The organism is Acutalibacter sp. LFL-21, from assembly GCF_025630755.1.
GTDB lineage: Bacteria > Bacillota > Clostridia > Oscillospirales > Acutalibacteraceae > Acutalibacter > Acutalibacter stercoravium.
In genome coordinates, this window is the sequence record NZ_JAOTNT010000009.1 from 1 (window position 1) to 56,042 (window position 56,042).

General features: G+C 62.1%; 54 protein-coding genes (1 of these 54 running past the window's edge). 23 read left to right on the top strand and 31 right to left on the bottom strand.

Features of this window, described 5'->3' with window-relative positions; genetic code table 11:
* Positions 1-168: 168 nt before the first annotated feature.
* Together ymfI and ODJ80_RS11050 are read right to left on the bottom strand one after the other, a co-directional pair.
* A complete protein-coding gene (gene ymfI / locus ODJ80_RS11045; RefSeq protein WP_263042128.1) occupies positions 169-894 on the bottom strand; it encodes an elongation factor P 5-aminopentanone reductase in 726 nt (241 codons plus the stop codon).
* Between the two features lie 28 nt (positions 895-922).
* On the bottom strand, positions 923-1,651 hold the full coding sequence (locus tag ODJ80_RS11050) for a 16S rRNA (uracil(1498)-N(3))-methyltransferase (protein WP_263042129.1): 729 nt from the start codon (positions 1,649-1,651) through the stop codon (positions 923-925).
* Between the two features lie 170 nt (positions 1,652-1,821).
* Here ODJ80_RS11050 and ODJ80_RS11055 point away from each other — a divergent pair, with 170 nt between their 5' ends.
* From ODJ80_RS11055 to prmC, 5 genes are read left to right on the top strand one after another with little or no spacing between them, the layout of a single operon-like run.
* Positions 1,822-3,195 (top strand): FG-GAP repeat domain-containing protein, encoded by a 1,374-nt coding sequence (locus ODJ80_RS11055; protein ID WP_263042130.1) that lies wholly within the window; start codon positions 1,822-1,824, stop codon positions 3,193-3,195.
* Between the two features lie 51 nt (positions 3,196-3,246).
* Positions 3,247-3,951, top strand: a complete 705-nt coding sequence (locus ODJ80_RS11060) for a response regulator transcription factor (RefSeq protein WP_263042131.1) — start codon at positions 3,247-3,249, stop codon at positions 3,949-3,951.
* Positions 3,952-4,008: 57 nt separating this feature from the next.
* Entirely contained in the window at positions 4,009-5,481 is a 1,473-nt protein-coding gene (locus tag ODJ80_RS11065) for a sensor histidine kinase (RefSeq protein ID WP_263042132.1), read from the top strand.
* A 3-nt stretch (positions 5,482-5,484) separates the two neighbouring features.
* Positions 5,485-6,423, top strand: coding sequence for a DUF1385 domain-containing protein (locus tag ODJ80_RS11070; RefSeq protein WP_263042133.1), 939 nt, complete (start codon positions 5,485-5,487; stop codon positions 6,421-6,423).
* Positions 6,420-7,271 carry a peptide chain release factor N(5)-glutamine methyltransferase gene (prmC, locus tag ODJ80_RS11075; protein WP_263042134.1) on the top strand — a complete coding sequence of 284 codons (852 nt, stop codon included), beginning with the start codon at positions 6,420-6,422 and terminating at the stop codon, positions 7,269-7,271. Before ODJ80_RS11070 ends, prmC begins: the two co-directional genes overlap by 4 nt.
* Before the next feature lie 86 nt (positions 7,272-7,357).
* Here prmC and ODJ80_RS11080 read toward each other — a convergent pair whose 3' ends face one another.
* The 5 genes from ODJ80_RS11080 to ODJ80_RS11100 form a co-directional block, all read right to left on the bottom strand.
* Positions 7,358-8,587: an ROK family transcriptional regulator gene (locus ODJ80_RS11080; RefSeq protein ID WP_263042135.1), complete on the bottom strand. Its 1,230-nt coding sequence runs from the start codon at positions 8,585-8,587 to the stop codon at positions 7,358-7,360.
* 114 nt (positions 8,588-8,701) lie between these two features.
* Entirely contained in the window at positions 8,702-10,309 is a 1,608-nt protein-coding gene (locus ODJ80_RS11085; protein ID WP_263042136.1) for an extracellular solute-binding protein, read from the bottom strand.
* Entirely contained in the window at positions 10,246-10,641 is a 396-nt protein-coding gene (locus ODJ80_RS11090; RefSeq protein ID WP_263042137.1) for a hypothetical protein, read from the bottom strand. Before ODJ80_RS11090 ends, ODJ80_RS11085 begins: the two co-directional genes overlap by 64 nt.
* A 136-nt stretch (positions 10,642-10,777) precedes the next feature.
* Positions 10,778-11,704, bottom strand: coding sequence for a carbohydrate ABC transporter permease (locus ODJ80_RS11095; RefSeq protein WP_263042138.1), 927 nt, complete (start codon positions 11,702-11,704; stop codon positions 10,778-10,780).
* Positions 11,705-11,726: 22 nt separating this feature from the next.
* Positions 11,727-12,668, bottom strand: a complete 942-nt coding sequence (locus ODJ80_RS11100; protein ID WP_263042139.1) for an ABC transporter permease — start codon at positions 12,666-12,668, stop codon at positions 11,727-11,729.
* Positions 12,669-12,724: 56 nt separating this feature from the next.
* Between ODJ80_RS11100 and ODJ80_RS11105 the strand changes: the two genes are divergently transcribed.
* From ODJ80_RS11105 to ODJ80_RS11130, 6 genes are all read left to right on the top strand, one after another.
* A complete protein-coding gene (locus ODJ80_RS11105; protein ID WP_263042140.1) occupies positions 12,725-12,985 on the top strand; it encodes a hypothetical protein in 261 nt (86 codons plus the stop codon).
* Between the two features lie 345 nt (positions 12,986-13,330).
* The gene (locus tag ODJ80_RS11110) at positions 13,331-14,683 is read left to right on the top strand and encodes a glycoside hydrolase family 32 protein (protein ID WP_263042141.1); all 1,353 of its coding nucleotides are present in this window, start codon (positions 13,331-13,333) and stop codon (positions 14,681-14,683) included.
* Positions 14,684-14,715: 32 nt separating this feature from the next.
* Complete coding sequence (locus ODJ80_RS11115) at positions 14,716-16,065, top strand: glycoside hydrolase family 32 protein (RefSeq protein WP_263042142.1); 1,350 nt, start codon at positions 14,716-14,718, stop codon at positions 16,063-16,065.
* 73 nt (positions 16,066-16,138) lie between these two features.
* Positions 16,139-17,491, top strand: a complete 1,353-nt coding sequence (locus tag ODJ80_RS11120) for a glycoside hydrolase family 32 protein (RefSeq protein ID WP_263042143.1) — start codon at positions 16,139-16,141, stop codon at positions 17,489-17,491.
* 35 nt (positions 17,492-17,526) lie between these two features.
* On the top strand, positions 17,527-18,522 hold the full coding sequence (locus ODJ80_RS11125; RefSeq protein WP_263042144.1) for a carbohydrate kinase family protein: 996 nt from the start codon (positions 17,527-17,529) through the stop codon (positions 18,520-18,522).
* 151 nt (positions 18,523-18,673) lie between these two features.
* Complete coding sequence (locus tag ODJ80_RS11130) at positions 18,674-19,153, top strand: hypothetical protein (protein ID WP_263042145.1); 480 nt, start codon at positions 18,674-18,676, stop codon at positions 19,151-19,153.
* Positions 19,154-19,337: 184 nt separating this feature from the next.
* On the opposite strand, the gene ODJ80_RS11135 is transcribed toward ODJ80_RS11130, so the two are convergent.
* The 14 genes from ODJ80_RS11135 to ODJ80_RS11200 all read right to left on the bottom strand — a co-directional run bounded on the left by ODJ80_RS11135 (position 19,338) and on the right by ODJ80_RS11200 (position 36,735).
* Entirely contained in the window at positions 19,338-20,405 is a 1,068-nt protein-coding gene (locus tag ODJ80_RS11135; protein ID WP_442863919.1) for a polyamine ABC transporter substrate-binding protein, read from the bottom strand.
* Complete coding sequence (locus ODJ80_RS11140) at positions 20,402-21,208, bottom strand: ABC transporter permease (RefSeq protein WP_263042146.1); 807 nt, start codon at positions 21,206-21,208, stop codon at positions 20,402-20,404. Before ODJ80_RS11140 ends, ODJ80_RS11135 begins: the two co-directional genes overlap by 4 nt.
* Before the next feature lie 219 nt (positions 21,209-21,427).
* Complete coding sequence (locus ODJ80_RS11145) at positions 21,428-22,306, bottom strand: ABC transporter permease (RefSeq protein WP_263042147.1); 879 nt, start codon at positions 22,304-22,306, stop codon at positions 21,428-21,430.
* A complete protein-coding gene (locus tag ODJ80_RS11150) occupies positions 22,303-23,385 on the bottom strand; it encodes an ABC transporter ATP-binding protein (RefSeq protein ID WP_263042148.1) in 1,083 nt (360 codons plus the stop codon). The genes ODJ80_RS11145 and ODJ80_RS11150 overlap by 4 nt, the downstream gene beginning before the upstream one ends.
* A 182-nt stretch (positions 23,386-23,567) precedes the next feature.
* Positions 23,568-24,182 carry a regulatory protein RecX gene (locus tag ODJ80_RS11155; RefSeq protein ID WP_263042149.1) on the bottom strand — a complete coding sequence of 205 codons (615 nt, stop codon included), beginning with the start codon at positions 24,180-24,182 and terminating at the stop codon, positions 23,568-23,570.
* A complete protein-coding gene (gene recA, locus ODJ80_RS11160) occupies positions 24,182-25,360 on the bottom strand; it encodes a recombinase RecA (protein ID WP_263042150.1) in 1,179 nt (392 codons plus the stop codon). The genes ODJ80_RS11155 and recA overlap by 1 nt, the downstream gene beginning before the upstream one ends.
* A 109-nt stretch (positions 25,361-25,469) precedes the next feature.
* Positions 25,470-26,342, bottom strand: coding sequence for a GNAT family N-acetyltransferase (locus tag ODJ80_RS11165; protein WP_263042151.1), 873 nt, complete (start codon positions 26,340-26,342; stop codon positions 25,470-25,472).
* Complete coding sequence (locus ODJ80_RS11170) at positions 26,335-26,889, bottom strand: AAA family ATPase (RefSeq protein ID WP_263042152.1); 555 nt, start codon at positions 26,887-26,889, stop codon at positions 26,335-26,337. The genes ODJ80_RS11165 and ODJ80_RS11170 overlap by 8 nt, the downstream gene beginning before the upstream one ends.
* A gap of 14 nt (positions 26,890-26,903) precedes the next feature.
* The gene (locus tag ODJ80_RS11175; RefSeq protein WP_263042153.1) at positions 26,904-28,457 is read right to left on the bottom strand and encodes an ATP-binding cassette domain-containing protein; all 1,554 of its coding nucleotides are present in this window, start codon (positions 28,455-28,457) and stop codon (positions 26,904-26,906) included.
* A 283-nt stretch (positions 28,458-28,740) separates the two neighbouring features.
* The gene (locus ODJ80_RS11180) at positions 28,741-30,018 is read right to left on the bottom strand and encodes a M28 family metallopeptidase (RefSeq protein ID WP_263042154.1); all 1,278 of its coding nucleotides are present in this window, start codon (positions 30,016-30,018) and stop codon (positions 28,741-28,743) included.
* 793 nt (positions 30,019-30,811) lie between these two features.
* Entirely contained in the window at positions 30,812-32,230 is a 1,419-nt protein-coding gene (gene cysS, locus ODJ80_RS11185; protein WP_263042155.1) for a cysteine--tRNA ligase, read from the bottom strand.
* A 35-nt stretch (positions 32,231-32,265) separates the two neighbouring features.
* Positions 32,266-32,949, bottom strand: a complete 684-nt coding sequence (epsC, locus tag ODJ80_RS11190; RefSeq protein WP_263042156.1) for a serine O-acetyltransferase EpsC — start codon at positions 32,947-32,949, stop codon at positions 32,266-32,268.
* Between the two features lie 367 nt (positions 32,950-33,316).
* The gene (locus ODJ80_RS11195; protein ID WP_178863225.1) at positions 33,317-34,495 is read right to left on the bottom strand and encodes a ribose-phosphate pyrophosphokinase; all 1,179 of its coding nucleotides are present in this window, start codon (positions 34,493-34,495) and stop codon (positions 33,317-33,319) included.
* A gap of 215 nt (positions 34,496-34,710) precedes the next feature.
* Complete coding sequence (locus tag ODJ80_RS11200; RefSeq protein WP_263042157.1) at positions 34,711-36,735, bottom strand: beta-galactosidase; 2,025 nt, start codon at positions 36,733-36,735, stop codon at positions 34,711-34,713.
* A gap of 188 nt (positions 36,736-36,923) precedes the next feature.
* Between ODJ80_RS11200 and ODJ80_RS11205 the strand changes: the two genes are divergently transcribed.
* The gene (locus ODJ80_RS11205) at positions 36,924-37,121 is read left to right on the top strand and encodes a hypothetical protein (protein WP_263042158.1); all 198 of its coding nucleotides are present in this window, start codon (positions 36,924-36,926) and stop codon (positions 37,119-37,121) included.
* Between the two features lie 54 nt (positions 37,122-37,175).
* Here ODJ80_RS11205 and ODJ80_RS11210 read toward each other — a convergent pair whose 3' ends face one another.
* The 5 genes from ODJ80_RS11210 to ODJ80_RS11230 all read right to left on the bottom strand — a co-directional run bounded on the left by ODJ80_RS11210 (position 37,176) and on the right by ODJ80_RS11230 (position 43,119).
* Positions 37,176-38,150, bottom strand: coding sequence for an ABC transporter ATP-binding protein (locus ODJ80_RS11210; RefSeq protein ID WP_178863214.1), 975 nt, complete (start codon positions 38,148-38,150; stop codon positions 37,176-37,178).
* Positions 38,140-39,168: an ABC transporter ATP-binding protein gene (locus ODJ80_RS11215; RefSeq protein WP_263042159.1), complete on the bottom strand. Its 1,029-nt coding sequence runs from the start codon at positions 39,166-39,168 to the stop codon at positions 38,140-38,142. The genes ODJ80_RS11210 and ODJ80_RS11215 overlap by 11 nt, the downstream gene beginning before the upstream one ends.
* A 5-nt stretch (positions 39,169-39,173) precedes the next feature.
* Entirely contained in the window at positions 39,174-40,127 is a 954-nt protein-coding gene (locus ODJ80_RS11220) for an ABC transporter permease (RefSeq protein WP_263042160.1), read from the bottom strand.
* Between the two features lie 4 nt (positions 40,128-40,131).
* Positions 40,132-41,070, bottom strand: coding sequence for an ABC transporter permease (locus ODJ80_RS11225; RefSeq protein WP_178863212.1), 939 nt, complete (start codon positions 41,068-41,070; stop codon positions 40,132-40,134).
* Positions 41,071-41,295: 225 nt separating this feature from the next.
* Positions 41,296-43,119, bottom strand: coding sequence for a peptide ABC transporter substrate-binding protein (locus ODJ80_RS11230; RefSeq protein WP_263042161.1), 1,824 nt, complete (start codon positions 43,117-43,119; stop codon positions 41,296-41,298).
* A 505-nt stretch (positions 43,120-43,624) separates the two neighbouring features.
* Here ODJ80_RS11230 and ODJ80_RS11235 point away from each other — a divergent pair.
* The 6 genes from ODJ80_RS11235 to pgsA all read left to right on the top strand — a co-directional run bounded on the left by ODJ80_RS11235 (position 43,625) and on the right by pgsA (position 48,906).
* Positions 43,625-44,515, top strand: coding sequence for a YihY/virulence factor BrkB family protein (locus ODJ80_RS11235; RefSeq protein WP_263042162.1), 891 nt, complete (start codon positions 43,625-43,627; stop codon positions 44,513-44,515).
* Positions 44,516-44,521: 6 nt separating this feature from the next.
* Entirely contained in the window at positions 44,522-45,742 is a 1,221-nt protein-coding gene (locus ODJ80_RS11240; protein ID WP_263042163.1) for a hypothetical protein, read from the top strand.
* A gap of 26 nt (positions 45,743-45,768) precedes the next feature.
* Positions 45,769-46,191, top strand: coding sequence for a DUF3842 family protein (locus ODJ80_RS11245; RefSeq protein ID WP_263042164.1), 423 nt, complete (start codon positions 45,769-45,771; stop codon positions 46,189-46,191).
* 263 nt (positions 46,192-46,454) lie between these two features.
* Positions 46,455-46,988, top strand: coding sequence for an NUDIX hydrolase (locus tag ODJ80_RS11250; protein ID WP_263042165.1), 534 nt, complete (start codon positions 46,455-46,457; stop codon positions 46,986-46,988).
* 17 nt (positions 46,989-47,005) lie between these two features.
* Positions 47,006-48,352: a 30S ribosomal protein S12 methylthiotransferase RimO gene (rimO, locus tag ODJ80_RS11255; protein ID WP_263042166.1), complete on the top strand. Its 1,347-nt coding sequence runs from the start codon at positions 47,006-47,008 to the stop codon at positions 48,350-48,352.
* On the top strand, positions 48,349-48,906 hold the full coding sequence (gene pgsA / locus ODJ80_RS11260) for a CDP-diacylglycerol--glycerol-3-phosphate 3-phosphatidyltransferase (protein WP_263042167.1): 558 nt from the start codon (positions 48,349-48,351) through the stop codon (positions 48,904-48,906). The genes rimO and pgsA overlap by 4 nt, the downstream gene beginning before the upstream one ends.
* 74 nt (positions 48,907-48,980) lie before the next feature.
* Here pgsA and ODJ80_RS11265 read toward each other — a convergent pair whose 3' ends face one another.
* Positions 48,981-49,700, bottom strand: coding sequence for a coenzyme F420-0:L-glutamate ligase (locus ODJ80_RS11265; RefSeq protein ID WP_263042168.1), 720 nt, complete (start codon positions 49,698-49,700; stop codon positions 48,981-48,983).
* 333 nt (positions 49,701-50,033) lie between these two features.
* Between ODJ80_RS11265 and ODJ80_RS11270 the strand changes: the two genes are divergently transcribed.
* Positions 50,034-50,468 carry a cell wall hydrolase gene (locus ODJ80_RS11270; RefSeq protein WP_263042195.1) on the top strand — a complete coding sequence of 145 codons (435 nt, stop codon included), beginning with the start codon at positions 50,034-50,036 and terminating at the stop codon, positions 50,466-50,468.
* A 20-nt stretch (positions 50,469-50,488) separates the two neighbouring features.
* Positions 50,489-50,923: a hypothetical protein gene (locus ODJ80_RS11275; protein WP_263042169.1), complete on the top strand. Its 435-nt coding sequence runs from the start codon at positions 50,489-50,491 to the stop codon at positions 50,921-50,923.
* Between the two features lie 87 nt (positions 50,924-51,010).
* On the opposite strand, the gene ODJ80_RS11280 is transcribed toward ODJ80_RS11275, so the two are convergent.
* Together ODJ80_RS11280 and ODJ80_RS11285 are read right to left on the bottom strand one after the other, a co-directional pair.
* Entirely contained in the window at positions 51,011-52,708 is a 1,698-nt protein-coding gene (locus ODJ80_RS11280; protein WP_178512349.1) for a phospho-sugar mutase, read from the bottom strand.
* A gap of 114 nt (positions 52,709-52,822) precedes the next feature.
* Entirely contained in the window at positions 52,823-53,290 is a 468-nt protein-coding gene (locus ODJ80_RS11285) for a YfcE family phosphodiesterase (protein ID WP_178512346.1), read from the bottom strand.
* A 117-nt stretch (positions 53,291-53,407) separates the two neighbouring features.
* Between ODJ80_RS11285 and ODJ80_RS11290 the strand changes: the two genes are divergently transcribed.
* From ODJ80_RS11290 to ODJ80_RS11300, 3 genes are read left to right on the top strand one after another with little or no spacing between them, the layout of a single operon-like run.
* Complete coding sequence (locus tag ODJ80_RS11290; protein WP_178863195.1) at positions 53,408-53,674, top strand: hypothetical protein; 267 nt, start codon at positions 53,408-53,410, stop codon at positions 53,672-53,674.
* Between the two features lie 36 nt (positions 53,675-53,710).
* On the top strand, positions 53,711-54,160 hold the full coding sequence (locus ODJ80_RS11295) for a hypothetical protein (protein ID WP_263042170.1): 450 nt from the start codon (positions 53,711-53,713) through the stop codon (positions 54,158-54,160).
* Positions 54,161-54,175: 15 nt separating this feature from the next.
* Positions 54,176-54,481: a hypothetical protein gene (locus ODJ80_RS11300; protein ID WP_263042171.1), complete on the top strand. Its 306-nt coding sequence runs from the start codon at positions 54,176-54,178 to the stop codon at positions 54,479-54,481.
* A gap of 1 nt (position 54,482) precedes the next feature.
* Here the strand turns inward: ODJ80_RS11300 and ODJ80_RS11305 are convergent, their stop codons facing one another.
* Together ODJ80_RS11305 and proB are read right to left on the bottom strand one after the other, a co-directional pair.
* Positions 54,483-55,721 (bottom strand): glutamate-5-semialdehyde dehydrogenase, encoded by a 1,239-nt coding sequence (locus ODJ80_RS11305; RefSeq protein ID WP_317619911.1) that lies wholly within the window; start codon positions 55,719-55,721, stop codon positions 54,483-54,485.
* 37 nt (positions 55,722-55,758) lie between these two features.
* Positions 55,759-56,042: the end of a glutamate 5-kinase gene (gene proB / locus ODJ80_RS11310; protein WP_263042172.1), read on the bottom strand. 508 nt of this gene lie beyond the right edge of the window; the window shows 284 of its 792 coding nt (coding positions 509-792); its start codon lies beyond the right edge, outside the window; its stop codon occupies positions 55,759-55,761.

Here is a 56,042-nt window from a genome sequence, read left to right on the forward strand (position 1 = left end):
GCTCTCGATTTTCTGCGTTCTTTACCAGCATTTTTATCACCCTACACCATTATACCGCATTTTCTCTCTCAATACGAGAAAAAAGGCCACCAAAAGGTGACCTTTTTCGACAGGCTGAGGGACCCTTCTGGGGGAAGGGTCCCTCTTTTACGGCCACGGCCCGGCCGGTTACACCACCATGCCGCCGCTGACGCCCAGCACCTGCCCGGTGATAAACTCCTGCTCCAGCAGGAAGGCCGCCGCCTGGGCCGTCTCCTCCGGTGTGCCGGTCCGCCCCAGGGGGGTCTCCTCCCGCAGGGCTGCCAAGTCCGCCTCTGTCAGGTCCCCGTTCATGGGGGTGTCTATCACGCCGGGGGACAGGCAGTTCACCCGGATGCCCGAAGGGCCCTCCTCCTTGGCCAGGGCCTTGGTCAGGCCGATGACCCCCGCCTTGGCGGCGGAGTAGGCCGCCTCGCAGGAGGCGCCCACCTCTCCCCACATGGAACTGACATTGACAATGCTGCCCCGCTTCTCCCGGATCATGGCGGGCAGGGCCCGGCGGCAGCACAGGAACACGCTGGTCAAATCCCCGTCCACCACCCAGCGCCAGTCCGCCAAGGTCATGTCGGTAAACAGGCCCTTCCAGGCCACGCCGGCGCTGTTCACCAGGCCCTCAACAAAGCCCAGGTCCCGCTCTACGGCGCCGAACAGGGCCTCTACCTGGGCCTCTTGGGTCAGGTCCGCCGGATAGGCCCGGGCAAAGCCCCCCTCCCGGCAGATGGCCTCCTCCAAGCTCTTGGCGGCGGCTTCGTTGGCGTGGTAATGCAGCGCCACCCGCCAGCCCCGGCGGGCCAGCTCTTTCGCCACCGCCCGGCCAATGCCGCCGGAGGCCCCTGTCACCAGTGCGTTTTTCACAGCTTTCCCTCCCTGCTGGTAAAAGTCTTCACCTCTCCATGTCGCCCCGCTCGTAGAGGATGGCGGCCAGGGCGGCCAGGGGCGCGGTCTCCGTGCGGAGGATGCGGGGCCCCAGGGTGAGGAGCTTGGCCCCCAGAGACTGGGCCAAAGCCGCTTCCTCGGGGGCAAAGCCCCCCTCCGGCCCCACAAAGACGAACAGCCGTCCCCCGGCGGTTTGCAGGGCCTGCTTCAGGCTCTCCTGCCCCCGCTCGTAAAAGAAGAGGATTTCCCCCTGCCGGGCGGCCTCTTCCAGGGCCTGCTTCAGGGGGCGGGGCTCCTCCACCGCGGGAATGATGCCCCGGCCGCTCTGCATGGCGGCCTCCCGGGCAATTTTCTGCAGGCGGGCAGTTTTTTTCTGCGCCCCCTTCCGGTCCAGCCTCACCACGCACCGGGCGCTCTCCACCGGCCAAAGGGCCGCAGCCCCCAGCTCCACCGCCTTCTGGGTGACGGTCTCCAGCTTGTCCCCCTTGGCCAGGCACTGGCAGACTGTCACCTGGGCGCGGGGCTCGGTGCGGTTGGGGAACGCCTCTTCCACCCGCACCAGGGCGCTTTCCCCTTGGGCAGAGACAAAGGTGCAGGCATAGTCCGTCCCCTGCCCATCACAGAGGGTCAGTGCCTCTCCCGGGCGCATCCGCAGGGACCGGACGATGTGCCGGCCGTCCTCGCCGCCCAGCAGCACCTCCCCCTTGGGGCAGCCCTCCACAAAAAAACGGGGCATTGCGCTCCCCTCCCTTTCCGCGTTCTCTGCTCCTGATTCTATCCTGCCCCCGGGGTTTTGTCAACGCCTTTTCCCACGGGGCGGTCAAACTTTGTTGATGATTTTCTTGACGGGATATGGTATACTGTCTATGTATACTTGAAACCCACATCCCGGAAGGAGGCGCTCCTGTGAGACTGGCTGTATGGAAACGCCTGGCCGCCGCGGCCTTGGCGGCTTTTCTCTGCCTGGCCCAGGCGGGGTGCTCCTTCTCTGTTCTCGACGCCCAAAACCTTATGTCCCCGCCCCGGGCCAACTTGGAGCAGCAGGGCATTTATGAGCTGCTGCAGGGGGACGGGCAGGAGCTGACCTTTGTCTACCCCAAGCGGGGGGAGCACCGCTCTGCCATCATCATGCGGGACTGGACCGGCGACGGCGTGGAGGACGCCATTGGCTTTGTCTCCCCAGAGGGGGGCGGCGTGGAAGTCAGCTTTTTGGAAAAAGGGGAAAGCGCCTGGCGCATTGCCGCCTCTTTCTCCAACACCGCCACCCAGGTGGACATGGTCCTGTTTGGGGACCTGAACGGCGACGGCCGGGAGGATGTGCTCATCGGCTGGGGGAGCGCCTCTGGCACCACGGGCCGCACCGCCGCGGTGGACGCCTATCTCTTTGACGGGGAAAACGTCACCGAATACCTGCTGGGCACCTACGGCGAAATGACAGCCACAGACTTTGACGGCGACGGCATCATCGAGGTGTTCACGGTGGACAAGTACCTGGCCGCCGAGGAAGAGGGCGCCGAGGACCTGCCCGCCCTGGCCCATCTCTTCGCCTGGGAGGAGGGCGCCCTGCAGGAGCTCGCCTCCACCGCCGCGGACAACTCCCTCACCAACTACACCTCCATCCACTTTGGCGCGCTGGACCGGGGCCTTTCCGGCGTGGTGCTGGACGGCGCCAAGGCAGACGGCAGCATGACCACCCAGGTCTTCCTGCTGGAAGAGGGGACCCTTCGGAACATCCCCTCCGGCGCCAACGCGGAGAGTTATCAAAACCCCTATGCCCGCCCCTCTACCGCCCCCTTTGTGTCCCAGGATATCAACGGGGACGGCCTGCTGGAGCTGCCCGTGGTAAGCCAGCTGCCCGTCCTCTCCCAGGGCGTCACCCTGGACTCTACCAGCTACTTGGTGCAGTGGAGCCGCTTTCAGGCGCAGGGAGAGCCAGAGGCCGTGCTGTACGCCCTGATGGACCTGGGGGAGAGCTATTGGCTAGAGCTGCCAGAGTCCCTGGTGGGAAAGATCTCCGCCTCCAACGACTCGGCCCGCCGCACCGTCACCTACACCGAGGTGGTCACCTCAGAAGACGGGGTGCAGCTTTTGGGTTCTCCCCTGTTTGCCATCCGGGTGTTCACCCAGTCCGCCTGGGACAGCCGGGGCGTGACCAGCGGCTATGAAAAGCTGGCCGTCCAGGGGGACCTGGTGTACGGCATCCAGGTTTTCACCCGGGACGAGGCTTACCTGCGGGCCATTGGGCAGATCCGCCAGGGATTTCACATCATTGCGGAATGAGGGGCCTGCGGCCCTGTTGGAGAGAACATCAGGAAGGAGAGGCCATCTACCATGAAAAAGATCCTTGTTGCAGAGGACGAGCAGAACATTCGGGAGTTTGTGGTCATCAACCTGGAACGCGCGGGCTATCGGGCCTATGAGGCGGAGAACGGCGACCAGGCCCTGGAGCTCTATGAACAGGAAAACGGCGATTTTGACGTGGCGGTGCTGGACATTATGATGCCCGGGGACCACGACGGCCTGGCTGTGTGCAAAGAGTTGCGCCGGCGCAACCCCTCCATCGGCATCATCCTGCTCTCTGCCCGCACCCAGGAGATGGACAAGGTCTCGGGGCTGATGATGGGCGCCGACGACTATGTGACCAAACCCTTCTCCCCCTCGGAACTGGTGGCCCGGGTGGACGCGGTGTACCGCCGGGTGGACCTGGCCAACCAGCGCCAAGAGGGCGGCCTGCGGGACCAGCTGGTCTCTGGGGAGTTCTGCCTGAACCTGCGCAACCGGTCCTTCCTCAAGGGCAGCCGCCCCATCGAGCTGACCCAGGTGGAGTTTCAGATTATGGAATACTTTTTCTCCCACCCCGGCGTGGCCCTGGCCCGTGGGGACATCCTCAAGCATGTGTGGGGCGCCGGCTATGGGGGCGAGGAAAAGATTGTGGACGTAAACATCCGCCGCCTGCGCATGAAGGTGGAGGAGGAGCCCTCTAACCCCCAGCACATTGTCACCGTGTGGGGGCTGGGCTACCGCTGGGACGTGTAAACCCCAGCACACCCAGAAACCGGGCGCAGACTGTGTGAGAAAGGGGGGAGCGGCGCCGTGTTTTCCAAAGGGGTGTCCCGCCGGTGGATGGTCAACACCACCGGCGTGGTCTTTTTCATCCTGGTGGTCTCTATCACCACCCTTTCCCTGATGGTGCAGAGCTCTACCTACAACGGCATCGAGCTCTCCCTGGCGGGCCGCGCCGACGAGCTGCTCAACTGGCTGTTTATCAACGCGGGCCAGTCCAGCTCCTCCAGCTTTTCCGGCATTGTGCGGGACTACATTGAGGACTTTCAGGACAAGAACAACATGGAGATTATGGCCCTGGACCAAAACGGCCGGGTGTTCATCACCTCCACCGGCTTTGAGCCCGACCAGGACCAAAAAATGCCGGACTATGAGGAGGCCCTGCGCAACTCCTCGGGGGCGGGCAAATGGGTGGGCCACCTGGACACCGGGGAAAAGGCCATGGCCATCACCCGGGTGGTGCGGGACGAAAACGGGGGCCTGGTGGGCTCTGTGCGGTACCTGGTCTCGATGGAGCGGGCCGACCAGCAGATCTCCGTGGTCATTCTGATCCTGGTGGCGGCGGGCCTGTTCATCATGCTGCTGCTCACCCTTTCCGGCGCGTACTTCATCCGGTCCATTGTGGTGCCGGTGCGGCAGCTGAGCCAAAGCGCCCGGCAGATTGCCCAGGGGGATTTCGGCGTGCGCATTGAAAAAGCCAAGGATGATGAGATTGGCCAGCTGGTGGACGCCATCAACGACATGGCCGGAGAGCTGGGCGCCGCCGAACAGCTGAAAAACGACTTTATCTCCTCGGTCTCTCACGAGCTGCGCACCCCCCTGACCGCCATCAAGGGCTGGGCCGAAACCCTGCAGGAGGGCGCCGGCCCGGAGACCACGGCCAAGGGTATGAACGTCATCATCCGGGAGTCCGAGCGGCTCTCCGGCCTGGTGGAGGAGCTGCTGGATTTCTCCCGGCTGCAGAACGGCCGCCTGCGGCTGATCGTCTCCCGCCTGGACATCCTCTCCGAGCTGGACGAGGCGGTGTACATGTTCACCGACCGGGCCCGCACAGAGCACAAGCAGCTCCATTACGAGGAAACCACCGCCCTGCCCCCGGTCTATGGGGACGTGGACCGGCTGCGGCAGGTGTTTGTCAACATCATTGACAACGCGCTGAAATACACCAGCCCCGGGGGAACCATCACGGTCTCCTCCCGGGAGGACAGCGGCTGGGTGCGGGTGTCCATCCGTGACACGGGGTGCGGCATCCCCGCCGAGCACCTGCCCAATGTGAAAAAGAAATTCTACAAGGCCAACCAGCTGGTGCGGGGCTCGGGCATTGGGCTGGCGGTGGCCGATGAGATCGCCCGCCTGCACGGGGGCAGCCTGGACATTCAAAGCCAGGAGGGCGTGGGCACCACGGTGACCATCTCCCTGCCCACCTGCTCCCATCTGGAGGCGGACCCCCAGCTGACCGAAACCCCCGAGCTTTTAAAATTTATCCAAGAAAGGAAACCGTGATCCATGGCAAAAAAAATCACCACCATCGGCGGCCAGGCCCTGATGGAAGGTATTATGATGGTGGGCCCCCAGCGCACTGTGGCGGCCTTTTGCAGCGAGGAGGGCCAGATTTCCACAGAGGAGATCTCTGTGCCCCGGCTGACAAAACTGTATCCCATTTTGGGCAAGCCCTTCATCCGGGGGATCTTCTCCCTCATCGACTCTTTCCGCCTGGGCTACAAAGCCCTGTCCCTCTCCGCGGACAAGCTCACCGGGGGGGAGGAGGAAGAAGAGCTCTCTGGCTTTGACAAGTGGCTGAACGACCACCTGGGGGAGAAGATCACCGGCGTCATCATGGCCATTGCCTCGGTGCTGGGCATTGCTTTGGCCATCGCCCTGTTCTTCTTCCTGCCCACCGTCTTGTTCAACCTGCTGGAGGCTGTGGCCCCGGGGGAGATCTCCGGGTGGCGCTCCATCTTTGAGGGGGTCATCCGCATCGGCATTTTTGTGGGCTATGTGGTGCTCATCGGCATGGTGCCGGATATCAAACGCACCTTCCAGTACCACGGGGCAGAGCACAAGACCATCTTCTGCTACGAGAACGACCTGCCCCTCACGGTGGAAAACGTGCGCAAACAGAAGCGCTTCCACCCCCGGTGCGGCACCAGCTTCCTCATCCTCATGCTGGTCATCGGCATCATCGTGGGGTTCTTCATCCCCTTCTCCAACCCCTTCCTGCGCACCTTCACCAAGCTGCTGTGCATCCCCGTCATTATGAACGTGGGCTACGAGGTGCAAAAGGCCTGCGCCCGCCACGATGGGTGGCTCTCCCGGGCGGTGACCGCGCCGGGCCTGTGGATGCAGCGCCTGACTGTGAAGGAGCCGGACGACAAAATGATTGAGGCCGCCATTGCCGCCATGGAGGCTGTCATCCCGGAAAACGGCGAGGACCTGATCCGGTGACCTGCCGGGAGCTGTACTTACTGGCCCGGCGCCGCCTGGGAGGGGCCGGGGTGGATTCCCCCGGCGCGGACGCCGCCGCCCTGGCCCAGCGCTTTCTGGGCCTGGACCGGGCCGGCCTGGCCCTTCACGGGGAAGAGGCGCCCCCTCCCCAACGGGAGGCCGCCTTTCTCCAGGCGGTGGAGGAACGGGCTGCCCGGAGGCCCTTGCAGTACATCTTGGGGGAATGGGAGTTTATGGGCCTGCCCCTGGCAGTGGGCGAGGGGGTGCTCTGCCCCCGGGAGGACACGGCGGTCCTGGTGGAGGAGCTGGCCCGGCGGCTGGGGGAGCGGCCTCGCCCCAGGGGGCTGGACCTGTGCGCCGGGACCGGGGCGGTGGCCCTGGGCCTGCGCACGCTGCTTCCCCAGGCGGAAGTCCTCTGCCTGGAGCTCTCAGACCGGGCCTTCCCCTATCTGGAGGAAAACCTCCGCCGCCACGGGAAGGGCCTCGCTGCCGCCCGGAAAGGGGACGTCCTCTCCCCGGCATTGGCAGGGGAGTTTACCCCCGGCAGCCTGGATTTTATCGCCTCTAACCCCCCTTACATTGAAACCGGGGAGCTGCCCGGCCTCCAGCCGGAGGTGCGGCAGGAGCCCGCCCTGGCCCTGGACGGCGGGGCGGACGGCCTGGTGTTCTACCGGGCCATTGCCCGGCTGTGGGCGCCCCTGGTCAAGCCCGGGGGGCTGGTGGCCGTGGAGATCGGCGAGAGCCAGGGCCCGGCCGTGGAACGGCTTTTTCAACAGGCAGGGCTCACCGCGGTGGAAACCGCCCAGGACTGGGCCGGTCTGGACCGGGTGGTCAGCGGCCTTCGCTGAAGGGTACGTCCCTTTTCAAAAGAAAAAAGAGAAGGCATCCAAGCGCTTGGCTTGGATGCCTTTTTCCGCCCACGCGGCTGGGAAGCCTACTTGCCCAGCAGCATAATGGGGTTTTCAATGCAGTTGTTCACGGCCACTGCCGCGGCCCCGTACAGAATGGGGTCGCTCAACATCCAGTCGTCCTCCAGCTGGATGTTCACATGCTCGGCCACCACGGGAGAGATCCTCTCCTGAACCACCTCTTTGACGCGCTCCAGAAGCTGCTTCCCCGCCCAGGCCATCTCGTTGCTGATGACAATAAGGTCCGGGGCATAGGCGTTGATGATGTTCACCACCCCATAGCCCACATAGCGGCCCAAGCGGTCCACACAGTCCCGGGCATAGGGGTCTCCGCTCTTCGCGGCGGTGAACACATCCCGGGGGGAAAGATCGCCAATGCGGTACAAGGGCGACTCTGGGTGCAGGGGCAGGCCCTGGGAGACAAAATCCATGAAGGCAAAGGTAGAGCAATAGAGCTCCAGGCAGCCCCGGTTGCCGCAGCGGCACTTGGGGCCGTTCACATCCACGCTTACATGGCCGATTTCCTCTGAAAACCTGCGGTATCCGTTGAGGATTTCCCCATTGGACACGCAGCCCGCGCCCACACCGTCTCCCACCAGGAAATGGACCAGGGTGGCCCCCAGGCCCGCCGCCTTGGTGCTGAACCACCAATCCGCCAGGGCGCCCGCGTCCGCGTCATGGGAGAAGGAGATGGGAACCGCAAATTCCCCAAACTCCTGGCGGAGGTTCAGGTTGGTCCAGTCGCTGGTAGCCATAGAGGTGGTCAGGACAATCTCGCTGGTGCGCAGGTTTATCGGGCCGGGCACCGCCACGCCAATGGCCGCAATCTCGCTGGACTGCTCCAGATAGCCCTGCAGGATATCCCGGATGCGGGCGATCACATGGTGCAGGGTGGTCTCTGCCGTAAACTGGCGGGTCATGCTCTCATACATCTTGCCGGAAAGGTCGAACAGCCCCACGCCGAAGGAACGGCGGGAAATGCGCACCCCCAGCACTTTTTTGCAGCGCGTGTTAAAGGTGATGCCCACCGACCGCCTGCCCTTTTCCCCGGAAATATAGCCGGTCTCCTGCACAATGTTTTCCTCCAGCAGCTGGGCCGTAATCTTGGAGATGGAGGCCTGGGTCAGCCCCATGGCCTTGCTGATCTGTGCCCGGGAGCACACCCCATTCTGGCGGAGGAATTTCAGCAGGGCCGATTTATTCACATTGGAGACATCCTGGTTGTTCTGTCCCATGGTTTCATTCCAATCGCGCATTGCTATACCTCCACCGAATGGTTTGGAATGGAAAAGCGCACCCGCTTTTGCAAGGTGCGCTTCTCAGTGTACGGGTTATTTGTTGGGAGAAAGAATCTCCCTTAAATTTTCTGCTTACTCAGCAGCGGACTCGGAAGCCACGGAGGACTCAGCCTCAGAAGCCACGGAGGACTCGGCCTCGGAAGCGGCAGAGGACTCAGCAGCGGAGGAATCGCCATGGCCGACCTCGGCGCTCTCCAGAGCGGCGTAGTAGTCGGTCAGATCCAGGCTGTCCAGAGTGTTCTGGTAAATGGCAACCAGATCAGCCACACCAGCGGCCTCCAGCTCGCTCAGGTAGGCGTTCCAGGAATCATCAGAGGTGCCGTTCTGGATCCAGTCAGCAATGTAACGGTCCACGATATCGGAGATGGGAGGCTGGATCTGGGACAGGCGCTGGGTATCTTCCTGGGTCAGGATGACCTTCGGGATAGCCTCGCCGCGGGCCAGCTGCTCACGCTTACCGTTGGTCTCCTGGAAGGCCAGCAGGTTCACAGCGTCGTAGGTGTACTCGCAAACGGTGTCATAGTACTCGTCCAGCACGATCATAGAGCCGCGGGCGGTGGTGGTGTTGGAACGCATCTCACCGAAGTTGGCGAAGGGCTCCACAGGGATGATGTCGCCGTTCTCGTCCAGGTTGAACCGCAGAACGCCGTCCTCGTCCTCATAGTAGTTGTAGTCAACAGCGCCCCAGTTGGACTGAACAGCCAGAGCGGGATCGGAGCAGTAGTACTCCACAAAGCGAGCGATGACTTCAGGATACTGGCACTCGGTGGTGATAGCGGTGCAAGAGGGATCCTGCAGCTGAGAGTAGTTCAGCGGGAAGCCGGACAGGCCGCCGTCCTCGCCGGTCAGCTGAGGAATGGCAACGTACTGATGGCGCACTTCGTTGTTGGTGATGGTCATGTCAGTCCAAACACCAAAGACACCGATCAGGGCAATATCCTGGGTCAGCTCATTGTTGGTGTAGTCGGTAGAGCCGGAAGCGTTCTCGAAGCAGTCAGAGTTCAGCAGGCCGGCAGTGTACAGCTCATGGAAGTAGTCGGCAGTCTTGCGGATGGACTCGTCCATAGCGGTGAAGGTGACGGTGCCGTCGATCAGAGCCAGATGGTCCGCGTTGGGGTTGCCTTCGCAGTAGCTATCGGCCTGGCCGAAGCAGCCAGTCAGACGGTTGAACATGTTGTAGGAACCGAAGGTGTCGCCAGCATGGGCGCCAAACTTGGAGGCCATGGGGATCTCGTCATCCACGCCGTTGCCGTTCAGGTCGCCGGCGTCGGCAAAGGCCTGCAGCACTTCAGCCAGCTCGTCGGGAGTGGTGGGCATCTCCATGTTAACCTGATCCAGCCAATCCTGGTTGATCAGCAGGGGACCGGAGGTCAGAACCAGGCCCTTCATCTCCTCGATGTAGGGGAAGCCGTACATGTTGCCATCGGGATAGGTGACTTCCAGCTGGTACTCAGCGTTCTCGTCCAGAACCTTCTGAACGGTGGGGCAATACTCAGCAATCAGGTCCTGGGTGGGCAGGAACACATCCTGGTCGGCATAGCGCACGACGAAGTCAGAGGACTGGCCGCCGATGAAGTTCCAGAACACGTCGGGCAGGTCGTCGCCGGCAGTCAGCATCAGGGAGATCTGCTCGGTGGCGGCGGAAGCGTCAGAGTTGAGCACAGTCCACTCGAACTGCACGCCGGTACCTTATACCAGCGCTGCACCATGGCCATCTCGTTGATGTCCACAGTACGGGAAGCGTCGCCCACGATGGCGGCGGTCAGCTTGCCGCCGTTGGCCTCTTCAAAGGCCGCCTCATCGGTGATGATGGGCAGTTCGCCGTTCTCGCTCAGGAACGCGGGTGTCTCGCTGGTTTCGCCGCTGGTCTCGCTGGTAGAAGCGTCGCCAGAGGTTTCACCGCTGGTGGAAGCCTCGCTGGTGGAAGACTCGCCGCCGCCGCTGCAACCGGCAAACGCCATGGTCAGCAGCAGGAGCGTTGCCAGAAGCAGCGCAAGGGTTCTCTTTTTCATGATTGTACCTCCAAAAATGTTGTACGATTTGTTTTCATGCCTTTCTTACATCACAGAAGCACGTTGGTTGCGGGCAGGCACCTCCCTTCCTTCGGTTGGGCGCGCAAAGCGCGTATCACTTTTTATTCAAAAGGACTTAGCCCTTGACAGCGCCGATCATGACGCCCTTGGCAAAGTACTTCTGTACAAAGGGATAGACGATGATAAGCGGGAAGGCCGCCAGGGTGACCACCACGTACTTCAGCTGGTTGGCCAGAGCGGTACGGTCGGCCAGCTCGGCGCCGGAGGAGCCGATGTTCACCTGGTTTGCCAGCACCAGGTTGCGCAGGATGACCTGCAGGGGCATCTTGCTCTCATCGCGCAGATACATGATAGCGTTGAAGTACACGTTCCACATGGCGGTGGCGTAGAACAGCACCATAACCGCGATGATGGTGGAGGACAGGGGAATGGCAATCTTGAAGAAGAAGCCAAAGTCCGAGCAGCCGTCCAGCTTGGCAGCCTCCAGCAGCTCGATGGGCAGGCTGGACTCGAAGAAGGAGCGGCAGACGATCAGGTTGTACACCGAGACCGCCATGGGCAGAACCAGAGCCCACAAAGTGTTGTAAAGGCCCAAATCCTGAATAGTCAAATACAGGGGCACCATGCCGCCGCTGAAGAACATGGTAAAGGTGAACAGGAACATCAGCGGACGGCGGCCAACCATGTCGTAGCGGGACAGGGCGTAGGCGCAGGGGATCGTGGCAACCAGGGAGACGATCACGCCCACCACAGTGTAGACGATGTTGTTCCAGTAGCCGCTCCACAGAAGCGGATAGTCAAACGCCTCTTCGTAACCGGGGGTGTAGAAACCCTGGGGAATCAACAGGAACGCGCCGCTGTTAGTAATCTTCGGGTCTGTGAAAGAGGCCACGATCACGTACCACAGGGGATACAGGATGACCAGGCATATCACGATCATCAAAATGGTGTTGATGATGTTAAAGATGTGGTCGCCCACAGATTCTTTCACGCCAACTGCTGTTGTCTGATGCGGAAGGCGCTCTTTGTTCTTTTTGCTCATTGCTGTTTCCCTCCTTATACCATCAGAAAATGCTGACGTCGGCAGTCTTCTTAGAGACGAAGTTGGCCAGAACCAGGATGACGAAGTTGACCACCGAGTTGAACAGGCCCACAGCCGTTGCGAAGCTGTACTGGGCGCCCTGCAGACCCACCTTATATGTATAGGTGGTGATAATCTCAGAAACGGTGGTGTTGGTGCCGGTCTGCATCAAGTAAGCCTTCTCATAGCCCAGGCCCATGATCTGGCCGATGGCCAAAATGAGCATGAGGATAACGGTGGGCATGATCAGCGGGATGTCGATGTAGAAGATGCGCTGCAGCTTGGTGGCGCCGTCCACCACAGCCGCCTCGTAGAAGTCGGGGCTGATGCCTGCCAGGGCGGCAATGTACACGATGGCGTTAAAGCCCATGGACTGCCACACCGTGGAGCCAATGTACATCGGGCGGAAGTACTCTGCCGCAGAGGTGAACTGCACCGGGCTGCCGCCGGTGGCGCCGGTGATCAGGGCGTTCACAACGCCGTTGGCACCGAACAGCAGGTTCATAACAGAGACCAGGATAACGTTGGACAGGAAGTAAGGCGCGTAGCTGACCGTTTGGACAAACTTGCGGGCCTTGTTGCTCTTCACCTGGTTCAGCAACAGGGCGAAGATGATCGGGATGGGGAAGTTGATCACCAGCTGCTCCAAGCTCAGGATGATGGTGTTTTTAATAGCCGTCACCGCAATGCTGGTGCTGAAGAACTGGTCGAAGTACTTCCAGATCGGGTCGGCCCACGGGCTGGCCATAATGCCGTCCCGGGCCTTAAAGTCTTTGAACGCGATAAGCACGCCGTACATAGGCTTATAACAGAACAGGATAAGCCACACCAGCGCGGGAATCATCAGGACGTAGAGCTGCCAGCAGGAAAGCACCTTCATCAGGGTGCTCTTCTCCTGGGTCTTGCCTGGGTTCCCTTTCTTCATAGTTGCCGTTCCACCTTTTGCCATTAGCTTCAACCCCACTTTTTGAAAGATTTGGTTTGAAAGGTTCCCGCCAGAAACGGGCCTCAGCGGTTTTGGCAGAAACCGCCGGTGCGCTTTTTTCAGGAAAAAGCCCTTTCAGCAGGATGGACCCCGTCAAGCGCGAAAAGCAGGAACGCGTCTCAAAAAACGTTAACGGAGTTCATATATATAATTTTACTCGGCTTTTTCCGTTTGTCAACCCCGCATTTGGTAATTTGCACTTATTTAAGCCAACTTTTTTCTCTTTTTCTCTTTCTTTTGCCTTTATGGAAAAATAAGGCAAAGGAACAACTCCAAAAATCCAGCAAAATGATTGTAGTTTTTTGACAATTGACAGAACGTGGCGAACGCTGTATAACTTAACTAAATTAACTAATTGTAACAACTTGTTACCGAATTGCGTCCAATTTGTGAATCCGCGGCCACTATACCGTGGTGTTCTTGTCTCCCGCACACCACAAGATAGGCGGGGCTGGGGCTTCCTCCCTTTGGGGACGCCTCTATTTATTACATTGTTGTAACCTTTTTCCCGATCCCTTTTCACGGAGGCCGGTTTCCCCCGCTTCCCTTTATACTATATATAATACTTACATACTAAATATTTTTTGGAAAGGATTTTTCTTATGAGCACCCAGGGCATCCGCGATTTCCGCCCGGAGGTCCACTACACAGCGGAGAAGGGCTGGATCAATGATCCCAATGGCCTGACCTATGTGGACGGGACCTACCATCTGTTCGCCCAGTACTACCCCGAGCCCCGCAAGGGCCCCAAGCACTGGTCCCACGCTGTCAGCCAAGACCTGCTCCACTGGCAGCACCTGCCCGTGGCCCTGGCCCCGGACGAGCTGGGCGCCATGTTCTCCGGCTCTGCGGTGGTGGACAGGGAGAACGCCTCCGGCTTTGGGGCCGGAGGAAAGGCCCCCATGGTGCTGATGTATACCGCCCACGGGGAGCACGAGCAGCAGTGCATCGCCTATTCCACCGATTATGTCCACTTCACCAAATACGCGGGCAACCCTGTCATCCCCAACACGGAAATCCGGAATTTCCGTGACCCCAAGGTATTTCCCAATCCCATCCGGGGCGGGTGGAGCATGGCGCTGGCCGCCCATGACCGGGTGCATTTCTACGCCTCCCAGGACTTGCGGCACTGGGAAAAAACCGGCGAGTTCGGCCCCGAGGGCAATTTTATGGAGGGCGTGTGGGAGTGCCCCGACCTGTTCCCCCTCACAGTGGGCGGAACGGAGAAGTGGGTGCTCTTAGTAAGCATGACCCGCCGCACGGAGGAGGGCCCCCGCACCCAATACTTTACGGGCAGCTTCGACGGGGACACCTTCCGCTGTGACACGCCCTATGAGCCCACCAAGCTGCTGGACCAGGGCTATGACGACTACGCCGGTGTCACCTTCAGCCACACCCCCAGCCGGATTTTTATGGGCTGGGCCACCTATCCCCGCTACGCCGAGGACACCCCCACCGGGGAGTACTGCTGCACCATGACCCTGCCCCGCAGGCTCTCTTTAGCGGACACGCCCAAGGGCGGGCTGCGTCTGGCGGCCATGCCCGCCGTCTGGGCTTATGAATCCGCTCCCCAGGAGGGCCTAGCCCTCTCTCGGGAACTGTTCTGCGTCAAGGCCCGGGGGGAGGGTCCCGCCACCCTCCGGCTGGAAAATGGCCGGGGACAGCATTTGGACTTTGGCGTCAATGAGGCCGGAGAGGTCTTTTTGGACCGCTCCCAGGCAGGCGCCGTGGATTTCAACCCAGACTTTGGCGCGCCCCGGTTCTCCCAGCTGGCGGCCGCCCGCTATTATGACGGCGCCTGGGAGCTGGAGCTCCACTTCGACCGCTCCATCTGCGAGCTGTATGCCGACGGCGGCACCTTAGTGTTCACCCAGGCAGTTTACCCGGACGAGCCCTACACCCAGGCAATGGTGGCCCAGGGCCAGGCCCGGGTGGAGGTTTACGCTGCCTCGTAACCCACACGACCCATCGGAGAAAGGACATTCTTATGAGCACCCAAGGCATCCGCGATTTCCGCCCGGAAATCCACTTTACCCCTGAAAAAGGCTGGATCAACGACCCCAACGGCTTGGTGTATGTCAACGGCGAGTACCATGTGTTCGCCCAATACTCAGTAGAGCCCATCTGGGGCCCCATGCACTGGTGCCACGCTGTCAGCCGTGACCTGATCCACTGGCAGGAGCTTCCCGTTGCGCTTTACCCCGACAAGCTGGGGGCGGCCTTCTCTGGCTCTGCCGTGTACGACAAGGAGAACGTGACCGGCCTGGGCACCCGGGAGAACCCGCCCCTGGTGGCCATGTACACCAGCCACAGCCACATGGAGCAGCAGTCCCTGGCCGCCTCGAACGACCCGGGCTTCCGCAACTTTTTAAAGTACCGGGGAAACCCGGTGCTCTCCAACGGGGAGGACCGGATCTTCCGGGACCCCAAGGTGTTCCCCAACCCCATCCGGGGCGGGTGGAGTGTGGCCATCACCATGACGGACCGGGTGGCCTTTTTCGCCTCGCAGGACTTGAAGCACTGGGAGAAAACCGGCGAGTTCGGCCCCGAGGGGAACTTTATGCCCGGCCAGTGGCAGTGCCCCGACCTGTTCCCCCTCACCATCCACGGGGAGGAAAAGTGGGTGCTGGTCATCAGCATGGGGCACCAGCGCACCCAGTACTTCACCGGCACCTTCGACGGGGACACCTTCCGCTGCGATGTGCCCTACCAGCCGGTCAAGCTTTTGGACCAGGGCTTTGACAATTACGCCGGCGTCACATTCAACGGCACAGAGGACCGCCTTCTGGTCGCCTGGGCCACCAGCTGGGTCTACGCCCGCAAGCTGCCCACCGGCGTGTTCTGCGGCTACCTCTCCATGCCCCGCAGGCTCTCCCTGGCAGACACCCCCAAGGGCGGCCTGCGGCTGGCGGCTGTGCCCGCCGCCCAGCCCTTCCAGGCGGCGCCCTGCAGCACCGGGGAGTTGCCCGGCGAGCTCTTTGGCCTGAAGGCAAGGGGCGAAGGCCCTGCCACCCTCCGGCTGGAAAACAGCCTGGGCCAGCATTTTGACTTTGGCGTCAACGAAAAGGGCGAAGTCTTTGTGGACCGCTCCCAGGCAGGCGCCAAGGACTTTGACCCCCAGTTTGCCTCGGAAAAGTTCTCCAAAACCAGCGCCCCCCGCTATTATGACGGGGCCTGGGAGCTGGAGCTCCACTTCGACCACTCCATCAGCGAGCTCTACGCCGACGGCGGCACCCTGACCTTCACCCAGCTGGTATATCCGGACGAGCCTTACACCCGGGCCTCTGTGGCGGAGGGCAGCGCCCAGGTGGAGGTCTATTCCCCAGCCGCCCGTTGAGCCTTTGCATATAGCGCCTAGAAAACAAAAGCCATTTTATTATTTGAATAAAGAAAGAAAAGAGGACTGTTTTATGAGCACCCAAGGCATCCGCGATTTCCGTCCCGAGATCCACTTCACCCCCGCCACCGGCTGGATTAACGACCCCAACGGCCTGGTGTATGAAAACGGCAATTACCACCTGTTCGCCCAGTACTATCCCGAGCCCGTGTGGGGCCCCATGCACTGGTGCCACGCCGTCAGCCAGGACCTGCTCCACTGGCAGCACCTGCCCGTGGCCCTCTATCCCGATGCGGACGGGGCCATGTTCTCCGGCTCTGCCGTGTATGACAAGGAGAACACCTCTGGCTTTGGCACCAAGGAGCACCCGCCCATTGTGGCCATGTACACCTGCCATGGGGACACGGAACAGCAGTGCATTGCCTACTCTACCGACACTGTGAACTTTGCCAAGTACACCGGCAACCCGGTCATTCCCAACGCGGAGAAGATCGACTTCCGGGACCCCAAGGTCATCCCCAATCCCAAAGGCGGCTGGAGCGTGGTGCTGGCCGCCGGCGACCGGGTGGAATTCTACGCTTCGGAAAACCTGAAGGAATGGCGCAAGACCGGCGAGTTCGGCCCCGAGGGCAACCACTCCCAGGGCGTGTGGGAGTGCCCCGACCTGTTCCCCCTCACTATCGACGGGGAGGAGAAATGGATCCTCATTGTCAGCATGGGCCGCAACCACGAGAACCACGGCGCTCGCACCCAGTATTTCATCGGCCAGTTCGACGGGGAGACCTTCACCTGCGACACCCCCTGGGACACCGCCGAGTTCATCGACCAGAGCTTTGACAACTATGCCGGCGTCACCTTTGACAATGCCCAAGAGCGCATTATGATCGCCTGGGGCACCAGCTGGATCTACGCCCGGCAGCTGCCCACCGGGGAGTTCTGCGGCTACATGGCCATGCCCCGGAAGATGGAGCTGGTGCACACCCCCAAGGGCGGCCTGCGGATGGCCACGCCCCCGGTGGCCTGGCCCTTCCAAGAGGCGCCCTGCGGCACCGGAGACCTGCCCGGCGAGCTCTTCGGCCTGAAGGTGAAAGGCAGCGGCGCCGCCACCATCCGGCTGGAGAACAGCCGGGGCCAGCACTTTGACTTTGGCGTCAACGAAAAGGGAGAGATCTTCATTGACCGCTCCCAGGCGGGCTACAAGGGATTTAACGAGTACTTCTTCTCCGACTGGTACTCCAAGATTTCCGCCCCCCGGTACTACGAGGGAGAGTGGGAGCTGGAGCTCCACTTTGACCACTCTATCTGCGAACTCTACGCGGACCAGTACACCCGGGCTTTCACCCAGCTGATGTACCCGGACACCCCCTACACCAAGGTGGCCGTGGCCCAGGGGAAGGCCCAGGTAGAGGTGTACGCCGCAAAATAAACGGAAAATCCCATTCCAGGAAGGACAAATGTATCATGTCTCAAGTTTTGACCACTGGGGAGCTGCTCATCGACTTTTCCCCTGTAAACATCGAAGGCTATCCCAGCATGTTCTGCCCCAACCCCGGCGGCGCCCCCGCCAACGCGGCGGTGCAGCTGGCCCGGCTGGGGGTTTCCGCCGGGTTCATCGGCAAAGTGGGCCAGGATGACTTTGGCCTCTCCCTGAAGAAGTGCCTGGAGGAAAACAATGTTTCCACCAAGGGCCTGGTGATGGACAAACGGCACCACACCACCCTGGCCTTTGTCCAGCTGGACGAGCACGGCGACCGCAGCTTCACCTTCTACCGGGACCCCGGCGCGGACACCCAGCTGCTGCCCGAAGAGGTGAACATGGAGGAGGTGGAGGAGTGCTCCATCCTGCACTTCGGCTCCCTGTCCCTGACCAACGACCCCAGCCGCTCCACCACCCTTTCCCTGGTGGAGAAAGCCCGCAAGATGGGCAAGCTCATCTCCTACGACCCCAACTGGCGGCCGGTGCTGTGGCCCTCGGAAGAGGAGGGCGTGGCTGGGATGAAGCTGGGCCTGCCCCTGTGCGACGTGCTGAAGATCAGCGAGGAGGAGCTGGCCCTGCTCACCGGCCAGGAGAGCATCTCCGCCGGGGTAGAGGCCCTTCACGCCCTGGGCGCCGCCCTGGTGATGGTGACCCTGGGGCCCAACGGCTGCGCCTTCTCCAACGGCCACGGCCTGACCCACCAGCCCACCTATGACACCCCCGTGGTGGACACCACCGGCTCTGGCGACAGCTTCTGGGGGGCCTTCCTCTCCTGCCTGGTGAAAAACGGCCACACCACCCGGGAGTCCCTGAGCGCCCTCACCCAGGAGGAGCTGGCCGCTTACTGCCGCTTCGCCAACGGAGCGGGCTCTATCTGCGCCACCCACCGGGGCGGCATCCCCGCCTTGAAGGGCGAGGAGGAGATTAAGGCCTGCATGGAGCAGTATCCCCTGTTGGAGACGGGCTTCTCCCTCAACTAAATTTCAACGGATTCCATCCCCACAAAAGGAGGAGGAGCTTCCCCGAAAGGAGGCCCTCCTCCTTTTTAACGGCGCCACGCCGCCCGCTCTGCCTTGCCCTTCCCCACCGGGCATGGTAGAATGGGCTTAGAAAGGGAAAGGAGGAGTGCTTATGAAGCGGTCTCTTGCCCTGTGCGCGCTGCTTTGCCTGCTGCTGGCCCTGTCCGGCTGCCGGGCGGCCCGGGTGCCCGGGCTGGACTGGGACCCGGAGGAGATGGTGGAGCTGCAGCTGTATCAGGGAGCCGTGCCCGCCGGCGCCCAGCGGAAGACCACCACAGACCCGGAGAAGATCCGCCAGGCGGCCCAGGCCCTGTTCTCCCTGCGGGTGGAGCGGGACGCCGTCAACGAGGACGTGCCCGCCGGGGGAATCGGCACCTATTTCGTCTTTGTCCGGGAGGATTCCTCCCAAGAGGTGGTTCACCTGGGCAGCGGCGGGGAATTGCTCTCCACTGGGGAGGGCTTTTACAAGCTGCGCCATAAATTCCCCTTGGACCAGGACGCCCTGTGGAACTCCCTGGAGGGGGAGGCGGAACAGGTGGGAGAGAGCGGCCTGCCGGAGATTGGCAGCTTCCCGGCCCCTGCAGCCGGATGATCTGAGGAACGCAAAAAGGACAGCCAGGCGTGTTGCTTGGCTGTCCTTTTTTCTGGCTTGCAACGAAGGGCCGGGGCCCAAAAGATCTTACCCGCCCGCAGCGTGTCCCCCGCGGACGTGCGCTGTCGTCCTGCACAGGCGCAAGCGCAGCTTGCCGCCCCATAGCGCGAAGAGTCCCGTGCGGTCACGCACCACAGGCCGCTTTAAACTCTGTCCAGACCTTCTGATGCTCCTCCAGGGCCTCGGCGGAGACGTTCCCGATCATCTCCATGCTGCCAGAGCCAATGTCCTCGGGCAGGGTGAGGAAATCCCGGTACTCTTCAGAGATGTACTGTTCCGCGTCCAGGTTGGTGCAGTAGTAGCCGATGTACTCAAAGCACTGGGCGGCCACTTCCGGCTGGAGGATGTAGTCGATAAACTTGTAGGCGTTCTCCGCGTGGGGGGCGTTGACGGGGATGAACTGGGCCATGATGCCAAAGCCGATGCCCTCCTGGGGGAAGACCACCTCCAGGTCAGGGTTGGCCATTTTGGCAAGCGTCACCTGCGAGGTGTACAGCACGGCCGCGCCCACCTCGCCGGAGAGCAGGTCATCCTGGGTGTTGTCATCCTTGATGAGGCGGATGTTGGGGGCCAGCTCCAGCAGCTTCTCCCCGGCGGCGTCAATGGCGGCCAGGTCCTCTGTGTTGTAGCTCTCTCCCAGCACCTTCAGAGCCATGCCGTTGATGACCCGGAAGCTGCCGATAATGCCCACGTTATCCTCCAGAGAGGCGTCCCACAGGTCGGCGTAGCCCTGGATGTCCACATCCACCACGCTGGGGTCATAGACGATGGTCTGCACACCGGCGCCGTAGGGCACGGTGTACTTGTCCTCGGGGTCGAAGAACTGGCCCTGGTACACCGGGTTGATGCTGCCGTAATTCTCCAGCTTCGAGGTGTCCAGCTCCTGAACCAGCCCTTGCTGGATGGCGGTCTCGATGATGTAGTCATCGGCGATGACCAGGTCGTAGTCGCCGCCTTTGGCGGTCTCCAGCCGGGCCAGCATGGTCTCGTCCGTGTCAAAGTTGGAGTAGGTCACCTGGATGCCGGTCTCCTCGGTAAAGGCGTCCAGCACCTCCTGGGGGAACATGTTCTCCCAGGTGTAGAGCACCAGCTCCCCGTTCTCCCCAGCGGAGGAGCCGGAGCAGCCGGCCAGGGCGCCCACCAGCAGCAGGGCTGCCAGGGCGGCGGACAAAATCTTTTTCATCTTTCTCATGGTTCGGTCACGTCCTTTCTCGTGTCTCGTTTTTTGGGCGTGCGCCCCAGCAGGGCGGCCAGCCCGCACAGCAGCAGGGTGGCCAGAAACAACAGGGTGCACAGGGCGTTGATCTCCGGGGTGACCCCGGTTTTCAGCTGGGTGTAGATCTTTACCGGCAGGGTATTGGTGTCCACCCCGGTGACGAACACGCTGATGATCACGTCGTCCATGCTCATGGCGAAGGCCAGCAGCATGCCCGAGGCGATGGCCGGGGCCACCAAGGGCAGGATGATATCGAAAAACACCCGCACGGGAGAGGCCCCCAGGTCCTGGGCGGCCTCGGGCAGGCTCTTGTCCATGCCCACCAGGCGGGCCTTCACCAGCATGAACACATAGGGGATGCAGAAGGCCGTGTGGGCGATGACCAGCGTCCCCATGCCGAAGGGGATGCCGATAAGGGAAAAGAACGCCATGAACACCATACCCAGAATGATCTCGGGGATCATCATGGGCAGGGTGGAGACGTACTCCACCGCGCCCTTTAAGGGGAACTTGACCTTGCTCATGCCGTAGGCCCCCAGGGTGCCGATGACGGCCGCGCAGCAGCTGGAGATCACCCCCAGCAGGATGGAGTTCCAAAGGGCCTGGAACAGGTCCCGGTCCCGGAAGAGCTCCTCATACCACTTCAAAGAGAAGCCCTCCCACACCGAGCTGATCCGGCTCTCGTTGAAGGAGTACAGAATGACCACCAGGATGGGCACATACATCAGGGCCAGCACCACCCCCAGGTAGATATTGGGCAGCTTTGTGCGGTTTTTCATGGGCACCTCCAAATCACAAAATAAGCGGGATGAACCGCCCGCCGCAGGCGCAAAAAAGTTTCGTCCACCTTTTCAAAGATGGCAGGGGGTGGGGACAGAATCCCCACGGCCTGCCCTTGCGGGGCTAAGCCCCGCACCCCCTCGTAGGGCTTTGCCCTACAACCCACAAGCCTTTTGAAAAAGGCTTGACCGAAAACTTTTACACCGCTTCGCGGGAGGCTACACGATCCCCTCCAGGTCCTTCACGCCGCTGAGCTTCCGGTACAGCCAGAGGATCACCGTGGTGAGCACCAGCAGCACCACCGAGAGGGCCGCCGCAAAGGGCCAGTTGTGGGCGTTCATCAGCTGGGCCTGAATCAGGTTGCCCACCAGCACCACCTTGTTGCCGCCCAAAAGGTCCGCGATGAAGAACAGCCCCATGCTGGGCACAAAGGTGAGCACCACGCCGGAGAGCAGCCCCGGCAGGGTCAGCTTCAGGCTCACGGTCAAAAACGCCTTCATGGGAGAGGCCCCCAGGTCCCGGGCGGCCTCCACCAGGGAAAAGTCCAGCTTCTCCGCGCTGGAGTACACCGCGAAGATCATAAAGGGCAGCAGGGCGTACACCATGCCCACCACCACGGCAGGGTAGGTATACAGCAGCTTTAAGGGCTCGCTGGTGACGTGCAGCGCCATCAGGAAGGAGTCGAACAACCCCCCGGCCCGGAAAATGATGATCCACCCGTACAGCCGGATGAGGGAGCTGGTCCAGAAGGGGATCATCAGCAAAAGCATGGTGCGTTTCTTCCACTTAGGGCCCAGCTTGGCCATAAAGTACCCAAAGGGGTAGCCGATGGCGATAATCAGCACCGTGCTGATGACCGCCAGCTTCAGGGACTCCCAAAACGTGCTCAAATACACCGGCTCTGTGATGCCGGCGTAATTCTTCAGGGTGAACTGGGGGACCACGCCCCAGGTCTCCGCCCGGGTCATAAAGCTGAGGGCCACCATGTACACCATGGGTCCCACAATAAACAGCAGGGTGAACAGGACCAGGGGCAGGGCCGTGAGGAATTCCCCCCGCCGCTGCCTTTTTTTCAGGGTAGAGCGCTCCTTGCTCATGTCTGTTCCTCCTCCCCCTCCACCGGGCAGGCCTGGTCCGGCTCCCAAGTGACGCGCACGGCGTCCCCGGGGGCCAGCTCCGAGTCGATGCCGTGGCGGCGGCAGATAAACTCCTCCCCGCCAGCCAGCTCCACCGCGATGCGCAGCATGCCCCCGGCAAAGCTCTTTTCCTTTACCACGCCGGGCAGGCCGGGGCCCTCTTTCCCCGGCAGGGCCTGGGCCTGCTCGCCCCGGACCGCCAGCGCCGCCGGCCCGCCCGGGGTGAACTGGCGCCCCCGGCGGAGGAAGGCCGCCTTCCCGCCGGCGCCCAAAAACTCCACCCGGTCCCCGGAGACCGCCCCCACCGTGCCCCGCACAATGTTGGCCTCTCCCACAAACCGGGCCACATAGGCGGTGCGGGGGGAGTCATACACCTGAGAGGGGGTGCCGATCTGGTCGAACTGACCGTCCCGCATCACGGCGATGCGGTCGGACATATTCAGGGCCTCCTCCTGGTCGTGGGTGATGTAGATAAAGGTGATGCCCAGCTTCTTCTGCAGGCGTTTCAGCTCCTGCTGCATCTGGCGGCGCAGCTGCAGGTCCAGCGCCCCCAGGGGCTCGTCCAAAAGCAGGATCTTCGGCCGGTTGATGAGGGACCGGGCAATGGCCACCCGCTGCTTCTGCCCGCCGGAAAGTTCGGCGGGCTTGCGCTTCTCAAAGCCAGAGAGCTGCACCAGCTCCAGCATTTTTTTCACTTCTTCCTTGATCTCCCCCTTGGGCCGCTTGCGCAGCTTCAGGGCATAGCCCACGTTCTGCTCCACGTTCATGTGGGGGAACAGGGCATAGCTTTGGAACACCGTATTCACGTCCCGCTTGTTGGGCTCTACATCGGTCATGTCCTTCCCCTCCAGCAGGACCCGGCCCTGGTCGGGGGCCTCCAGCCCGGCGATGATGCGCAGGGTGGTGGTTTTCCCGCAGCCAGAGGAGCCCAGCAGGGTGATAAACTCCCCCCGCTCCACCTGCAGGCCGATGCCCTTGAGCACCGGGGTGCCGTCAAAGCTCTTATAGATGCCGTGAAGCTCCAGAATGGTCTCGCTCAAAAATCAGGACCGCCCTTTCCTTGAATTCTCTCCGTCACCGGCCTAAAGTATACCGATTCAGTATAGTTTCCTGTGCTGATTATACTGGCTGCGGGGCCCCTTGTCAAGGCGCTGGGGCGGGTTAGCCCAGACTTTTGCCCATTCTCACAAAAAAGAAGCCGGACTGCCGCCCGGCTTCCCCTTTATTCCGTATCCAGCCCGCCCATAACCTCGCGCACCTGCTCATAAGAGTAGCCCAGCCGCTGCAGGGCGGCCACGGCCCGGCGCCGGACCTTTTCGTCCTCCCGCCACAGGGCGTAGCGCTTGGAGAGCACCAGGCGGATGTTCTCCCCGGCGCTGTCCTCTTCCCCGTAAGGGGCCAGCACTTCTTCCGCCATGTCCCGGGGGATGCCCTTGCGGGCCAGCTCCTGCCTCACCCGCCGCAGGCCGTAGCGCTTGCGCTGGATCAGCTCCCGGGCATAGCTTTCGGCAAAGGCCCGGTCGTTCAAAAGCCCCAGCTCTTCCAGCCGGTCCGCCGCGGCCTGGGCCGCCTCTCGGGAGGCGGCGGTGCGGGCCACCTTTTCCGTCAGCTCCCGCTTGCTGTGGCTGCGGTGCTCTAACAGGTACAGGGCCTTCTCCCGGGCCCGGCGGGCGTCCGATTCCTCCACCAGCGCCCGCAGCTCCTCCTCCCCCAGGGCGTCCCCGGGCTTCAGCCGGGAGAGAAGGAACACCTCTGTGTCAATCTTGGGCCCCGGCTCCCCGTCCAGATACAGCTGGGTCAAATGCTTGCGCCGGGGCTCTGCCGCTGTCAGCTCCATCAGTCGTCGTCATCCACGGTGATGTCGATGCTCTTCTTGGCCGCCGCCTTGTTGGTGGGCGTGGGGGCGGGGGCCTCCTCCGGGACGGGCAGCTCTACAGGCTTGGCGGCCTCCCGGGGGGCGGGCCGGCCGGGCAGCTTGTCATAGAGCTTGTCCACGTTCTCCCGCACCTTCTGCTCGATCTCATCGGCCAGCTCGGGGTGGGTGGCCAAAAATTCCTTGGAGTTGTCCCTGCCCTGGCCGATGCGCTCCCCGTTGTAGGAGAACCAGGCCCCGGCCTTCTGGATGATCTCCAGCTTCACGGCGATATCCAGCAGCTCGCCGGTGCGGGAGATGCCCGTGCCGTACATCACATCAAATTCCGCGGTGCGGAAGGGCGGCGCGATCTTATTCTTCACCACCTTGGCCCGGGTGCGGTTGCCGATGACGTCGGTGCCGCTCTTGATGGCCTCGGCCTTGCGCACCTCGATGCGCACGGAAGAGTAGAACTTCAAAGCCCGGCCGCCGGGGGTCACCTCGGGGTTTCCGTAGATGACGCCCACCTTCTCCCGCAGCTGGTTGATAAAGATGGCCACGCAGTTGGACTTGGAAATGGCGCCTGCCAGCTTGCGCAGGGCCTGGCTCATCAAGCGGGCCTGCAGGCCCACATGGGAGTCGCCCATCTCGCCCTCGATCTCCGCCCGGGGCACCAGCGCCGCCACCGAGTCCACCACAATCACGTCAATGGCGTTGGAGCGCACCAGCGCCTCGGTGATCTCCAGGGCCTGCTCGCCGGTGTCCGGCTGGCTGACCAGCAGGCTCTCCACATCCACCCCCAGGTTGGCGGCGTACACCGGGTCCAAGGCGTGCTCCACGTCGATAAAGGCGGCGTTGCCGCCCCGCTTCTGCCCCTCGGCAATGCAGTGCAGGGCCAGGGTGGTCTTGCCGGAGGACTCTGGCCCATACACCTCGATGATACGGCCCCGGGGCAGGCCGCCAATGCCCAGGGCCAGGTCCAGGGAGAGGGAGCCCGTGGGGATGGCCTCCACATTCAGGGCGGAATCCTGCCCCAGGCGCATGACAGCGCCCTCCCCAAACTGCTTCTTAATCTGGGCCAGGGCCGTTTCCAAAGCCTTGGCCTTTTCCTCGGCGCCGCCGCTGGCCTTGGCGCTCACCGGCGTCCGCTTGCTTTCCGCCATCTCAAAAAACCTCCTGTAAAGTAAAATCGCTCTGCCTTACACTGCCTTCTATTATAAAAGAATCCCCGGGGAAAAGCAATGGATTTTCCCAAATTTCTCGAACAAATGTTTAATTCCATTCCCACCAGGTCTCCCGCCGGAAGGGGGCAAACCCCAGCCTGTAGTAAAACTGCTGGGAAGACCCCACAAAAGCGGCCTGGGCGCCCCGCTGCCGGCAGCGTTCCAGCCCCTCATACACGGCAGCCCGCCCCAGCCCTATGCCTCGATATTCCGGCAGGGTAAACACCGGCTCCACATAGGCGAAACGCTCCCCCGGCAGATGCCACATCCCGCAATGGGAGGCGTAATCCCCGTTGGGGGCAACCACCAGCACCCGCAGGCGGCGGTCATAGTGAAGGGCGGAAAATTCCTCCCGCTCTTGGGCTGACGCAATCTCCCGCCGGTTTCTGGGGCGCTGGTTGTTGAAGCCCCGCCAAATGGCGTTGTAATAGCGGTCCGGGTCAAATTCCGGGCTGGCAAAGTCCATCACCCGGAACCCCTCGGGCAGCTCATAGCGAAGGGGTTCCAGGTCGATTTGCGCCACTGCCTCCCCCTCCTGGGTGGCGGTAAATCCCCGCCGCCTGGCGATTCTTTGAAACGCCCGGTCTTCATCCGGCAGCAAAACCCGCAGCTTCCCCTCTTGAGAAAGGTGGGTCATGGCGTACTCCAGCAGCCGCTCTTTCAGGCCCTCGCGCCCCTTTGCCACACAAAACCTGGCTTCTCCAAGATCGCTTTCATAGGCCGCCAGCCCCACAATTTTCCCCTGTTCCTCCGCTACCCCCATGCAGCCCAGGTGTTCCTCGCTGCAATAGGGGCCGAACTGCCAGGCCCACCGGCCCCACAGGTAATTGGGCGTTACAGCCTCCTCCCGGTTGATCCCCGCTAAAAAATCGCAGACCCGTTCCTTGTCCCCTGTTTCAAAGGGGCGTATCCGCTCACTCATGGAACTCTCTCCTTCCGCCGTTCTCTTCTCTCTCCATCCCGCTGTCCCTTTCCCCCTCATAGCGCCCGGCCAGCTCCGCCTCATCCGGCGGCTGGAACAGCGCCGCCCACTGCTCCATGTCCTCCCGGGTGATGGTCTGGAACACATCCTTCTGGCCCGCCCGCGCCCGGGCGTCCAGGCGGCGGCACAGCTCTTCCAGGGGGGCGTGGACGTAGCAGATCTGGAAATCCGCCCCCAGGGCCCGGGCCTCCCGGAACTTTTCCTCCCGCTGCTCCCTGGCCCAAAAGCCGTAGTCCAAAATCACGCTGACCCCCTGGGCCAGCAGCCGCTTGCCCAGGCCCCACATCAGCTGTTCCACCCGGTCGTGGCGCTGGTCGTGGAGGGCGTGCTCCCGGGGGTCGTGGAAGTCGTCCCCAAACAGGAACAGGTGCCACTCGTCCGGGGTAAATCGGATGGCGCCGGTCTCCCTTTCCAGCTCCTTGGCCCGGGTGGTTTTCCCCGCCCCGGGCAGCCCCACCATCAGGGTGAGGGTGGGTTTCCTTTCCATATCCAATCCTCCTCTCACGGCCTCTCACGCCACAGGTTTTCCATGGGTGCCAGGCCCGAAGGCTCCAGCCGGTACAGGGTGGAGCACACCTGGCCGATGTACTTCCTGTCGTGGCTGACACTGATGATACAGCCCGGGAAGTCCTCTAAAATGCCCCGGATCACCGGCCCGGACAGGGGGCTGAAGTTCCGGGTGGGCTCATCCAGCACCAGCACGTTGCACCCGTCCAAGATCATCTTCAAAAAGAACAGCTTGGCCTTCTGCCCGCCGGAGAGCTCCCGGACGGCGTGGCCCTGCTCTTCCGCCGTGTACTTCATGCTGCCCAGGTAGGTTTTCACCTTGGTAAGCTCCGCCTTTTCCCAGCTTTTGGCCAAAAATTCCACCGGGGTCAAGCCCTGGTCCACGGTCTCCCCGTAATCCTGGGGCATATAGGCCGCCCGGATGTCCCCACGCTTCATCAGCTCCCCGGCAATCTGCCGCAGCAGGGTGGTCTTCCCCGCGCCGTTGGGGCCCAGGATGCACACGTGCTCCGGCCCACGCACATACAGGCGCAGGTTTTGGCTCAGCCCCCGGCCCGACACCTCCAGCCGGGGCAGGGAGAAGTCCAGCACGGTCTTCCCGGCGGGGACCGCGGTGTCCTCCCCAAAGCCCACCAGGATGGCCTCCTCGCTGTCGGGGAACTCGGTCATGTCCTCCCGCTCCCGGTCGAAGCGGTGTTCCATAGATTTGACGGACTTCATCTTCTTTTTCAGCAGCCGGCCCCCGTGGGGGTCCTGGCGGGAGATGGCGTTCAGCTGGTGCTCCACCTTCTGCTGGATTTTCTGGAAGCGCTCCTGCTGCTTGCGCTCCTCCTCCCGCTCCTTTTTGGCCAACTGCTCCTGGTGGGCGAACTTCTGCAGCCGCTCCTCCACATACTGGCGGTAGCCCATGCGGGCCACGGTCCAGCGGGGCAGAGTTTTTCGCCGCAGCTGCTCCATGTGGATGATGACGTTGGCGGTGTTTTCCAGCAGCACCTCGTCGTGGGAGATGAACAGCACCGGCTGGGGGCACTTTTGGATGAACTCCTCCAGCCACTCCAGGGTCTCCATGTCCAGGTCGTTGGAGGGCTCGTCCAGCAGGTAGCAGTCGGGCTGACCCAGGGTCAGCAGCCCCAGGCGCAGCTTCACCTTCTCCCCGCCGGAGAAGGTCTTCATCTTCCGGTCGTCGTAGAACCACTCCAGGGGAAACCGCAGCCGCTTGGCCGCGGCGGCCAGCTCCCCGGGGGAGCTCTCCAAGAAAGCGGGCTCCCGGCAGCAGAACTCATAGGCGGTCAGCTCCCCCTGCTCCGGGGGCAGCTCCTGGGAGAGATATCCCAGAAGCATGCCGTCTTTTTGAACGGCCCCTGTGTATTCCACATAGCCCTCCACCAGGGCGGGGTCGTACAGCAGCTTGAGCAGGGTGGATTTCCCGTTGCCCTCCTCCCCGATGAGGGCGGCCTTGTCGCCGGGCTGCAGGGCAAAGGTGAAGCCTTTTAGCAGCTGGCGCAGGTCTTTTTTCATGGTGATGTCAAGGTCTCGTATCTGAAGCAAGCGCGATCCCTCCTTAGAGCGCGAAAAGGGCCTGTTCCGCAGCCGGAACAGGCCCCATCACCCCCAGGGAACGCACGCCAGGGCAAACAGCCCCAGCGGCCGCAAAGATACAGGCAGAGGATGCGATAAGCCAAAAACCGGCAAAGCGAAACCGCCCCCGGGCCAACGCCCGAAAGCCAAATCTCGTCTTTCCGTGATCTGTGGCTTATACGATCATCCTTCCACTCCTTTGCTTGTTTCTGGCACTAAGGATAGCACGGAAGGCCCCGTTTGTCAACCGGGTTTATTGTTCTTCCGCCGCCTCAGAGAGCTCTTTCTTGTACAGGTATTTCTCCACATCCTCCACGATGTTCTGGGGAATCTTCCGCTCCACGGGCACCAGGGCGGCGTTCGCCATCTCTTTGCCGAACTCCAGCACAATGCGGGTGGTCTTCTCCAGCATATCCGCCGAAAGGAAGGAGAGGGTGTCGAACCGGTCGTGGATGTAGGCCGCCCCGGGGGCGCCGTCCCGGCTGAAGTTCACCCCGGGCACGCCGCTGTCCGCAAAGGGGATGCTGTCGCTGGAATAGATGCCCTGCTTCACCTCGGCGGTAAAGCCGTGGATCTTCACAAAGTACTCCAGATAGGAGGCAAGGGCCTTCTCCGCCGTGGCGGTAATGCGGTCCACCCCCAGCACCGGGCCGCCCACGTCCACGTTGATCATCAGCTTGTGGGCTTCCAGCTCCTCCTTGTGGGCCTTCACATAGGCCCAGCTGCCCTCCAGGCCGATCTCCTCGCTGCCGTACCACACGAACTTCAGGGTGCGCTTGGGGGGATTCTCCGCGAAATAGCGCAGCACCTCCATGTTGATGACGCTGCCCGCGCCGTTGTCGTACACGCCCTTGGAGAAGTCCACCGAGTCGTAGTGGGCGCCAAAGGAGACGATCTCCTCGGGCTTCTCGGTGCCCAGCACCGTGGCGATCACGTTGTGAGAGGTCCACTCCTCGGTGCGGCCCTTCAGCACCAGGCGGGCCTTGCAGGCGCCCTTGCGCACCATGTCGATGGCGTCCAGCACCCGGGTGTGCACCATGGGCACGTTGCCAAAAGCCCGCAGGGTGCGGCGCAGCTTCCGGGTGGAGAGGTCGGTCTCCTCCCGCTTGTCCCGCAGCTGGCCCTCCATGGTGACGATGCCCGCCACCCCGGCCTTCATCAGCTTCCGAAACAGGGGCACCCGCATGTAGCCGTTCACCAGCACGATCTTGCCCCGGGCATCGCTCAGGCTCACGTCGTCGGCGTTCTCCACATAGAGGAAGGGGGCCTCCAGCCCCTCTTCCGGGGTGTTCTGGGCGCACTGATAGCCCGTGACGGGGATCTCCTGCTGGAAGGGCTCCAGAATCTCCAGCGTTGCCTCCTCCACAATGCCCTGCTCAATCTCAAAGGGTTGGATGATGGCGGGCACGCCTAGTTTATCGCACTCTTCCTTCAAGATCTGGGCGGCTTTCTCCTCCTCAGGAGAGCCGGCAATGCGGGTAAAGCCGATCTTTTCCAGCAGCTCCATTTCCCGCTTCCCACAAATTTCCATGGTAGATTTCCTCCTTCGTTCTGTCCTATAGAAAAAGCCCAGCGGTGCTCCCGCCGCCGGGCCTTTGCACTTTTAGTTATATCACTTTAACCGGGTGAAGTCAAGGGATTTGACCACTTGAAAAAAGTTTGTGAGGAAGTTGCCAAAAAAGCTAGGTTTTATGCGGGTTTCCGAACTTCCTCACATGAGGGAGTTGCCAGCCGGTTTGAGGGACTTGACGCTTCAACTCCCTCACCTGGGGGAGTTGCCAAACCCGCATAAACACTGGGTTTTCGGCCAACTTCCTCATTTCCCTCTCTCAAGCCGCCCAGTGCCTGGGCACTCAAGTCGCGAACGCCGCTTTAGAGCGGCGGAGCTGGCTGAGAGCCGCTAGCTCAAAAGCCCGCGCTCAGGGTCCGTGACCGGACTGGACATGTCGCGGTCCTGGTCCCCGGTGGGGACCGTTCAGGACCGGTCTACGTTGCCACTTCGGTCGGTGCTGGGCGTCTGCCACTGGCAGACAGCACCCGAGGCAGCAGCCGAGACCCGAAGCCACCGCCTTCCCATACTTCAAAAAAAGAGGGGACGGATGTCCCCCTCTTGGGGTGCCACCTCGCCCGGGGGTTTTGCTTGTGGAAGGGGCAAGCGCAGTGCCTCCGCGCCCGCTCCCGGGGCTATCTGCTGCGCAGCGTGCGCCCCGTCCGCTGCACTTCTTTCTCCGGCTGCGCCGGTTAAGGCCGTAGGGCTCTGCCCTACAACCCGCAGCTTTTGAAAAAGCTGGCAAAACTTTTACGCGCCTTCGGCGTGGCTGCCATCAGCCCTCTACATGCCATTCCACGCCGTTTGCCGTATCCTTCATCACCACATGGCGGGCGGCCAGTTCGTCCCGGATGGCGTCGGCGGTGGCCCAATCCTTGGCCTTGCGCGCCTCGGCCCGCTTCTGGATGAGCGCCTCAATCTCCGCCGTCTCCTCAGGGGAAAGCTCCTTCCCCGCGGGCTTGGCCTGGCGCTCCGCCGCCTCCAACAGGCCCAGAGACAGCACCTGGTCAAAGTCCCCGATGAGCGCCCGTTTGCTAGCGTCGGAGAGGTCCGCCTTCAGCACGTCGTACAGCACGGTCAGCCCCAAGGAGGTGTTCAGGTCGTTGCCCAGGGCGGCGGCGAACTGCTCCCGATAGGGCTTCATGGCCGTCTCATCCGGCTGGCCCTCCTTGGACAGGGCGGCGATGCGCTGGGCCAGCTTCTGATAGGCCTGGGCGGCGTTGTCCAGGCTGTCAAAGGAGAAGGTCAGGGGCTTGCGGTAGTGGGACTGGAGGCAGAACAGCCGGTACACCAGGGGGTTGTAGCCCTTTTCCTCCAGCAAAGACACGGTGAGGAAGCCCCCCTTGGACTTGCTCATCTTGCCCCGGGCGTCGTTTAAGTGGAGCACATGGAACCAGTACTTGCACCAGGGGTGGCCCAGGTAGGCTTCACTCTGGGCGATCTCATTGGTGTGGTGGGGGAAGGCGTTGTCGATGCCGCCGCAGTGGATGTCCAAATACTCCCCCAGCTCCTTCACGGAGATGGCGCTGCACTCAATGTGCCAGCCGGGGTAACCCAGGCCCCAGGGGGACTGCCACTTCAGCTCCTGGTCCTCAAATTTCGATTTGGTGAACCACAGCACAAAGTCGGTCTTGTTCCGCTTGTTCTGGTCCTCCTCCACGCTGTCCCGCACGCCCACGGCCAGGTCCTCGCCGCTCTGGTTGCCAAAGACGTAGTAGTTCTCCAGCTTGCTGGTGTCAAAGTACACATTGCCCCCGGCCTCGTAGGCGTAGCCCTTCTCCAGCAGGGCCTCCACCATGTGGATGAAGTCCGGGATGCGGGTGGTGGCGGGCACCACGGTGTCCGGCTTGCGGATGTGCAGCTTCTCGCAGTCGGCAAAGAAGGCGTCCGTGTAGAACTTGGCGATCTCCAGCACGGTCTTGTGCTCCCGCTTGGCACCGGCCAGCATCTTGTCCTCGCCGGTGTCCGCGTCACTGGACAGGTGCCCCACGTCTGTAATGTTCATCACCCGGTCCACCCGGTAGCCCGCCCAGCGCAAGTACTTCTCCAGCACGTCCTCCATGATGTAGGACCGCAGGTTGCCGATGTGGGCGTAGTGGTACACCGTGGGGCCGCAGGTGTACATCTTCACCTGGCCGGGGGTGTGGGGCACAAATTCCTCTTTTTTCTGGGTCAGCGTGTTGTACAGTTCCATCTTTCTCATCCTTTCCCGGGGAAAACCCGGCCTTTTCACGAACGGGCCCCGCCGGGCCCGGCTTCTTCCAACTCTTGCAGGCGCTTTTCCAGGCGCTCCATCTCCCCCCGCAGGCGGCACAGTTCCATAGAGACGGGGTCCGCCACATGGATCTGGTCCATATCGTCGCAGGGGTGGCGGGGCGGATTTGCGGGCACCTTCTCCCCGTTGATGCGCACCACCCGGGCGGGCACGCCCACAGCGGTGGCCCCTTCCGGGACGGCGTCCAGCACCACGGCCCCGGCGGCCACCCGGGCGTTGTCCCCCACGGTGAAGGGCCCCAGCACCTTGGCCCCCGCGCCGATGAGCACGTTGTCCCCCAGGGTGGGGTGGCGCTTGCCCGTATCCTTGCCGGTGCCCCCCAGGGTGACCCCCTGGTACAGGGTGCAGTTGTCGCCGATCTGGGTGGTCTCGCCGATGACCACCCCCATGCCGTGGTCGATGAACAACCCCCGGCCAATCTGCGCCCCGGGGTGGATCTCGATGCCGGTCTTTTTCCGGCTGCGCTGGGAGATCCACCGGGCCAAAAATTTCAGGTTGTGCCGGTAGCACCAGTTCGCCTTCCGGTGGGAGCGCACCGCCTTGAACCCGGAGTAGAGGAAGAACACCTCCGCCCGGGAGCGGGCAGCCGGGTCTCTCTCCATCACCGCGTCCAGGTCTTCTTTCAGGGTACGGAACATGGCAGCATCCCCTCTCCATCCAAGATAACACGGGGCCGGAATAAAAAAAGCCCCCGCAGACGCACCCGGCGTCTGCGAAGTCGATGGTCTCGCGGTCCCACTTCGCATTTAGGCTCTTGCAGAGGATAACGGCTCTCCCCGGGCGGGGATTTCCCCCCGCCTGCTCCGGGACGCATTTCCCCGCTCCCAGGCGGAAGGGGCTTTCAGCCGGCGGCCCCTTCTCTCTTGCGCCCAGGCGGGCGGGTACTTCTTCCCATCACAGCATTTGCCCCTATTATATGCGATTTGCGCGGATTTGTAAACCGTTTTCCCAAAGAAAAAGAGGGAAAGCCCCGGGGCCTTCCCTCTCTGCAGCGTTCATTTTCCCTTAAAAGGACAGCTGGGCGCCGGCCTCTTTCGAGAGCTCCAGGCGGCGCCGCTCCAACAGCGCCTTGATCTTCTCGTGGGGGTCGATCATGGCGGAAACGGACATATCGTGGTTCAGGGCGGAGATGAAGTAGGCGATGTACTTGGAGACATCCACCTCGTAGAACCAGGGGCGGTTCTTCAGCTCTTCCCTGCGGTAGGTCAGGTTGGAGCCGAACACCCCGTCGATGACGCCCTCCTGATAGGCCTTGTCGAAGGCCTCCAGGCCGTTGGTGAAGATGGCATAGGTGGCGTAGGTGAAGATGCGCCGGGCTTTCCGCTCCTTCAGGTTGTAGGCAATGTCCAGCATGGACTCGCCGGAGGAGATGATGTCGTCGGAGACGAACACGTCCTTGCCCGCCACGTCAGAGCCCAGGTACTCGTGGGCCACAATGGGGTTGCGGCCGTCCACCACCCGGGAGTAATCCCGGCGCTTGTAGAACATGCCCAGCTCCACCCCCAGCACAGAGGCGTAGTACATGTTCCGGTTCAAAGCGCCCTCATCGGGAGAGACAATCATAAAGTCCTCCCGGCCGGTGGAAATGTCGGGGAAGGCCCGGAACATGGTCTTAAGCACCTGGTAAGAGGGCATCAGGTTGTCAAAGCTCATCAGGGGCACGGCGTTCTGCACCCGGGGGTCGTGGGCGTCAAAGGTGACCACGTTGTCCACACCCATGTTCTGCAGCTCTTGCAAGGCAAAGGCGCAGTCCAAAGACTCCCGGTAGCTTCTGCGGTGCTGCCGCCCGCCATAGAGCAGGGGCATCACCACGGTCAGGCGGTGGGCCTTGCCCATGGCCGCCTGGATCAGCCGCTTCAGGTCCTGAAAATGGTCATCGGGAGACATGTGGTTTTCCTGGCCAAAATACTTGTATGTGCAGCTGTAGTTGCCCACATCCACAACAAAGTACAGGTCATAGCCCCGCACCGAGCTCTCCAGAATGCCCTTGCCGTCGCCGGAGGAGAACCGGGGGCAACTGCAGCCAATGCGGAAGGAGTCCACCTCCATGCCCGCCCGGCGGGCCCACCGCACCAGATGGGCCTCAATCTTGTCCGAAAGCTCCTCTGCGCCGTTCATCGCCACAATGCCCAGGGGGGCCACCCGGTTTTCGGGGCTGAAATAATTCTGAGCCGATTGTTCCATCATCAACAGCCTTTCCTTTCTTTTCCAATCTGGAAAAATACAGGTTCGTAATGGCGGGGCCCAGTGCCCCCGCCTGTTTCTTAATAAAATCTTAACATAGTTTCTGTCGCATTTCTACGAAAAAAAAGCTGTTTTTTTATTTTTGCCGTTCCGGCTAATTTTCCCCCTTGTTTTTCATTCAGTTTTGTGCTTCCCCCCGGGAATGCTCTGGGCGGTTACTGCTTTTCCCGGCAAAACACCTGGCCGTCATAGGGGGCCAGGCAGGCCTGCTCCACGGGCTGCCCCTGGAAATCGACGTACCCCTGGGGCAGGGAAACCTGCTGCTGCCGGCCGGAAAAGTTCTGCAAAAACAAGTACTGGGCCTCCCCGTTCTCCCGCAGGCAAGCCTCCACGCCCTCGGGGGGAAGGTCCTCCAGGGCCCTCTTCAGGGAAAGCTCCCCTGCCAGCTTCTGGTAGAGGTCGCGGTAGAGGGCGTCCTCCCCGAAGGAAGCGATGTAGTAGGCCCGGCCCTTGCCGTACTGGTTCACCGTCAGGGCTGCCTCCCCCTGGTAGAAGTCCTCCCCATAGGTGCCCAGCACCTGGGCGCCCCGGGGATGGATGAGGGCGCAGATTTCCTTCAGGCCGTACTCCCGGCCGTCCGCCAGGCGCAGGGTGTTGTGTTCATCGTCCCACAGGGAGTCTGTGTCCTCGTGCCACACGCCAAAGACCTCTCCCAGCCCCGCGCCGGGCCAGCCGCCCAGGTAACACAGGTCGTTCTCGTTGACCAGGCCGGTGTGGTAGGTGCCGATGAGGGTGCCGCCGTTTTCCACAAAAGCCTTCAGCTTTTCCTCAAACCCGGCCCGCAGCAGGTAGAGCATGGGGGCGATGACCAGCTTGTACCCGCTGATGTCGCACTCCTCGTCCACAATATCCACAGGGATGCCCATGCTCCACAGGGCCCGGTAGTGGGCCCGCACCTGCTCCGCGTAGTGGATGCCGCAGTTGCGGGGGCCCGCCGCCCCTTCGATGGCCCAGCGGTTCTCCATATCGAACACCAGGGCCACCTCTGCCTTCACATCGCTTTGGGTCACGGCGTCGATGGCCTCCAGCCGCTGGCCCACCGCCGCCACGTCCCGGAAGACCCGGGTGTCGCTGCCGCCGTAGTGGTCCACCACCGCGCCGTGGAACTTCTCCGTGGAGCCCCGGCTCTTGCGGAACTGGAAGTACTGCACCGAGTTGGCGCCGTGGGCCACCGCCTGCATGGAGGAGGCCATGTGCATCCCCGGCTTCTTCAGCTTGGAGACCGGGGTCCAGTTGGTGTTGCTGGGGGTAGACTCCATCAGCAGGAAGGGCTGGCCCTTGATGGAGCGCATCACATCGTGCCACAGGGCAAAGTCCGCGGCGGTCTCCACGTTTCCCTCATTGCGCCACTGGGGATAGGCGTCCCAGGAGATCACGTCCAGCTGTTCCTTGAACTTGAAGTAGTTGTAGTGGTAGAAGTCGTACATAAAGTTGGTGGTCACCGGGATGGCGGGGTCCGCCGCCTTCACCGCGTCCCGCTCCACCTTCATAAAGTCGATGACCTGGTGGGTGACGAACCGCTTCCAATCCAGGGTCAGGCCGTGGACGCTGGTCTCCCCGTGGGGCACTGGGGCGTGGATCTGTTCCCAGTCGGTGTAGGTGTGGCTCCAGAAGGTGGTCCACCACTGGTGGTTCAGGTTGTCCAGGGTGCCGTACTTCTCCCGCAGCCACCGGCGGAAGGCCGCCTGGCACTGGGGGCAGTAGCACTCGCCGCCATACTCGTTGGACAGGTGCCACAAAATTACGCCGGGGTGGCTGGCGAACCGCTGGGCCAGGGCGGTGTCCATGGCCTTCACCTTTTCCCGGTAATAGGGAGAGGTGTAGCAGTGGTTGTGGCGGCCGCCGGTCTCATCCCGCACCAGGTTGGCCTGCACCCGGCGGATCTCCGGGTGCTGTTCGCTCATCCACACGGGCTTGGCGCCAGAGGGCGTGGCCAGCACGGTGTAGATGCCGTTTTTATACAGATTGTCAATGATCTTTTCCAGCCAGTCAAAGTCGTAAACGCCCTCCTGGGGCTCCAACTTGGCCCAGGCGAAAATGCCCACGGACACACAGTTGATGTGGGCCTCTTTCATCAGGCGGATATCCTCCTCCAGGATGTCGGGGCGGTCCAGCCACTGGTCCGGGTTGTAGTCCCCGCCGTGGAGCATGTGGGGGTATTTGGGGGTCAATGATTTCATAGCAGCTTCTCCCTTCTGAAAGGCCCGGCTTCCCACCGGGTGTTCGGGTCTATTGTACTCTGCTGGCCCCCCTTTGAAAAGGGGAAAAATTCGCTTTTTCTCTTTTAAAAACCACACATTTCCTTGCAATGGGGGGAAGCGTGTGCTATTATGAAATTAGTTAAAACTAACTTGTGGGAGGTCCTCCGATGGTTTTGAATCTCACCGAACTCTTCCTCACACTTTGCAGCTGGCTGATCTGGCTGACCCCGTTTACTTTTGTGTTCTTCCTGGCCCACACCGTCCGGGAGGTGGTCCGGGGAGGGGAGAAAGACGTCACCTACGGCGCGCTGGCCGGTCTAAGCCTCTTTATGCTGGTGGTGGGCGCCCTGGGAATTCTGCTGTAACCCCATGGAAAAGGCCGCCCCGTTTTGGGGCGGCCTTTTCCTGCCGTTTCTCTCTCATTTCTGGGGCTGCACCAGATGGCAGGCCACAAAGTGGCCGGGGGTGATCTCCTGCAGCGTGGGCTTGGACTCCTTGCACTGGTCGCAGGCCCGGGGGCAGCGGCCGGCAAAGTTGCAGCCCTTGGGGGTGTTGATGGGGCTGGGCACGTCGCCGGAGATGATGATGCGCTTCTTCTGGGCCTCCTCCGCCGGGTCCGGGATGGGCACCGCGGAGAGCAGCGCCTGGGAGTAGGGGTGCAGGGTGTTCTTGTACAGCTCGTCCGAGCTGGCCAGTTCCACCACGTTGCCCAGGTACATCACCGCAATGCGGTCGGAGATGTACTTGACGATGTTCAGGTCGTGGGCGATGAACAGGTAGGTCAGGCCCAGGCGCTCCTGCAGGTCCGACAGCAGGTTGATAACCTGGGACTGGATGGACACGTCCAGGGCGGAGATGGGCTCGTCGCAGACGATAAACTCCGGCTCGATGGCCAGGGCCCGGGCAATGCCGATGCGTTGGCGCTGGCCGCCGGAAAACTCGTGGGGGAAGCGGTTGGCGTGCTCCCGGTTCAGGCCCACCATTTCCAGCAGCTCGAACACCCGCTCTTTGCGGCGCTTGTCATCGTACATATTGTGGATAACCATGCCCTCCTCGATGATGGAGGAGACTGTCATACGGGGGTCCAAAGAGGCGTAGGGGTCCTGGAAGATGATCTGGGCCACCTTGGAATAGTTGAAGCGGTCATTGGCGTGCTTCAGGTTCACCGGCTTGCCCTTGTAAGAGAGCTTGCCGTGGGTGGGGGGATAGATGCCCATGGCCACCCGGCCCAGGGTGGACTTGCCGCAGCCGGACTCTCCCACCAGGCCCATGGTCTCGCCCTTGTGGATGTCAAAGGAGACGTGGTCCACGGCCTTCAGGGTGCCGCCGGACACTTTGAAGTATTTGCAGATGTCCTCCAGGGAGAGGAGCACCTCGCTTGATTTAGTCGACAATTTTCTCTCCCCTTTCTTCCGCGCTGGGGCAGTCGGGATGGAGCAGCCAGCAGGAGGCGGTGTGTCCCTCGCTGACGGTGAACTCCGGGGGCTGCTCCTCCTGGCAGATCTTCATGCAGTGCTTGCACCGGGCGCCAAAGCCGCAGCCCTTGGGCGGGTTCAGCAGGTCCGGGGGCGTGCCCGCAATGGAGACCAGCCGCTCCTTCTTGTCCGCGTCCACGGTGGGCAGGCTCTTCAGCAGCGCCTGGGTGTAGGGGTGGGAGTTGCGGTAGAAGATGTCCTCCACCGTGCCGGTCTCCACAATTTTGCCGGCATACATCACAGCCACCCGGTCGGCCATGCCGGCCACCACGCCCAAGTCGTGGGTGATGAGGATAATGGCGGTGTTGGTGTCGTGCTTAATCTCGGCCAGCAGGTCCATAATCTGGGCCTGGATGGTCACATCCAGGGCCGTGGTGGGCTCATCGGCGATGAGCACCTTGGGGTTGCAGGAAAGGGCCATGGCGATCATGGCGCGCTGGCGCATGCCGCCGGAAAACTCGTGGGGATACTGTTTGGCGCGCTCCTCCGCGTTGGGGATGTTGACCAGCTTCAAGTATTTGATGGCCTCTTCCTTGGCCTCTTGGGCAGAGAGCTTGCGGTGGTGGCGGATGGCCTCCACAATCTGCTTGCCCACCGGCTTGGTGGGGTTTAAGCAGGTCATGGGGTCCTGGAAGATCATGGAGACCTCCTTGCCCCGCAGCTTCTGCATCTCTTTCTCATTGGCCTTTACGATGTCATGCCCGTCCAGATGCACCTCGCCCTGGGGGATGCGGGCGGGGGGCATGGGGTTGAGCTTCATAACAGTCTGGGCGGTGACGCTTTTCCCGCAGCCAGACTCGCCCACAATGGCCAGCACCTCTCCCTCATGCAGGGTAAAGGTGACGCCCCGCACGGCTTTTACCTCGCCGGCGTAGGTGTCGAAGGAGACGTGCAGGTTGTTCACGTCCAAAACCACATTCTTCAAATCTTTCGCCACGGTGCTCACCTCCTCAAGCGCGGGTCAAAGGCGTCCCGCAGGCCGTCGCCCAGCAGGTTGAATGAAAGCATGGTCAGGCTGATGGCGATGGCCGGAATCCACAGCCGCCAGGGGTACAGCTGGAACACGCTGGCCCCCTCTTGGGCCAGCATGCCCCAAGAGGGCTGGGGCACCGGCACGCCCATGCCAATGTAGGAGAGGAACGCCTCGGTAAAGATGGCGCTGGGCACCGCCAGGGTCACGTTGATGATGATGACCGACAGGGTGTTGGGCAGCAGGTGCTTGCGGATGATGCGGCCGGCCTTGGCGCCCATGGCCTCGGCGGCCACCACAAACTCTTGGTTCTTTAAGGAGAGGCACTGCCCTCGCACCAGCCGGGTCATGCCTGTCCAGCCCACGGTGGCGTAGGCCACCACCATGGTGAAGATGCCCTTGGGCAGCACCATCATCAGCAGCACCACCACAATCAGGTAGGGGATGCCGTTGACCACTTCCACAATACGCATCATAATGTTGTCCACCATGCCGCCGAAGTAGCCGGAGATGCCGCCGTAGATCATGCCGATGATCAGGTTGACAAACACGGCGGAGAAGGCAATCATCAGGGAGACCCGGCCGCCCTCAAAGGCGCGGACGAACAGGTCGCGGCCCAGGTTGTCGGTGCCAAAGATGTGCACCGCGTTCTGGCCCTCATAGCGGGAGTCTGTACATACGGTGAACATGCCCTTGTTGGCCTCGCCCAAGTGCTGCTCGCGGCTCTCAAAGGGGGTGACAAAGGGCACAATGACACAGGAGAGGATGATCAGCACGATGATCACCAGGCACACCATGGCCACCTTGTTCTTCATCAAACGCCCCATGGCGTCCTTCCAATAGGTCACGCTGGGGCGGGAGATGCCCTCCCGTTTTTCCGGGTCGGAGCCCACCCAGGCAAACCTGCTCTTGTCGATTTTTTCCATGGCGTTATCCCTCCTCCAGCTTCACTCTCGGGTCGATGATGCCGTAAACCAGGTCAACCACCAGGTTGGCCAGGATCAGGAAGGCGCCATAGAAGATGGTGGTGCCCGAGATCATGGTGTAGTCGTAGGCTTGGATGCTCTGCACGAAATAGCGGCCCAGGCCGGGAATGGCGAAGATGTTCTCCACCACAAAGGCGCCGGTCAGAACGCCGGCGGCAATGGGGCCCAGCACCGTGACAACGGGCATGATGGCGTTGCGCAGGGCGTGCTTCCAGATGATGGCCGGCTGGGAGAGGCCCTTGGCCCGGGCGGTCTTGATGTAATCCTGGCCCAGCACGTCCAGCATAGAGGTGCGGGTCAGGCGGGAGATCTGCGCCAGAGAGCCAAAGCCCAGGGCCAGCACCGGCAGGATCTTGGAGTTCAAGCCATCCCATCCCGTGGTGGCGAACACCGTCACCTGGGTGGCCTGATAGAGCTTGAGGCCCAGGAAGTACTGCAGAACAGAACCCACAATGAAGCTGGGCACCGAAACGCCCACCAGGGCGACGAACATGCAGATGGTGTCGGTGGCAGAGCCCCGCTTGATGGCGGCCACCGTGCCCAGCAGCACGCCCAAAACAAACGCGAAGATGATGGCCCGCATGCCCACGTCAAAGGAGACCGTGAAAGACTCTCCGATGATGCGGGTGACAGGGCGGTTTTCGTTCAGGGAAATTCCCAAGTCGCCGTGCAGGCAATTGCCGAGGTACATCAAGTACTGCATCCACACGGGCTTGTCCAGGCCATACTTGGCGTACAGGGCGTCCATGGTGGCCTGAGGAAGCTGTTTATCGCCAGTGAAGGGGTCGCCGGGAAGCAGCCGCTGCATAAAGAACGTCAGGGTGACCAGCACAAACAGGGTGACAATGGAATACCCAATCCGCTTGAGCACATATTTGACCATACGGCAATTTCCTCCTTTCCATGATTATCCAAATTGATTGAGCGCTGTTGCAAGGCCGGGCCGCTGGGGGGCGCTTCCCCCCACGCCCGCGGGAAAGGACGGCGCCTTCCCCATTCCCCCGACATTTCCGGGTAAAAACACCGCGGGGCGAGGGCGCTTTTTCTGCAAAAGCGCCCTCGCCTGCGTATAGCAAGTTATACTGCGGTGTTCGGTACGCAAGCCCGCTTAGGCGGCAAGCTCCACATAGGCAAAGTTGGTCTGGAAGGTGGTGTTACGCAGACCGCCCAGGATCTTATTGGTGTTATAGGTGTAGGAAGCGCTTCTCCAGTAGCTGGGCAGGATGATGTACTGGTCGGCCAGGATCTCCTCAGCCTGGTAGAAGTACTCCTGGCGGGCAGCCATGTCAGCTGTCTCGTTGGTGGCAGCGTCGATCAGAGCGTCATACTCCTCGCTGGCCCAACGGGTGTCGTTGTTGCCGCCGTCAGAGACCCACATATCCAGGAAGGTCATGGGGTCGTTGTAGTCGGGGGACCAGCCGGTGATGGACAGGCAGTAGTTGCCGTTCTGCCGGTTGTCAGCGCCCTGCTTGGTGATCATGGGGTTGATGGTGACCTCCAGGCCCAGGTTCTGCCGCCACTGCTCCTGGTAGAAGGCGGCCTCTGCCTGAGAGGAGGAGCTGTCGCCGCAGTCGATGGAGAGCTGGCCGTTGAGCTCATCCAAAGTGATGCCCAGCTCTTCCAGGGCGGTGTTCAGGTACTCCTGCGCCTGGGTCACATCGCCGTTGGCGGGGTACAGGTCACCGTCCTTGGCGTTGAGGGCCGCCTGGAAGGAGGTGCCGTCATAGCCGTTGACAGCGGGAGCGGTAAAGCTGGTCATGGGCATGTTCTCATTCTGGAACACGGTGTCGATCAGGGCCTGCTTGTCAAAGCCAAGGGCCAGAGCACGGCGCAGGTTCACGTTGGAGAGGAACTGGTTCTCACAGTTGACCATCATGTAGAAGGAGGCGCCGTCGGAGTAGGAGGTGACCTCGTAGCCATTGGCTTCCGCCTGGGTGACCAGCTCGCCGGTGGTCAGGTCGGTGTAGTCCAGCTCGCCGGACATCAGAGAGGTCAGGGCGGCCTGGCCGTCGGTGATGATCTTCATGGTCAGCTGCTCCACCTGGATGTCGCCGGCACCATGGAACGCGTCGTTCTTCTGCAGCACGATCTGGCTGTTGTGGCTCCACTCCGTCAGGGCGAAGGGACCATTGGTGCAGAAGTACTCGGCCTCGGTGTTGTAGTTGTCAGCGCCCACCGTCTCATAGAAGGACTGGTTGATGGGGGCCAGGGTGCCGAAGGTGAACATGTGGGGGGCGTAAGCGATGGCCCGCTCCAGGGTGACTTCCAGAGTGTAGTCGTCGATGACCTTGACGCCCACGTCTTCCCAAGTGGTCTCCTCGGGGACCTCGCCTTCCCAAGAATCGGGATCGGCGTCGTAAGCCTGGTAGTTCATGTAGGCTTCCGCGTTCTTGATGAAGTACAGCATGTAGGCGTAGTCAGAGGCCACGTCCAGGCTCAGGGCCTGCTGCCAGGCAAAGGCGAAGTCGTTGGCGGTGACAGGGTCGCCGTTGGTCCAAACGCCGTCCTCCCGCAGGTGGAAGGTGTAGACAGTCTCGTCATCGGAGATGTCCACGCTCTCCGCGGCGCCCAGCTGGGGAACGTTGTTCTCATCCAGCACATACAGGTTCTCGTAAATGTGGCGCAGGATCGTGAACTCATTGGCGTAGGTGGAGAGCAGGCTGTTCAGGCCGGTGGGCTCCATGCCAATGCGGATGTTCAGGTTTTTAGAGGCGTCCACCGTCTTGGGAGTGAACAGGGTCACTTCGCCGGCGGCGGCGCTGCCGCCCTCGTCAGCGGTGCTGGACTCGCCGGCCTCGCTGGTGGCGCTGGATTCGCTGCCCGTGCTGGCCGCGCTGCTGGAGCTGCTGCCGCTGGAATCGCCGCAGGCGGCGAAGGTCATGCACAGCAGAGCCATAGCCAGAACAACAGCCAGGATCTTCTTGAGCTTCATTCAAATTCCCCCTGGTTTTCAGAGTATAAAATTTTGTGAGCCGGCAGCGCCATGCTGGGTCACCATCGACTCACAATGTGGTAATTATACGCCACTCGCGCACATTTTGCAACTGCCAATAAAGAAAAATTCAAATTTGCTAAACATCCCTTTTTGTGAAAAATGTATGCTTTGCGCCCAAATCAGCCCCTTTTTTCCAAAAATATTGCAGCTCTGTAACCTTTTTCCGAGGGCCGCAGCCCTCTTTTTCCCGCTTTTTCCGAGCGTTTTTCACAAATCCCCGCCACGCGGACACTCGTCCTTCCCCCTTGTTTTTGCAATTTTTTGCCTTTTATTTTGCGAAACGCTTTCTGTCCCCAGCTTGTGGACGGCTGCTGGGGCCGGTTCCATCCCCGGGGGACAGGCCCTCTCCAAAGCAACCCCTTTCCGCGGGAGCCAGTGGTAATCCTTCCCCGTTTGTGGTATACTATAGGATAATCGCCGCGGGGCGGAAGGGGGAAGACCGGTGAAACTGCTGAAAAAGCATCTCTTCTGGTTTTTAGACCGGATGGACCGGGACCGCCTGGACTCCACCGCGGCCCACGGCGCCTTTTTCCTGCTGATCTCTTTTCTTCCCTTTGTGGCCTTTCTGCTGACGCTGATGCAGCGCATCCACTTTTCCGACGGCGTCTCCCTCATCGAGGCGGCCCTGGGGGCCCTGCCCGACAGCGTGGCCGCCTATCTGGAGTCCCTTCTCCCCAGCGCGCTGGAGTCCACCGGGGTGCTGCCCGTGGCGGTGATCACCGCGGTGTGGTCCTCTTCCATGGGCATGGTGGCGGTCATCAAGGGCCTGGACCAGATCTACGGCGCCAAAGAGCCCCGGGGCTATGTGCGCCTGCGGGCCATGGCGGTGCTGTGCGTCGTTGTCTTTGCGGCGGCGCTGATTGTGGCGGCGGCCCTGGTGGTGCTGGGCAGCACCCTGTACCGCTTCCTGCTGGAAAAGTCCCCGCCCCTGTTCGCGGCCATCCTGCTGCGGTTCAAATCCCTGGCGGGGTTTGTGCTGCTGCTGTGCTTTTTCACCCTGCTGTACGCCGGGGTGCCCAAGCGCCGCGCCCCCTTCCTGTGCAACCTGGCAGGGGCGGCCTTTTCCGCCGCGGGGTGGGTGCTGTTCTCCTACTTTTTCTCCCTGTTTGTAGAGGAGTTCTCCAACTTTTCCATTTACGGCGGCCTGGCCACCCTGGTCATCCTGATGTTCTGGCTGTTCTTCTGCATGTATATCGTGTTTTTGGGGGCAGAGGTCAGCGTGTGGCTGGAGCAGAGCGGCATTGGCGCCGATATAAAAAACTGGCGCCAAAAGCGCAGGAAGCGCCGCCAGCGCAAAAAGCGGGAAAAGGCCATGAAATCCAAAAAGGAGTGAAGCCCTTTGCCAGACCTGTCCACCCAGCAGCTCAAAGAGCTGTTCGACCAATACGGGGCGGACCTGTTCGCCCTTTGCTACTTACAGGCAGGGCGGCCTGCCCAGGCCCTGGACCTGATGGCCGCCGCCCTGTGCGACATGGCCGCCAACCCCAGGCTGTGGGCCCAAGCCGCCTCCCCCCGGGAGGGGTTCTTCCGGGCGGCCTACCTCAACTGCCTGGACAACTCTCTGCGGCGGCCCAAGCGCCGGAAAAAGAAAAAGGACTCCCCCTTGGAGGAAGTCCCCCGGGCCCTGCCCTTTACCTTGACGGACCCCCTGCGCCAGGTGATGAAGCTGCGCCTGGCCCACAAGGCCGCCCTGTTCTGCCGGGAGAGACTGGGCCTTTCCGGGGAGGAGAGCGCCCGGGTACTGGGCACCTCTCCCCTGCGGGCCCAGCGCCTGGCGGAAAGCGCCCTGAAAAAGGCGGGCATCACCCAAGGGCAGGCCCGGGCCAACCTGGAGGCCCTGGCCCCAGGGGAAGACAACCTGGAGCGGGTGTGGGAGGAGTTCCTGGACCAGCAGGGCCGGGGAGGCTTTGCCGCCCGGCAGCGCTGCCGCCGGGCCCGCCGCTTTCTGGACGCCGCCATGCCCTACCTGGCCCTGGGCGTGGTGGCCGTGTGCGCGGCAGCCTATTTGGGGGTAGAGTACGGCTGGTTCGGCGCGCCCTACACCCCCACCCAGCCCATTGAGGGCGTTATCACCCAAGAGGGCTACGACGGAGACTCCGCCGTGTCCCTTCCCATTGAGACCGGGGACGTGTCTGTGTTCGTGCCGGAGGAGGGGGGCTTTGCGGAGTACATCGTCCACAACACCCCTTACAGCCCGGAGGACATTCTCCGGCAGATGGTGCTGCTGGGCGGCGCGCCGGAGGGCACCACCCTGCTCTCCGCCAATCTGGACAGCGGCGGCACGGAATCCAGCGATGGCAGCACCGTTACATACACCCTGGGGGACACCCTTTCCCTGACTCTGGAATTTTCCCAGGAAGCGGCCTCCCTGTCCGGGGAGGAGGGGGAGCGGATGCTCCAGGCCATGGCCGCCACCTTCGCCGCCTACACCCAGGGCCTGGACCAGCTCTCCATCCGCTGCCAGGGGGAAGAGCTGACGGTAAACGGAAAAACCGCCCAGGATTTCCTAGGCGGCCAGCTGACCATCACCCGCACCGCGGAGACGGACTACCGGGAATAATGGGAACGCGATAAGGAAGGTTACTTATGAAACAGAAAAAACTTCTTGTCATCGACGGCCAGGGAGGGCGCATGGGCGCCGCCCTGGTGAGCCAGTGCAAGACCGCGGGGCTCGCCGCGGAGATCATCGCCGTGGGGGCCAACTCCGCCGCCACCGCCGCCATGCTGAAGGCTGGGGCCGACGCCGCCGCCACCGGGGAGAACCCCGTGGTGGTCAACGCCCGGGACGCCGACGTGATCTGCGGGCCCATGGGCATCCTCACCGCCAACGCCCTGTGGGGGGAAATCACCCCGGCCATGGCGGCGGCGGTCAGCGAAAGCCGGGCCCAGAAAGTGCTCATCCCCGTGAACCGGTGCTCCGTCACCGTGGTGGGCGTGGAACAGCTCCCCCTGGGGGACTATGTAAAACTGGCGGTAGAGGCCGCCAAGGAGCAGCTGGAAGAGAAATAAAATTTTTTCAAAAGGCTGTAACATTTTCCTGTTCCGGCCGTCTAATAGGTATGGAAAAGGGGAAACCGCAGGCGGAAGGCTTGCGGTTTTTTGCGTTTTATGGTTTAATGATAAGATAAAGGAAAGCGCCCCGCTCCGGGGTGTCTGCCAATGACAGCCTGCCGGAGCGGAGCCCGGTGTTTGAAGGTGCCCACCGGGCGCTAATACCGCAAAACTTTCACGCCGCTTCGCGGTACGCAGTTTCATTTACAAGGAGCTTGCCCATGGAACTTTGGGACCTATATGACGAAAACCGCGTCCCCCTGGGGCGCACCCATCCCCGGGGGGAGCCTGTGCCGGAGGGGACCTATCACCTGGCGGTGATCGTGGTCATCCTGAACCCCCGGGGGGAGGTGCTCCTCACCCGGCGGGCCAAGGAGAAGGCCGTGTGCCCCGGCTGGTGGGAGAACACCGGCGGGGCGGCCCTGGCGGGGGAGACCTCCCTTCAGGCCATCCTGCGGGAGCTGCGGGAGGAGACGGGCCTTGCCCCCGACCCCCAGGAGCTGACCCTCCTTCTGCGGGAGGACCGCCGCACCGACGCCCACTTTGACATCTACGCCCTCACCTGGGAGGGGGAGCCGGAGGACATCCGCTTCCAAGCTGGGGAGACGGACGCCGCCCAGTGGATGCCCCTGGCGGAGTGGGAGGCCGTGGCGGGCACCGAGGGCACCCTCTGCCCCGCCCGGAAAGAGGAGTACAAGCAGGAGCTGTACCGCCGCATCGCCCTGTACCTGCAGGGCCAGCGGGAGTTTTCATAACAGAAAGGAAGAGTCACATGGCATATAAAGTAGGGATGGTCAGCCTGGGCTGCGCCAAAAACCAGGTGGACGGCGAGGTGCTGATGGCCTCGCTGAAAAACGCCGGCTTCGAGACCGTGGACGACGCCGCCCTGGCGGACATCGCCATCGTCAACACCTGCGGCTTCATCGAGAGCACCAAACGGGAATCCATCGAGGAGATCCTGGAGCTGGCCCAGCTGAAGAAAGAGGGCCGCATCCAAAAGCTGGTGGTCACCGGCTGCCTTTCCGAGCGCTATCAAGCCGAAATGCACAAGGAACTGCCCGAGGTGGACGCGGTGCTCGGCATTGGCGCCAACGGGGACATTGCCCCGCTGCTCACCCGGATGATGGAGAAGAACCAGTATGTAGAGTCCTTCCCAGACAAATCCAAAATGCCCCTGTGCGGGGAGCGTGTGCTGACCACCCCCAGCTACTTTGCCTATGTGAAGATCGCCGAGGGCTGCGACAACCGGTGTTCCTACTGCGCCATCCCCCTCATCCGGGGGGGCTACCGCAGCCGCACCATGGAGAGCATTGAGGAGGAGTGCCGCGCCCTGGTGGCAAACGGCGCCAAAGAGCTCATCCTCATCGCCCAGGACACCTCCCGCTACGGCATCGACCTGTACGGGGAGTACTCTTTGGCCAAGCTGATGGAGCGCCTGTGCCGGATTGACGGCCTGTGCTGGCTGCGGGTGCTCTACTGCTATCCCGATTCCATCACCGACGAGCTGCTGGAGGTGATGGCCCGGGAGGAGAAGATCCTGCCCTACATCGACCTGCCCCTGCAGCACGCCTCTGGGAAGATTCTGCGGGCCATGAACCGCCGGGGCGACCGGCGCAGCCTGACCGCCCTGATGGAGCGCATCCGGGAGAAGGTGCCCGGCGTGGTGCTGCGCACCACCTTCATCACCGGCTTCCCCGGAGAGACCGAGGAGGACTTCACCCAGCTGGCGGAGTTTGTGAAGGACGTTCGCTTTGAGCGCATGGGCTGCTTTGCCTACTCCCAGGAGGAGGACACCCCCGCCGCCCTGCTGCCGGACCAGATCGACGAGGACGTGAAGGAGCGCCGGGCGGAGATCCTGATGGACGACCAGATGGCCATTATGGAGGCCCAGGGGGAAGAGCTGCTGGGCCAGACCCTGGAGGTGCTGGTGGAGGGTTTCGACCGGTACGCGGAGTGCTGGTTCGGCCGCTCCTGGCGGGACGCCCCGGATATTGACGGAAAGGTGTTCTTCACCGTGCCCGAGGGCCGGCGCCCCCGCCTGGGCAGCTTTGTCAAAGTGAAGATTCACGAGTGCATGGACGCTGACCTGGCCGGCGAGTGGGAGGGGGAAGAAGCATGAACCTTCCCAACAAACTGACGATCCTGCGCATCATCATGGTGCCCTTCTTCGTGTTCTTCATGCTAGCGGAATTTGTGCCCCACCGGTACCTCTTTGCCCTCATCCTGTTCTGCGCCGCCTCTTACACCGACCACCTGGACGGCAAGATCGCCCGGCGGGACAACCTGATCACCAACTTTGGCAAGCTGATGGACCCCCTGGCGGACAAGATCCTGGTGGTCTCCGCCCTGATCTGCATGGTCAGGCTGGACCTGGCCTCCACGGTGTGCGTACTGCTGATTATGGTGCGGGAGTTCGCCATCACCTCCATCCGCCTGCTGGCGGTGGAGCAGGGGCGGGTGATTGCCGCCAACAACTGGGGCAAGCTGAAGACCGTCTCCCAGATGGTGGCCATCATCGCCATTTTGCTCATGCAGTACATCGGCACCTTTGTGCCCGCGGCCCTGCCCGGCATGACTTTGGCCGGCCAGGTGCTCATTGTCATCGCCACCTTCTTCACGGTGGTCTCCGGCGTCATCTACATCAAGGACAACCGGGACGTCATCAAGGGGTGAGCGCAAAACGCGCCTTCCCCCTGGAAACAAAAAAGGACCGCCTTCCCGGGCGGTCCTTTTTTCTATAGGGCGCGTTATCCCTTCTTCTCCCGCATAAGGACAAAGGGGGTCATCTCGTGGCCGTTGCCGGCACGGTTGTCCTTCAACAGCTTTTGCAGCAGGGGCTTGTCCATGGGGGCTTTGGGGGACACCGCCAGCACCTCGCCGCCAAAGTCGTTGATATCGGCGATGCAGCAGTGAACGCCGGTCTCCTCCTCCACCTTGGCGGCAGCCTTGTCCGGCTCTTTAGGGGAGAGGATGCCAAAGTTTTTGTAATTTTCAAAATAGGTGCTGTAAAAGCCGTCCAGGCCCGCCACCTGGGGGCCGGTGATCTCATAAAACACGCCCCGCTTGCCGAAAATCCGGCCCACGCCGGCGGCCAGGGCGGCGTAGAGCACCTTGGGCTTGCCGCACAGCATAATGGCCACCTGCATCTTGTACACGTTGTGCACACCGATCCCGGCGGAGTCGTTGGTGCTGGCGAACCGGGCCAGGAATTTGGCCATGCGGGAGAGCTTTACGCTCTCTTTGGGGATGATGTCCCTCTGGCACAGAGAGACAATCTTTTCGCTGATATACACCACGTCCCCCTCTTCAAAATAGGGCTTGACATACTGGGTCATCAAGTCCGAGAGGTTTTCCCCAACTTTGATCTGATGGGTGTGGATGGGGCAGCGGTAATACTCCCGCCCATCCACCTGCACAAGCAGGGGTTTTTCCGGGTTTGTTTTAGAGATCTCTTCGATGGAGCGCATGGGTGACCACCTTTCGTTTTTCCCAACTTCCTCTTCTGTATAGTATACCATAAAAATGCAGAACACAACGACGGGATTTTTCAGGAAAACCCTGCCACAACCTAGGCGGAAGCTCTCATCATTGCAAAAAATTGGGAAAAACGTGTATATTTTTCCGAATTAGAGTCCACTCGACTCCATGGAAATCCCCAAAAACGAAAAACACGCTTTCGGCAAATATTCCAAAAAGCAGGCAGTTTCCCTCCCCACATTTCTACTTTGCCCAATCCCGCCCCCAGGTCTGGCGCAGGGCGGGGGACCATAGGAATGAAAGTGGAGAGAGGGGAGATGGCAATGGCGTATTCCGACCAAGAGCTTTTGGCCCGCATTATCCAGTGCGAAGCAGGCGGCGAGGGGGAGTCCGGCATGAAGGCGGTGGCCAGCGTGGTGATGAACCGGGTAGAGGTGGACTATGGCGAATATGGCCGGCTGTACACCATTCGGGAGGTGGTCTTTCAAAAGGGGCAGTTCACCTGCGCCATGGAGACCGTGGGCGGCCAGTACAACATGCAGAACATCTACAACATGCGGCCCACCCAGGTGCACTACGACATCGCCAACTGGGCCATGGCGGGGAACCGGCTGACCAACCTGGGCTTTGCCCTGTGGTTTTACAACCCCTTCTCTGTCATCTGCCGGGAGAATTTCCCCTCCCGTGTGGGGCGGCTGGCCATCCGCATTGGGGACCACTGCTTTTACAACCCCACAGAGGCCTATGCCCTGACCTGAAGCGAAGGAGGAAATGGTTTATGGCAGAACGAAGAGGGAACCGCCCCGATGGCCCCAACAGCCAGATGGACCGGCTGCGGGGCCGCAGCGATTTTCGGGAACTTTCCGATGGCAGCCGCAGCATGGACAATTTCAACACCCCGCCCCAGCCCAGCTTTGACAGCGAGGAGATGCGGGGCTCGATGCAGGCCATTTTAGCTCAGAACATCGGGGAATATGTGGTCATCGAGTTCCTCATCGGCACCGAGCAGATGATCCGCAAGCAGGGCATGCTCTACTTTGTGGGCCGCAGCTTCGTCACCCTGTACGACGAGGATGTGAACAACTTTATCGTGTGCGACATCTTCTCGGTGAAGTTTGTCTACTTCTACATGCCCGGTGACCGGCCCCGGTACAACTACAACCTGCTGCCGCCGATCAGCGGGGAGCCCGGCATGGGGATGCGCCAGAGGTAAGGGCCGCTTTCCCGCCCTGGCAGACCCGCAAAAAGGGCCGCCCCAAAACCGGGGCGGCCCTTCTTCACAGAAAGCGCGCGCTGTTTCTCACTGTCCCAGCAACCCAGGAGCAGCGGCCTTCATCTTCTCGATCTCCGCCAGGGACTCCTCCATGGTGGCGCCCTTGCCGGAGAGGTAAATCTTGATCTTGGGCTCCGTGCCGGAGGGGCGCACAATCAGCTTGCAGCCGTTCTCCAGGCGGTACTCCAGCACGTTGGATTTGGGCAGGTCGATGACGCCCTCCTTGTCCCCATAGGACTGGGAGGCCTCATAGTCGCTGCGGCCGATGACCTTGGTGCCGGCGATCTCTGCGGGCGGGTCGCTGCGCAGGGTGTCCATAATCTTCTGCATGGTCTTCATGCCGTCCTCGCCCTCAAAGCCGAAGTTCAGGGTGGCGTTCTGGTAATAGCCATAGGTCTCGTACAGGTCGTTCATGGCGTCCACCAGGGTCTTGCCCTGGCGCTTGTAGTAAGAGGCCATCTCGCAGATGAGCATGCTGCCGTCCACGGCGTCCTTGTCCCGGACATAGCCGCCGGAAAGGTAGCCATAGCTCTCCTCAAAGCCCAGCAGGAAGCTCTCATAGCTGCCCTCTTTCTGCTCCACGTCGGCGATGATGTCGCCGATGTACTTAAAGCCCGTCAGGCAGCGGCGCATCTCAATGCCATAGTGCTGGGCGATGGGGTCCACCATGTCCGTGGAGACGATGGTGGTCACCGCCACGGGATGGGCGGGCAGCTTGCCCTGTTCCTGCTTGACCCGGGCGATAAAGTCCAGCAGCAGGATGCCCACCTCGTTGCCGGTCATCAGCTTGAACTCGCCGCCCTGGTTCACGGCGATGCCCACCCGGTCGCTGTCCGGGTCGGTGGCCAGCAGCAGGTCGGGCTGGACCTTCTCGCACAGCTCCAGACCCTTCTGCAAAGCCTCCCGGAACTCGGGGTTGGGGTAGGGGCAGGTGGGGAAGTTGCCGTCCGGATACTCCTGCTCCGGCACCACGGTCACATCCTTAATGCCGATGCGCTCTAAAATGCGCAGCACGCACACCCGGCCCGCGCCGTTTAAGGGGGTGTACACCAGCTTCAGGTTGCTGGCGTCGCCGGTCAGGCTCTCCTTGTACACGTCGTCCAGGAACGCACCCATGGTCTCGTCGCCGATATATTCGATCAAGCCCTGCTTGCGGCCCTCTTCAAAGTCCATCTTCTTCACGTCCGCGAAGATATCCAGGGCGCCGATCTCCTGGGTGATGCCGTCGGCCATGTCGGCGGTGATCTGGCAGCCGTCGCTGCCATAGGCCTTGTAGCCATTGTACTTGGCGGGGTTGTGGCTGGCGGTGACGCAGATGCCCGCGTCGCACTTCAGGTGGCGCACCGCGTAGGACAGGGCCGGGGTGGGCATCAGCTGGGGATAGATATAGGCCTTGATGCCGTTGGCGGCCAGCACCGCCGCAGACTCCTTGGAGAACAGCACGCCCTTGATGCGGCTGTCATAGGCAATGGCCACGGACTGGGGCTTGCCCTCCGCGTGCTTAAGCAGGTAGTTAGAAAGGCCCTGGGTGGCCTTGCGCACGGTGTAGACGTTCATCCGGTTGGTGCCCGCGCCGATCACGCCCCGCAGGCCCGCGGTGCCAAACTCCAGCTCCCGGTAAAAGCGGTCGTTAATCTCGTCCTCCTGGCCCTGGATGGACTGGAGCTCTTCGGTCAAGTCCTGGTCATCCAGCGGCTGCTGCAGCCATCTTTCGTATTCTGTCATAGCAGACCTTCCCTTCCTTGCCCGGGGCCCAAAAGCCCCCAGGTATTATGCTTAGTTTTCTATGATTAAGATTACCATTTTTTGTGTTCCGTGTCAACTCGAAACAGGGCGTCTTTACGGGAGTTTTACAATGTTTGTCACAATGCCCTGGGGGGTGATATCCAGCGTGCCGTAGGTGGCCTGCCAGCCGTTGAGGGAGCCGGGGTTCATCATGTACAGGCCCTCCTCATAGTCCGTAAAGGCGTTGTGGGTGTGGCCGTACAGCAGCACCCGGGCCTTCCGCTCCCGGGCGGCGCAGACAATGGTGTACTGCCCGGACTTTACCCCGTACAAATGGCCGTGGGTGTAAAAGATTTTCACGCCCGCTGCCGTGTATTCCCCCACGGGGGGCAGGGCAGAGCCCCAGTCGCAGTTGCCGCGCACCGCCAAAAACATCTTCTCCGGAAACGAGCGCTTGGCCCGCAGCAGCTCCTCCTCCCCGTCGCCCAGGTGGATGACCACCTCTGCCTTTGGCTGGGCCAGAATGGCCCGGCGCAGGTTCCCGTCGTTGCCGTGGCTGTCAGACACCACTAGGATACGCATTTCTTGCCTCTTCCTTTCCACATCCAAGATCTTCCCAGTCATCCTTTTCCCCCGCGGCGCATACAATGGAAACGTGCCCCCCAGGGGCCCATCCCACCGGAAAGGGGGAAATAGGGAATGGACAACACTTCCCATCCCAATGAAAAACAGCTGGAGGCCATGCTGAAGCTGACCGCCCAGCGCATGGGCACCACGCCCCAAGCCTTAAAAGAAGCCGCCCAGCGGGGAGACCTCTCCCAGCTGATGGGGCGCTCTGGCAGCCAACAGGCCGCCGCCCTGCAAAAGGTCCTCTCGGACCCGGAGGCGGCCAAAAAGCTGCTCTCCACACCCCAGGCCCAAAAACTGTTGCAGCTTTTGGGCGGCCAGGGCGGAGCAAAGCCCTGATACCACGCCCGTCCCGGGAGAAAGGGGGCCCTTCCCATGGAGGACCTGAGCCAGCAGATCCAGAATATCCTCTCGGACCCCCAGGCCATGGGGCAGATCCAGGGGCTGCTGCGTTCCCTGAACAGCGGCAGCGGCTCCAGCGAGGCCGCCGCCCCAGAGCCATCCACGGCAGCCCCCGCTGGGCCGGACCTTTCTTCCCTGCTGGGGGCCCTGGCCGGAAGCCAGCCCGCGGGGAACCCCTCCACCACGGCGCTGGCGGGCCTTACCCCCCAAACCCTCTCCCTGGTAAGCCGGCTGGGGCCGCTGCTCTCCCAGGCCGGCCAGGAGGACGACGCCACCCGGCTGCTGCGGGCCCTGCGGCCCCTGTTGGGCCACGCCCGCCAGAAGAAGGTGGATGAAGCCATCCGCATCCTGCAAATGCTGCGGCTGTTGCCCCTGCTGAAAGAGAGCGGCGCATTTTCCGGGCTGCTGTCCGGTCTGTTATAGAAAGGAGGCAGGTGCATGCCGGGAGAATGGGACATGGGAAAAATGCGGGAGGAGGCCGCCCGACGTGCCCGGGAGATGCAGGCCCGGGCACGCATCCCGCCGCCGCGCCGGCCTTCCCAAGAGGGGCCCCCGCAGCAGCCCCCTCCCCCAGAGGAGGAGCCCGCCCCCCAGCCCCCGCCGGCGCCTCCCGCCGATGAGGGGGCCCTGGCGGCGTTTTTCAAGGACAAGGAGCGCACCGTCATCCTGGCCCTGCTGCTGCTTCTCAGCGGGGAGGAGAAGAACCAGGAGCTGCTCTTTGCCCTGCTGTTTTTGCTGCTGTAACTCAGCGCACCTGGCCGCTGCCCCGGATCAAAAACTTATAGCTGACCAGCTGCTCCAGGCCCATGGGGCCCCGGGCATGGAGCTTTTGGGTGGAAATGCCGATTTCCGCCCCCAGGCCGAACTCGCCTCCATCTGTAAACCGGGTGGAGGCGTTTACATACACCGCGGCGCTGTCCACCTCGTTTAAAAACCGCTGGGCCGCGGTGTAGTCCTGGGTGACGATGCACTCGCTGTGGCGGGTGGAGTACCGGTGGATGTGCTCCAGGGCCTCCTCCAGGGAGGAGACCACCTTCACCGCCAGGATGTAGTCCAGGTACTCGGTCTCCCAGTCCTCCTCCGCGGCGGGGGCGATCCCCGGCAGGATGGCCCGGGCTTTTTCACAGCCCCGCAGCTCCACCCGCTTCTCGTCCAAGCGGGCCTTGATCTTGGGCAGGGCCTCCCGTGCCGCCTCCTCATGGACCAGGATGGTCTCGATGGCGTTGCACACCGAGGGCCGGGAGGTTTTGGCGTTGTAGATGATCTCTGCCGCCATGTCCAAATCGGCGGCCCGGTCCACATAGACGTGGCAGTTTCCCACGCCCGTCTCGATGACCGGCACCCGGGCGTTCTCCTTCACCGAGCGGATCAGCCCTGCCCCGCCCCGGGGGATGAGTACATCCAAATAGTCCGTCAGGGCCATCAGCTCCTGGGCGGACTGGCGGGAGGTGTCCTCCACCAGCTGAACGCAGTCCGCGGGCAGGCCCGCCTCTTCCAGGGCATCCCGCAGGACGTTTGCCACTGCCTGGTTGGAGCGGAAAGCCTCTTTCCCGCCCCGGAGGATGACCGCGTTGCCCGCCTTCAGGCACAGGGCGGCCGCGTCGCTGGTGACGTTGGGCCGGGCCTCGTAGATGATGCCGATGACCCCCAGGGGCACGGTGACCTTTTCAATCCGAAGGCCGTTGGGCCTTGTCTCCCCCGAGAGCACCCGTCCCACCGGGTCGGCGGCCTGGGCCACCTCTTCCACCGCCCGTGCCATGGACTGGACCCGGGCCTCCGTCAGGGCCAGCCGGTCCAGCAGGGCCCGGGACATGCCCCGTTCTTTCCCAGCCTCCATGTCTTGGGCGTTGGCGGCCAAAAGCTCCTCCCGCCGCTCCCAAAGGGCCTGGGCGGCGCGAAGCAGGGCGGTCTCCTTCAAAGGGCCCGCGTTGGCAAGGGCCCGGGCCGCAGTTTTGGCCCGGGCGCCCATTTCGTTCATGGTCATGGTACAGCCTCCTTTGCTTTTGTCATACAAGAACGCCCTAAGGCACAGGGAACAGGGTGCCCACGTCCTCCCCCTCCAGCAGGCGGTACATGCTTTTCAGGTCGCTTCCACTGACGATGGCCGTGGGGATGCCCTGGCTTTTGGCCAGCTTGGCGGCCTTCAGCTTGGTGGCCATGCCGCCGGTGCCCCGGCTGGAACCCGCGCCTCCCGCCAAAGCCTCCAGCTGGGGGGTGACTTCCTCCACCCGGGGGATGCGCCGGGCCGCCGGGTTTTTCCGGGGGTCCCCGTCGTACAGGCCGTCGATATCCGTCAGGATGATGA

Coding starts and splice junctions, on each gene's coding strand:
- ODJ80_RS11180 (WP_263042154.1), bottom strand. CDS start 30,018: ATGGAAATTTGTGGGAAGCGGGAAATGGAGCTGCTGGAAAAGATCGGC.
- ODJ80_RS11060 (WP_263042131.1), top strand. CDS start 3,247: ATGAAAAAGATCCTTGTTGCAGAGGACGAGCAGAACATTCGGGAGTTT.
- ODJ80_RS11250 (WP_263042165.1), top strand. CDS start 46,455: ATGGAACTTTGGGACCTATATGACGAAAACCGCGTCCCCCTGGGGCGC.
- cysS (WP_263042155.1), bottom strand. CDS start 32,230: ATGGAACTGTACAACACGCTGACCCAGAAAAAAGAGGAATTTGTGCCC.
- ODJ80_RS11305 (WP_317619911.1), bottom strand. CDS start 55,721: ATGACCATGAACGAAATGGGCGCCCGGGCCAAAACTGCGGCCCGGGCC.
- ODJ80_RS11265 (WP_263042168.1), bottom strand. CDS start 49,700: ATGCGCTCCATCGAAGAGATCTCTAAAACAAACCCGGAAAAACCCCTG.
- ODJ80_RS11090 (WP_263042137.1), bottom strand. CDS start 10,641: ATGAAAAAGAGAACCCTTGCGCTGCTTCTGGCAACGCTCCTGCTGCTG.
- ODJ80_RS11115 (WP_263042142.1), top strand. CDS start 14,716: ATGAGCACCCAAGGCATCCGCGATTTCCGCCCGGAAATCCACTTTACC.
- ODJ80_RS11295 (WP_263042170.1), top strand. CDS start 53,711: ATGGAGGACCTGAGCCAGCAGATCCAGAATATCCTCTCGGACCCCCAG.
- ODJ80_RS11100 (WP_263042139.1), bottom strand. CDS start 12,668: ATGAAGAAAGGGAACCCAGGCAAGACCCAGGAGAAGAGCACCCTGATG.
- ODJ80_RS11270 (WP_263042195.1), top strand. CDS start 50,034: ATGGCGTATTCCGACCAAGAGCTTTTGGCCCGCATTATCCAGTGCGAA.
- ODJ80_RS11070 (WP_263042133.1), top strand. CDS start 5,485: ATGGCAAAAAAAATCACCACCATCGGCGGCCAGGCCCTGATGGAAGGT.
- ODJ80_RS11080 (WP_263042135.1), bottom strand. CDS start 8,587: ATGCGCGATTGGAATGAAACCATGGGACAGAACAACCAGGATGTCTCC.
- ODJ80_RS11130 (WP_263042145.1), top strand. CDS start 18,674: ATGAAGCGGTCTCTTGCCCTGTGCGCGCTGCTTTGCCTGCTGCTGGCC.
- ODJ80_RS11145 (WP_263042147.1), bottom strand. CDS start 22,306: ATGAGCAAGGAGCGCTCTACCCTGAAAAAAAGGCAGCGGCGGGGGGAA.
- ODJ80_RS11300 (WP_263042171.1), top strand. CDS start 54,176: ATGCCGGGAGAATGGGACATGGGAAAAATGCGGGAGGAGGCCGCCCGA.
- epsC (WP_263042156.1), bottom strand. CDS start 32,949: ATGTTCCGTACCCTGAAAGAAGACCTGGACGCGGTGATGGAGAGAGAC.
- ODJ80_RS11230 (WP_263042161.1), bottom strand. CDS start 43,119: ATGAAGCTCAAGAAGATCCTGGCTGTTGTTCTGGCTATGGCTCTGCTG.
- ODJ80_RS11170 (WP_263042152.1), bottom strand. CDS start 26,889: ATGGAAAGGAAACCCACCCTCACCCTGATGGTGGGGCTGCCCGGGGCG.
- pgsA (WP_263042167.1), top strand. CDS start 48,349: ATGAACCTTCCCAACAAACTGACGATCCTGCGCATCATCATGGTGCCC.
- rimO (WP_263042166.1), top strand. CDS start 47,006: ATGGCATATAAAGTAGGGATGGTCAGCCTGGGCTGCGCCAAAAACCAG.
- ODJ80_RS11125 (WP_263042144.1), top strand. CDS start 17,527: ATGTCTCAAGTTTTGACCACTGGGGAGCTGCTCATCGACTTTTCCCCT.
- ODJ80_RS11290 (WP_178863195.1), top strand. CDS start 53,408: ATGGACAACACTTCCCATCCCAATGAAAAACAGCTGGAGGCCATGCTG.
- ODJ80_RS11280 (WP_178512349.1), bottom strand. CDS start 52,708: ATGACAGAATACGAAAGATGGCTGCAGCAGCCGCTGGATGACCAGGAC.
- ODJ80_RS11120 (WP_263042143.1), top strand. CDS start 16,139: ATGAGCACCCAAGGCATCCGCGATTTCCGTCCCGAGATCCACTTCACC.
- ODJ80_RS11200 (WP_263042157.1), bottom strand. CDS start 36,735: ATGAAATCATTGACCCCCAAATACCCCCACATGCTCCACGGCGGGGAC.
- ODJ80_RS11225 (WP_178863212.1), bottom strand. CDS start 41,070: ATGGTCAAATATGTGCTCAAGCGGATTGGGTATTCCATTGTCACCCTG.
- ODJ80_RS11205 (WP_263042158.1), top strand. CDS start 36,924: ATGGTTTTGAATCTCACCGAACTCTTCCTCACACTTTGCAGCTGGCTG.
- ODJ80_RS11165 (WP_263042151.1), bottom strand. CDS start 26,342: ATGAGTGAGCGGATACGCCCCTTTGAAACAGGGGACAAGGAACGGGTC.
- ODJ80_RS11285 (WP_178512346.1), bottom strand. CDS start 53,290: ATGCGTATCCTAGTGGTGTCTGACAGCCACGGCAACGACGGGAACCTG.
- ODJ80_RS11135 (WP_442863919.1), bottom strand. CDS start 20,405: ATGAGAAAGATGAAAAAGATTTTGTCCGCCGCCCTGGCAGCCCTGCTG.
- ODJ80_RS11155 (WP_263042149.1), bottom strand. CDS start 24,182: ATGGAGCTGACAGCGGCAGAGCCCCGGCGCAAGCATTTGACCCAGCTG.
- ODJ80_RS11245 (WP_263042164.1), top strand. CDS start 45,769: ATGAAACAGAAAAAACTTCTTGTCATCGACGGCCAGGGAGGGCGCATG.
- recA (WP_263042150.1), bottom strand. CDS start 25,360: ATGGCGGAAAGCAAGCGGACGCCGGTGAGCGCCAAGGCCAGCGGCGGC.
- ODJ80_RS11095 (WP_263042138.1), bottom strand. CDS start 11,704: ATGAGCAAAAAGAACAAAGAGCGCCTTCCGCATCAGACAACAGCAGTT.
- ODJ80_RS11110 (WP_263042141.1), top strand. CDS start 13,331: ATGAGCACCCAGGGCATCCGCGATTTCCGCCCGGAGGTCCACTACACA.
- ODJ80_RS11220 (WP_263042160.1), bottom strand. CDS start 40,127: ATGGAAAAAATCGACAAGAGCAGGTTTGCCTGGGTGGGCTCCGACCCG.
- ODJ80_RS11050 (WP_263042129.1), bottom strand. CDS start 1,651: ATGCCCCGTTTTTTTGTGGAGGGCTGCCCCAAGGGGGAGGTGCTGCTG.
- ODJ80_RS11140 (WP_263042146.1), bottom strand. CDS start 21,208: ATGAAAAACCGCACAAAGCTGCCCAATATCTACCTGGGGGTGGTGCTG.
- ODJ80_RS11195 (WP_178863225.1), bottom strand. CDS start 34,495: ATGGAACAATCGGCTCAGAATTATTTCAGCCCCGAAAACCGGGTGGCC.
- ODJ80_RS11275 (WP_263042169.1), top strand. CDS start 50,489: ATGGCAGAACGAAGAGGGAACCGCCCCGATGGCCCCAACAGCCAGATG.